Annotated in this window: 51 protein-coding genes, 1 pseudogene and 1 riboswitch (2 of these 53 cut by a window edge); of the genes and pseudogenes, 16 read left to right on the forward strand and 36 right to left on the reverse strand. The window is 60.6% G+C overall.

Translation table 11 applies throughout. The features are described 5' to 3' along the window. Positions 1-138: the 5' end (the start) of a peptidoglycan editing factor PgeF gene (gene pgeF / locus I6I71_RS11135; RefSeq protein ID WP_201821088.1), read on the reverse strand. Its footprint begins 588 nt before the window's first position; the window shows 138 of its 726 coding nt (coding positions 1-138); its start codon is at positions 136-138; its stop codon lies beyond the left edge, outside the window. A 9-nt stretch (positions 139-147) separates the two neighbouring features. Then, positions 148-1,374, reverse strand: coding sequence for a cell division protein FtsZ (gene ftsZ / locus I6I71_RS11140; RefSeq protein WP_201821090.1), 1,227 nt, complete (start codon positions 1,372-1,374; stop codon positions 148-150). 283 nt (positions 1,375-1,657) lie between these two features. Between ftsZ and I6I71_RS11145 the strand changes: the two genes are divergently transcribed. Next, the gene (locus I6I71_RS11145) at positions 1,658-2,320 is read left to right on the forward strand and encodes a hypothetical protein (RefSeq protein ID WP_201821091.1); all 663 of its coding nucleotides are present in this window, start codon (positions 1,658-1,660) and stop codon (positions 2,318-2,320) included. An 89-nt stretch (positions 2,321-2,409) separates the two neighbouring features. Continuing rightward, positions 2,410-4,188 (forward strand): hypothetical protein, encoded by a 1,779-nt coding sequence (locus I6I71_RS11150; protein ID WP_201821093.1) that lies wholly within the window; start codon positions 2,410-2,412, stop codon positions 4,186-4,188. A 901-nt stretch (positions 4,189-5,089) separates the two neighbouring features. Here the strand turns inward: I6I71_RS11150 and I6I71_RS11155 are convergent. The 14 genes and pseudogenes from I6I71_RS11155 to I6I71_RS11220 form a co-directional block, all read right to left on the reverse strand. Next, positions 5,090-6,016 (reverse strand): cell division protein FtsQ/DivIB, encoded by a 927-nt coding sequence (locus I6I71_RS11155; RefSeq protein ID WP_201821096.1) that lies wholly within the window; start codon positions 6,014-6,016, stop codon positions 5,090-5,092. Between the two features lies 1 nt (position 6,017). Beyond that, positions 6,018-7,478 (reverse strand): annotated as a pseudogene (gene murC, locus I6I71_RS11160) (UDP-N-acetylmuramate--L-alanine ligase); the annotation flags it as partial. Positions 7,479-7,500: 22 nt separating this feature from the next. Further along, a complete protein-coding gene (locus I6I71_RS11165; RefSeq protein WP_201821102.1) occupies positions 7,501-8,595 on the reverse strand; it encodes a UDP-N-acetylglucosamine--N-acetylmuramyl-(pentapeptide) pyrophosphoryl-undecaprenol N-acetylglucosamine transferase in 1,095 nt (364 codons plus the stop codon). Positions 8,596-8,616: 21 nt separating this feature from the next. Then, a complete protein-coding gene (locus I6I71_RS11170; protein WP_236587317.1) occupies positions 8,617-10,125 on the reverse strand; it encodes an FtsW/RodA/SpoVE family cell cycle protein in 1,509 nt (502 codons plus the stop codon). A 40-nt stretch (positions 10,126-10,165) separates the two neighbouring features. Continuing rightward, positions 10,166-11,542, reverse strand: coding sequence for a UDP-N-acetylmuramoyl-L-alanine--D-glutamate ligase (murD, locus tag I6I71_RS11175; RefSeq protein WP_236587318.1), 1,377 nt, complete (start codon positions 11,540-11,542; stop codon positions 10,166-10,168). Continuing rightward, entirely contained in the window at positions 11,539-12,645 is a 1,107-nt protein-coding gene (mraY, locus tag I6I71_RS11180) for a phospho-N-acetylmuramoyl-pentapeptide-transferase (protein WP_052203634.1), read from the reverse strand. The genes murD and mraY overlap by 4 nt, the downstream gene beginning before the upstream one ends. Before the next feature lie 15 nt (positions 12,646-12,660). Further along, positions 12,661-14,202 (reverse strand): UDP-N-acetylmuramoyl-tripeptide--D-alanyl-D-alanine ligase, encoded by a 1,542-nt coding sequence (locus I6I71_RS11185; protein ID WP_201821104.1) that lies wholly within the window; start codon positions 14,200-14,202, stop codon positions 12,661-12,663. Continuing rightward, on the reverse strand, positions 14,203-15,726 hold the full coding sequence (locus I6I71_RS11190; protein WP_201821106.1) for a UDP-N-acetylmuramoyl-L-alanyl-D-glutamate--2,6-diaminopimelate ligase: 1,524 nt from the start codon (positions 15,724-15,726) through the stop codon (positions 14,203-14,205). It lies immediately after the preceding gene. Between the two features lie 15 nt (positions 15,727-15,741). Then, entirely contained in the window at positions 15,742-17,673 is a 1,932-nt protein-coding gene (locus I6I71_RS11195; protein ID WP_101734504.1) for a peptidoglycan D,D-transpeptidase FtsI family protein, read from the reverse strand. An 81-nt stretch (positions 17,674-17,754) separates the two neighbouring features. Then, on the reverse strand, positions 17,755-18,453 hold the full coding sequence (gene ftsL / locus I6I71_RS11200) for a cell division protein FtsL (RefSeq protein WP_052203629.1): 699 nt from the start codon (positions 18,451-18,453) through the stop codon (positions 17,755-17,757). Between the two features lie 4 nt (positions 18,454-18,457). Next, entirely contained in the window at positions 18,458-19,471 is a 1,014-nt protein-coding gene (gene rsmH / locus I6I71_RS11205; protein WP_052203627.1) for a 16S rRNA (cytosine(1402)-N(4))-methyltransferase RsmH, read from the reverse strand. Between the two features lie 196 nt (positions 19,472-19,667). Then, positions 19,668-20,102: a division/cell wall cluster transcriptional repressor MraZ gene (gene mraZ, locus I6I71_RS11210; protein WP_052203625.1), complete on the reverse strand. Its 435-nt coding sequence runs from the start codon at positions 20,100-20,102 to the stop codon at positions 19,668-19,670. A gap of 720 nt (positions 20,103-20,822) precedes the next feature. Then, positions 20,823-21,218, reverse strand: a complete 396-nt coding sequence (locus I6I71_RS11215) for a DUF3040 domain-containing protein (RefSeq protein WP_070496008.1) — start codon at positions 21,216-21,218, stop codon at positions 20,823-20,825. Positions 21,219-21,339: 121 nt separating this feature from the next. After that, entirely contained in the window at positions 21,340-21,777 is a 438-nt protein-coding gene (locus I6I71_RS11220; protein ID WP_070496007.1) for an SAV_6107 family HEPN domain-containing protein, read from the reverse strand. Between the two features lie 146 nt (positions 21,778-21,923). On the opposite strand from I6I71_RS11220, the gene I6I71_RS11225 reads away from it, so the two are divergent. Continuing rightward, a complete protein-coding gene (locus I6I71_RS11225; RefSeq protein WP_201821108.1) occupies positions 21,924-22,484 on the forward strand; it encodes a GNAT family N-acetyltransferase in 561 nt (186 codons plus the stop codon). A gap of 11 nt (positions 22,485-22,495) precedes the next feature. After that, entirely contained in the window at positions 22,496-23,599 is a 1,104-nt protein-coding gene (locus I6I71_RS11230; protein WP_201821110.1) for a polyprenyl synthetase family protein, read from the forward strand. Positions 23,600-23,634: 35 nt separating this feature from the next. On the opposite strand, the gene I6I71_RS11235 is transcribed toward I6I71_RS11230, so the two are convergent. After that, entirely contained in the window at positions 23,635-24,039 is a 405-nt protein-coding gene (locus I6I71_RS11235; protein ID WP_201821112.1) for an Rv2175c family DNA-binding protein, read from the reverse strand. Between the two features lie 9 nt (positions 24,040-24,048). On the opposite strand from I6I71_RS11235, the gene I6I71_RS12185 reads away from it, so the two are divergent. Beyond that, on the forward strand, positions 24,049-25,272 hold the full coding sequence (locus I6I71_RS12185; RefSeq protein WP_052203613.1) for a protein kinase domain-containing protein: 1,224 nt from the start codon (positions 24,049-24,051) through the stop codon (positions 25,270-25,272). A 37-nt stretch (positions 25,273-25,309) separates the two neighbouring features. Here the strand turns inward: I6I71_RS12185 and I6I71_RS11245 are convergent, their stop codons facing one another. The 14 genes from I6I71_RS11245 to ctaC form a co-directional block, all read right to left on the reverse strand. Beyond that, the gene (locus I6I71_RS11245; protein ID WP_052203612.1) at positions 25,310-26,698 is read right to left on the reverse strand and encodes a class II 3-deoxy-7-phosphoheptulonate synthase; all 1,389 of its coding nucleotides are present in this window, start codon (positions 26,696-26,698) and stop codon (positions 25,310-25,312) included. Between the two features lie 42 nt (positions 26,699-26,740). Next, positions 26,741-27,256 carry a polyadenylate-specific 3'-exoribonuclease AS gene (locus tag I6I71_RS11250; protein ID WP_070495999.1) on the reverse strand — a complete coding sequence of 172 codons (516 nt, stop codon included), beginning with the start codon at positions 27,254-27,256 and terminating at the stop codon, positions 26,741-26,743. Beyond that, complete coding sequence (locus I6I71_RS11255) at positions 27,253-27,441, reverse strand: hypothetical protein (RefSeq protein WP_201821120.1); 189 nt, start codon at positions 27,439-27,441, stop codon at positions 27,253-27,255. The genes I6I71_RS11250 and I6I71_RS11255 overlap by 4 nt, the downstream gene beginning before the upstream one ends. Beyond that, positions 27,434-28,189, reverse strand: coding sequence for a lysophospholipid acyltransferase family protein (locus tag I6I71_RS11260; protein ID WP_201821122.1), 756 nt, complete (start codon positions 28,187-28,189; stop codon positions 27,434-27,436). Before I6I71_RS11260 ends, I6I71_RS11255 begins: the two co-directional genes overlap by 8 nt. Positions 28,190-28,202: 13 nt before the next feature. Beyond that, the gene (locus I6I71_RS11265) at positions 28,203-29,162 is read right to left on the reverse strand and encodes an ROK family protein (RefSeq protein WP_052203606.1); all 960 of its coding nucleotides are present in this window, start codon (positions 29,160-29,162) and stop codon (positions 28,203-28,205) included. 39 nt (positions 29,163-29,201) lie between these two features. After that, a complete protein-coding gene (locus tag I6I71_RS11270; protein WP_201821124.1) occupies positions 29,202-30,317 on the reverse strand; it encodes a glycosyltransferase family 4 protein in 1,116 nt (371 codons plus the stop codon). Between the two features lie 5 nt (positions 30,318-30,322). Continuing rightward, positions 30,323-31,351, reverse strand: a complete 1,029-nt coding sequence (locus tag I6I71_RS11275) for a C40 family peptidase (RefSeq protein ID WP_201821126.1) — start codon at positions 31,349-31,351, stop codon at positions 30,323-30,325. Positions 31,352-31,590: 239 nt separating this feature from the next. After that, complete coding sequence (locus I6I71_RS11280) at positions 31,591-32,268, reverse strand: C40 family peptidase (RefSeq protein WP_052206317.1); 678 nt, start codon at positions 32,266-32,268, stop codon at positions 31,591-31,593. 10 nt (positions 32,269-32,278) lie between these two features. Next, positions 32,279-32,481: riboswitch (cyclic di-AMP (ydaO/yuaA leader) on the reverse strand. A 352-nt stretch (positions 32,482-32,833) separates the two neighbouring features. After that, entirely contained in the window at positions 32,834-34,459 is a 1,626-nt protein-coding gene (gene qcrB / locus I6I71_RS11285; protein WP_201821128.1) for a cytochrome bc1 complex cytochrome b subunit, read from the reverse strand. Next, entirely contained in the window at positions 34,459-35,679 is a 1,221-nt protein-coding gene (gene qcrA / locus I6I71_RS11290) for a cytochrome bc1 complex Rieske iron-sulfur subunit (RefSeq protein WP_201821130.1), read from the reverse strand. The genes qcrB and qcrA overlap by 1 nt, the downstream gene beginning before the upstream one ends. Beyond that, positions 35,676-36,524: a cytochrome bc1 complex diheme cytochrome c subunit gene (gene qcrC, locus I6I71_RS11295; RefSeq protein ID WP_201821132.1), complete on the reverse strand. Its 849-nt coding sequence runs from the start codon at positions 36,522-36,524 to the stop codon at positions 35,676-35,678. Before qcrC ends, qcrA begins: the two co-directional genes overlap by 4 nt. A gap of 49 nt (positions 36,525-36,573) precedes the next feature. After that, positions 36,574-37,194 carry an aa3-type cytochrome oxidase subunit III gene (gene ctaE, locus I6I71_RS11300; RefSeq protein WP_201821134.1) on the reverse strand — a complete coding sequence of 207 codons (621 nt, stop codon included), beginning with the start codon at positions 37,192-37,194 and terminating at the stop codon, positions 36,574-36,576. Positions 37,195-37,616: 422 nt separating this feature from the next. Beyond that, a complete protein-coding gene (gene ctaF, locus I6I71_RS11305) occupies positions 37,617-38,048 on the reverse strand; it encodes an aa3-type cytochrome oxidase subunit IV (protein WP_201821136.1) in 432 nt (143 codons plus the stop codon). 16 nt (positions 38,049-38,064) lie between these two features. Continuing rightward, the gene (ctaC, locus tag I6I71_RS11310) at positions 38,065-39,159 is read right to left on the reverse strand and encodes an aa3-type cytochrome oxidase subunit II (RefSeq protein ID WP_201821139.1); all 1,095 of its coding nucleotides are present in this window, start codon (positions 39,157-39,159) and stop codon (positions 38,065-38,067) included. 395 nt (positions 39,160-39,554) lie between these two features. Here ctaC and asnB point away from each other — a divergent pair, with 395 nt between their 5' ends. Together asnB and I6I71_RS11320 are read left to right on the forward strand one after the other, a co-directional pair. Then, on the forward strand, positions 39,555-41,477 hold the full coding sequence (gene asnB, locus I6I71_RS11315; RefSeq protein ID WP_201821141.1) for an asparagine synthase (glutamine-hydrolyzing): 1,923 nt from the start codon (positions 39,555-39,557) through the stop codon (positions 41,475-41,477). A gap of 11 nt (positions 41,478-41,488) precedes the next feature. After that, on the forward strand, positions 41,489-41,914 hold the full coding sequence (locus I6I71_RS11320; RefSeq protein ID WP_201821143.1) for a pirin-like C-terminal cupin domain-containing protein: 426 nt from the start codon (positions 41,489-41,491) through the stop codon (positions 41,912-41,914). A 9-nt stretch (positions 41,915-41,923) separates the two neighbouring features. Here the strand turns inward: I6I71_RS11320 and I6I71_RS11325 are convergent, their stop codons facing one another. After that, on the reverse strand, positions 41,924-42,973 hold the full coding sequence (locus I6I71_RS11325; RefSeq protein WP_201821145.1) for an LLM class flavin-dependent oxidoreductase: 1,050 nt from the start codon (positions 42,971-42,973) through the stop codon (positions 41,924-41,926). Between the two features lie 226 nt (positions 42,974-43,199). Here I6I71_RS11325 and I6I71_RS11330 point away from each other — a divergent pair, with 226 nt between their 5' ends. Beyond that, complete coding sequence (locus I6I71_RS11330; protein ID WP_052203587.1) at positions 43,200-43,760, forward strand: hypothetical protein; 561 nt, start codon at positions 43,200-43,202, stop codon at positions 43,758-43,760. A gap of 105 nt (positions 43,761-43,865) precedes the next feature. On the opposite strand, the gene I6I71_RS11335 is transcribed toward I6I71_RS11330, so the two are convergent. Beyond that, positions 43,866-44,210 (reverse strand): HesB/IscA family protein, encoded by a 345-nt coding sequence (locus I6I71_RS11335; protein ID WP_052203586.1) that lies wholly within the window; start codon positions 44,208-44,210, stop codon positions 43,866-43,868. A gap of 132 nt (positions 44,211-44,342) precedes the next feature. Between I6I71_RS11335 and I6I71_RS11340 the strand changes: the two genes are divergently transcribed. Beyond that, positions 44,343-45,047, forward strand: a complete 705-nt coding sequence (locus I6I71_RS11340) for a DUF3043 domain-containing protein (protein WP_070495985.1) — start codon at positions 44,343-44,345, stop codon at positions 45,045-45,047. 3 nt (positions 45,048-45,050) lie between these two features. Continuing rightward, positions 45,051-46,031, forward strand: a complete 981-nt coding sequence (locus I6I71_RS11345) for a nicotinate-nucleotide--dimethylbenzimidazole phosphoribosyltransferase (RefSeq protein ID WP_201821147.1) — start codon at positions 45,051-45,053, stop codon at positions 46,029-46,031. Positions 46,032-46,038: 7 nt separating this feature from the next. Here I6I71_RS11345 and I6I71_RS11350 read toward each other — a convergent pair whose 3' ends face one another. Continuing rightward, positions 46,039-47,139 carry a branched-chain amino acid aminotransferase gene (locus I6I71_RS11350; RefSeq protein ID WP_070495981.1) on the reverse strand — a complete coding sequence of 367 codons (1,101 nt, stop codon included), beginning with the start codon at positions 47,137-47,139 and terminating at the stop codon, positions 46,039-46,041. Between the two features lie 17 nt (positions 47,140-47,156). On the opposite strand from I6I71_RS11350, the gene I6I71_RS11355 reads away from it, so the two are divergent. Continuing rightward, positions 47,157-48,632 carry a leucyl aminopeptidase gene (locus I6I71_RS11355; protein WP_201821149.1) on the forward strand — a complete coding sequence of 492 codons (1,476 nt, stop codon included), beginning with the start codon at positions 47,157-47,159 and terminating at the stop codon, positions 48,630-48,632. 21 nt (positions 48,633-48,653) lie between these two features. On the opposite strand, the gene I6I71_RS11360 is transcribed toward I6I71_RS11355, so the two are convergent. After that, positions 48,654-49,049 carry a hypothetical protein gene (locus I6I71_RS11360; RefSeq protein ID WP_052203575.1) on the reverse strand — a complete coding sequence of 132 codons (396 nt, stop codon included), beginning with the start codon at positions 49,047-49,049 and terminating at the stop codon, positions 48,654-48,656. Between the two features lie 109 nt (positions 49,050-49,158). On the opposite strand from I6I71_RS11360, the gene sucB reads away from it, so the two are divergent. The 4 genes from sucB to gcvH all read left to right on the forward strand — a co-directional run bounded on the left by sucB (position 49,159) and on the right by gcvH (position 55,773). Further along, the gene (gene sucB, locus I6I71_RS11365) at positions 49,159-51,252 is read left to right on the forward strand and encodes a 2-oxoglutarate dehydrogenase, E2 component, dihydrolipoamide succinyltransferase (RefSeq protein WP_201821151.1); all 2,094 of its coding nucleotides are present in this window, start codon (positions 49,159-49,161) and stop codon (positions 51,250-51,252) included. Positions 51,253-51,427: 175 nt separating this feature from the next. Continuing rightward, positions 51,428-54,295 (forward strand): aminomethyl-transferring glycine dehydrogenase, encoded by a 2,868-nt coding sequence (gcvP, locus tag I6I71_RS11370; RefSeq protein WP_236587320.1) that lies wholly within the window; start codon positions 51,428-51,430, stop codon positions 54,293-54,295. Positions 54,296-54,297: 2 nt separating this feature from the next. Then, entirely contained in the window at positions 54,298-55,383 is a 1,086-nt protein-coding gene (gene gcvT / locus I6I71_RS11375) for a glycine cleavage system aminomethyltransferase GcvT (protein WP_052203572.1), read from the forward strand. Positions 55,384-55,386: 3 nt separating this feature from the next. Beyond that, positions 55,387-55,773, forward strand: coding sequence for a glycine cleavage system protein GcvH (gcvH, locus tag I6I71_RS11380; protein ID WP_201821153.1), 387 nt, complete (start codon positions 55,387-55,389; stop codon positions 55,771-55,773). A gap of 4 nt (positions 55,774-55,777) precedes the next feature. Here gcvH and I6I71_RS11385 read toward each other — a convergent pair whose 3' ends face one another. Beyond that, positions 55,778-56,707, reverse strand: coding sequence for an ornithine cyclodeaminase family protein (locus I6I71_RS11385; protein WP_201821155.1), 930 nt, complete (start codon positions 56,705-56,707; stop codon positions 55,778-55,780). 252 nt (positions 56,708-56,959) lie between these two features. Between I6I71_RS11385 and lipB the strand changes: the two genes are divergently transcribed. Beyond that, positions 56,960-57,671 carry the 5' portion of a lipoyl(octanoyl) transferase LipB gene (gene lipB / locus I6I71_RS11390; protein WP_201821158.1) on the forward strand. The gene runs 74 nt beyond the window's last position, so only the first 712 of its 786 coding nucleotides appear in the window; it begins with the start codon at positions 56,960-56,962; the stop codon falls past the right edge of the window.

The raw sequence follows: 57,671 nt of genomic DNA on the forward strand, positions 1-57,671 counted from the left end.
CTGACGGTTACTCGCCACATCCTCCGGGGCGTCACCTACGTGATCGCCCAGGTTGAAAGATTCATACGGCGACGAAGACACCCCGCCCGCTTTGGCGGTAAACACCATGCGGACGGGGCGTGAAGCAAGATCAGTCATGCGCACAAACTAGCGCATGAAGTCCGGAACGTCGACGTCGAAGTCATCATCAAAGCCGCCACGACGATCCTGATCCGAGTTCGTGAACAGGCCAGAGCGCGGGGACTCGTAGCGGTGACGGGCCTGGTAGTCGTCGGTGGCGGCCGCGCGATCGTCGAAAAGCGAACCGCGCGCAGGCGCCGGCTCGACCGGCTCAGACGGCTGAACCTCAGCCTGCGCCTCCTGCGTCTCGCCCGGGATAACCGGCTGGTGCAGCTCCGGGTTCTGCTCAGCGTGCTGCAGCTTGTTCGCAACCTCATCGAAACCGGTAGCGATGATGGTCACGCGGACCTCATCACCCAAGTTGTCATCAATGATGGTGCCGAAGATGATGTTCGCGTCATCATCCGCCTTCTCCTCCACGATGGTGGCGGCGGCGTGCACCTCCTGCAGCCCCAGGTCAGAGCCACCAGCGATGGAGATGAGCACGCCCTTCGCACCCTCCATCGTGGTCTCCAGCAGCGGCGAATTAATGGCCTGCTCCGTAGCGGTCATCACGCGGTTATCACCACGTGCGGAGCCAACGCCCATGAGCGCGGAACCAGCGTCAGCCATAACGGAGCGCACGTCCGCGAAGTCCACGTTGATCATGCCCGGGATGGTGATCAGGTTCGTAATACCCTGCACACCGTTGTAGAGCACCTCGTCCGCTGCGCGGAAGGCGTCCATCATGGACAGCTCAGCGTCGCCAAGCTGCAGCAAGCGATCGTTCGGGATCACAATGACGGTGTCACAGACCTCCTTGAGGTTCTCAATGCCCTCAAGAGCCTGGCGAGTACGACGCTTCCCCTCAAACGAGAACGGGCGAGTCACAACACCAATGGTCAGCGCACCCATCTTCTTAGCAATGCCCGCCACAACCGGCGCAGCACCAGTACCGGTGCCACCGCCCTCACCTGCGGTAACGAAGACCATGTCGGAGCCCTTCAGAGACTCCTCAATCTCCTGCTTGTGGTCCTCAGCGGAAGTGCGACCCACCTCCGGGTTAGCGCCAGCACCAAGGCCACGGGTTGCCTCACGGCCAATGTCCAGCTTCGTGTCCGCATCAGTAAACAGCAGCGCCTGAGAGTCAGTGTTGATGGCGACGAACTCGACGCCCTTCAAGCCTTCCTCGATCATGCGGTTCACAGCGTTAACACCGCCGCCGCCGACACCGACGACGCGGATCATGGCGAGGTAGTTCGCGGGAGAGGTCATATGGGGATCTCGCCTTTCCAAAGTTGAAGATAGGAAGCAATTCAGTGGTTCCCATAATCGGCGAAAACGATGAAGTTTTTGTGTTCTCAGTCGGCGTGTCACAACCCTAAACCTCAACTTTAAGGTTCTGACCTGGGGTTTTGTTGCGGATGTTACTGCTGTGACTACTGTTCTGAAGAGGCGGGTAGACAACGGGGGTGGCGGATTCTTCAGAACCGGTCTTGGTTGCGTCCGACTTCAGCAATACTTTGCATACAAAGAACAAACCGAAGGGGGAAACGCAGTGTTGAAAAAGTCTTTTGTTGCGCTTTCGGGGGCTGCGCTTGCACTGTTGGGGTCTGCGCTGACGTTGAGCGCCTGTGTGCCGAGCGCGAAAATTGAATCGCTTGGTGTTGGTTCTGAGGCTGGTGTTTCTTCGGTTGCTGAGACTGAGGGTGCTGCTGGACCTCGCGGCTTCGCCTTCGAATCCGGCTTCCTCGAATTCGGGGACTTCGACCCCTACGCGCTTGGCGACGATATTTTTAACCCCTGCACCGAAATCACTTTGGAAGAATACGCGGCGGCGGGGTTCCCGGGGATTGAGGTTGAGGGGGATGGGTGGCCGATAAGCGAGTTAAGCTTCTGTGAAATTCCTAGCACCGATGAGCAGCTAGACCGTGCAATCGTTACTTCCTTCGACAACGGCAACACGAACCGCGAAATGATCGAGATGCAAGGCTTAATGCTCCCCCATTACAGATCTGAATTAATCCCCGAGCTGTTCGCGTTTGCTGCTAACAACCACGACCCAAGTCTTTGCTATACCCAGGTCGATACCCTCCGTGGCGGTTTCGGCGCATCTGCCGGAGGCCTTGCGCATGATGTGACTCAGGCAGAAATGTGCGAACTTTCGATTCACATCTTTGAACAGCTCTTCCTACAATTCGGCACCGGCGATGTCCACTAAAGTGTGCACGCGAAAGGGTTCCATTCTTGGACGCCGCCCTTTAAGCTTCTCCCCAAACACGTAAATCAAAAAGTAAATGGGGGGTTATTTTGTCGCAGCAAGTGCGCCTTGACACCGAATCTTTGTTGGCCGGCATCAAGTTACTTAAGGAAGAAGCCTCTTCAATCTCGCATCCTTTCAAGCGAGGATTTAAGAACGAGTTAGCCGTGTTCTCCAACGTCACCGGCTACCGCGAAGCGGGACAAGCATTGGGGCTGATCTCATCCATGAGCGCGCCCGAATCATTCAAGGTGTTGGCTTCTCACCTGATGGACGCCGCGAACGTTTCAGAGATCAATCTGAAGAATATGAAGCGCTCCGATGATTCGCTTGCGGGAATGTTCAAAGGTATTGACCTAGCAACATTGAATCCGCTCATGGCGGAATTCGGGCAGATGGAAGCGTCGCTGAACGTTGTCAACGCGAAGGCAACCGCATTCCACCCGCAAGCGCCAGTAGCAGCCCCGCCGATGACGTTGCGCATGCTTGAGCAGCTCCTAATGGCTACCAACATCGCTGCCGCGGAAGCCGAAGCAGCGAACTGGACGCTTATGGCACGGACCATTGATGAATCCGTCACGGCACTCTTCGGTGTGAAGAACTCGTTCGCCACCTCACTCGAAACAAGGTGGGTGCAGCGCGGCGATGAGCGCATTAACAAGATCCAGCATGCTGGCAACGCGTACGCACGGCGTGCCGACGCCATGTCTATGCACACCAGCGCACTCGCCAAGTCAGCGGCGGCAGAGACAGCGATGGCTGCAGCTGCTGCTGCCGTGGCGGTTGGCCTACCGCCTACGATCCGTCCCGCTTACGAAGCGACCTACCTCGCCGCCTTCGGTCCACGCGCCAGCTCTCAGCTGGTGGCAACGATTCCGACGTTTGCGAAACTCCTTCCAGACCTAGACCAGGTCCCGGGCAATCCTTTCGATATCCGCGAGGCGAAACAACCCACTGCCCCGTCGTTTGACCGCTCGCCATTGCCAAAGATCATCCGCGATTCTTTCATGGCGCTCGGCCATGGCGATCTGGCTCGTGCGACTACGCCTGATGACGTTATTAATGCTTACGGCAAGGTCAACCCGGATGTTGTGGAGGCGATTAAGGCAGGCGCAACCCAAACCCAGGCTGCTTCCCTGTCGGCACCTTCCATGCCGCCGACGCTCAACCCGGGTGCCGGTATGCCAGGCGGTGCACCTGGCAGCCTGGGTTCTGCCGCAGGTATGAATTCGATTTCCCCAGGTGCGATTGGCAGCAACGCAGCGGGTGTCGCCTCTGCCGCGAGCACGAACGCCGGCGGCGGTCTCGCCGGTGGCGGCATGGGTGCATTCGGTGGCGCTAACGGCAATCGCGGCGGTCGTAACGGTCTCGGCTCCCCTTCGTCTCGTAGCAACGCGGGCCGTGGCGCTGCTCATGCGCAAGGTCTTGCCGGCGGTATCGGCATGGGCAGCATGGCTGGTGGCCTTGCCGCAGGTATCGGCGCAAGTGGCATGGGTGTGGGTACCGGCATGGGAGCTGGCATGGGCATGGGTTCCGGCGGTGCCCCACTTAGCGGCGCGGGTGCGCCCGGCACAGGATCTGCTCCAGGTGCAAACGCTTACAGTGCAAGCGGCGCAAACTCTGGTGCACAGGCTCGTTCGACAACGGTCGCTGGCGGCCCTATGGCCATGGGCGCTGGCGGCGGAGCTGGAGGCCAAGGCAAGCAGCGTAAAGCTGCAAAGGTGCAGGCTGTCACCAGTGCTGTTGAACGTGACGGAAACCTGAAAGCCCTGCTTGGCGAGGCCCCACTCGTCCTCCCAAGCGTTATCGGACACAACGTACGCGACTAGCGCCCGTCCGATTGGGATTGGGCTCAGATTTTCCGCGGCGCGGAAAACCCTCCGGCTGGGTACAGATTTTCCGCGGCGCGGAAAACGTCCTCCTGGAATTTCACTGCAAGACCAGAAAACAGTCACTTAAACCCAAACCGTTCCCGCCTGGCGTCGTTGTTCAGGCAGCTCTCGGAATGCGACGAAGAGCCGTCTGAACACAAATATGCAGGTGTAGATATGCAGGTCTGCAGGTAGACGGATTTTTTCATTAAGGTTTGCTTATTGAAAAAACGCCCTGACCATTACATCTGCATATCTTGACCTGCATATCTGTTGAGAAAGGGACTGGCTCGCCCGGGATAATCAATGGGCGAATGCGCCACGTGGATCGAAAAGTGGTTGTGTCCTGCCCGGCTCGGTACAGATTTTCCGCAGCGCGGAAAACGGCCTCGTAGAGGTTGAGGGTATTCCGCGGCGCGGAAACGTCCTTCTGGAATTTCACTGCAAGACCAGGAACAGCCATTTGAGCCCAACCCGTTCCCGCCTGGCGTCGTTGTTCAGGCAGCTCTCGGAATGCGACGAAGAGCCGTCCAAACACAAATATGCAGGTGTAGATATGCAGGTCTGCAGGTAGACGGATTTTTTCATTAAGGTTTGCTTATTGAAAAAACGCCCTGACCATTACACCTGCATATCTTGACCTGCATATCTGATGAGAGGGACTGGCTTGTCCGGGATAATCAACGGACGAATCCGCCACCTCGATCGCGAGGTAGTTGTTTCCTGCCCGGTTCAGTTAAGGCTTTCCGCCTCGCGGAAAACCCTCCTGCTGGGTACAGATTTTCCGCCTCGCGGAAAACACCGCCTAGAAGACACCGCAAGACAGGGGCGACCGACACGAGGGCGAGCCAAGTCTGCCCTACCTGCTGGTGACAAGCTGCGGGTTCGTGATGTTGAACTCGCGGCCTTCCATCTGCAGCACCGCTTCTAGGGCATACGACTTGTTCTCGTTGTCCTCCGACGCACCCCACACAATGGTGCGGCCGTCGTTGGTGCGCAACACGTGGTTGAGCGGTGCGACGTCGATGGCGGCAATTTCGTTTCGGGCTCGCTCGCTAATCGACGCCGCAATATCCACCACAGCCACCATCGCCTCAGCATCCGCCACCGGTGCCCCAACGAGTTCAATAGCTTGCGGTGGTGGTTCAGCAACCAGGAAGTCGACGCCATTGCTGTCGATCAGATGTGTGCCGTCGTCTTGTGCAATAAACGCCACCGCCACATGCTCCGTGACCTCAACGTCAACGCTGCTTGGCCAATCACGCGACACGGTTACGGTCTCCACCCAAGGGTCAGCGGCAATGTTCTGTGCGGCACGACGCACATCCACGCGCCCCATCGGGGTATCCGGGGCGATATCCGCAAGCTGCTGGACGTACTCTTCCGTCAACACGTGATTGCCGTGGACATTGATTCCTCGCATAGGGACCACTGGCGTGAATGGAGCTACCGCAGCCAGCACTGCCACAATGCCAAGACATCCACCAATGGACAACGCCGCGCGACGGCGGCGAATCCGCTGTTGCACCGGATCAATCTTCGGTTTCTCATTCTCCGGCCACGCAGGTTGTTTTACAGGCTCAGGCTCAGGCTCTGGCTCTTCGGGCTCCGCAACCTCGGCCTCGGGCTGTTCAACTGCAGGCTCGGGCTCGGCTTCAGGTTCCTCAGCCTCGGGCTGTTCTGCCTCGAACTCCTCAGCCTCAGGCGCTTCAACCTCAGGCTCGGGCTGTTCAACCGGGTCGTTGGGTTCGTCTTCCGGTGGCGGGAAGTTAATTTTCGTCGACATGGGTGCCTGCGGGTTGGGTGAGGGTGGTCAGGATTTCGTCGCCAAGCAGGGTGACGCTGCCGGCGCCCATGGTGAACACTAGGTCGCCCGGTTTGGTCACCGAAGCCACCGTGGCGGGCGCCGCGGAGAAGTCTGGCTCCAGCAGAACCGTGGTGGATTCGGCGATCTTGTCAGCAATCAAGCGCGAAGACACACCTTCGACGGGGGCTTCGCGGGCGCCGAAGATGTCGAGGAGCACGCAGGCGTCGGCAAGCGAGAGTGCCTCGGCGAACTCTGCTGCGAACTCCTGGGTGCGGGAGTACAGGTGGGGCTGGAAGCACACAACTACCCGGGCGCCGCTGCCTTCCGCGGCGACCTTTTCGCGCGCTGCGGTAAGCACGGCGGCGACTTCGGTTGGGTGGTGCGCGTAGTCGTCGTAAACCCTGGTGCCCTTAAACGCACCGTCGGTGATCTCGCCCTTGAGCTCAAAACGACGACGCACGCCCGTGAAATCACTCAACCCCTGGGCAACCTGGGCGGGCTCACCGCCAACAAGCACCCCGGCGAGCAGGGCTGCCGCTGAGTTCAGCACCATGTGGCGACCCGGGATGGCCAGCTGGTAGGACACGCGCGAAGAATCAGACAACTCGATGGTCACGGCAACGCCGCCGTCAACCAGCGTCTCCTCAACAATCACCGCACCAGGCTGCAGGTCCGCATGGCGCGCGGCTGCCTCAGCAGTGCCGTAGCCCAACACGCTGATGCCGCGGGCGGCGGCGCGCTTGCCGCAGGCGGCAGCGTTGTCATCATCAAGGCACACCACGAGGTGGCCGCCCTCGGTGACGCGGTCCGCAAAGGCATCAAATACCTCAAAGTAGGCCTCGCGGGTACCGAAGTAATCCAGGTGATCCGGCTCAATGTTGGTGATCACGGCAACGTCCGGCTTATAGCGCAGCAGTGACGCATCAGACTCATCAGCCTCAGCGACGAAAACCTCTCCCCCGCCGTGATGCGCGTTCGTGCCCGCACGGTTGAGCTGGCCGCCGATGGCAAAAGACGGATCCATGCCAGCTGCCTGCAATGCAACGACCGTCATCGAGGTCGTCGACGTCTTGCCGTGGGTGCCGGCGAGCAGGACTTGGGTGTAGCCCTCCATAAGCTCACCAAGCAGATCCGAGCGGCGAATCACCGGAATGTTCTCCTCGTGCGCGCGCACCAGCTCCGGGTTGTCCTTCGGGATCGCGGCAAAGCTGGTCACAACCACGGTGGGCAGCTGGCCGGAAAGCTCAAGGTTTTCCGGCGCATGGCCCACGGCAACCTTCGCCCCCTGGGAGCGAAGAGCGCGCACCGGGCGCGAATCCTTCACATCAGAGCCGGTAACAACCGCACCGCGGTCAAGCAGGATGTGGGCCACGCCCGACATGCCAGCGCCGCCAATGCCAATGAGGTGGACGCGAGAAAGATCAACTGCGGGTTGCATCATGGTTCCTTAATCTACGTAACTTCTACTTGGCCGACTCAGCGGCCGACTCAGCAGCTTCAGCTATGCGACGCGCAATGTCTTCCGCCACCTCACCCGCACCTGTCTCGGCTAGGGCGCGACGCATCTCCTCCACACGCTCAGGGCTACCAAGGACGTCCTTGACTGCCGTGTAGAGGGTGTCGGGGGTGAGCGCGGAATCGTCGATACGCAGCGCGGCACCGGCGGAAACCAAGTGCGCGGAGTTGAGCCCCTGCTCACCGTTGCCGTGCGGCAGCGGCACGTAAATGGCGGGCAGGCCAGCGGCGGAGTTCTCTGCCACCGTCATCGCGCCAGAGCGGCATAGCACTGCATCGGCCACCGCGTAGGCGGCTTCCATGTCATCGATATATGGCACAGCTGTGTAGCCGGGGTGGGGTGCGGGGGCGTCGTTTTTGCGTCCATAAGCATGCAGCACCTGGAAGCCTTCATTGGTGAGGCGCTCAATCGCACCGGCAAGCGCCGTGTTGATGCTCACCGCGCCCTGGGAACCACCCGTAACCAGCAGGGTTGGGCGAACAGGGTCAAGGTTCCACATGCGGTAGCCACGCTCAGCCTTCGCGCCATCCGGGTCCACGCCCACGCCGGGGCGGACCGGGATGCCAACCACGTCACCGCGCATGCCGGAATTGGCAACCGCATTCAGGCCTACGCCGCCAAGGCGCACACCAAGCTTGTTGGCCATGCCTGCAAGCGCGTTGGTTTCCAGCACGAAAAACGGCAAGCCGAGCGACTTCGCCGCCAGATACGCAGAAGCCGCGACGTATCCGCCGGTGCCGAACACCACCTGCGCGCCAGCATCTTTCAAAGCGCGGCGCGTCTGGTTGACACTCTTTGCCAGCTTCGCAGGCACCCCGAACAGCTTCCACGGCTTGCCGCGCGGAATGGGCACCGGATCAATCAGGCACAGCTCAAAGCCGCGGGCTGGCACGATCGTGGTCTCCAACCCCTTTTCCGTGCCCAAAGCGCGAACCTCGGCACCGTAGGTGTCACGCAGCACCTCCGCCACAGCCAAAGCCGGCTCAATATGGCCTGCAGTGCCACCACCAGCAACAACAACACTCAAAGATGAGAAAGACAACGAAACTCCCCTTTGCTTGCACTAACCGGCGCGGCGGTCTGAATTGAGGGCGCCATGATTACCGTAGGCTCCACGAGAGCGCGTGGCTTCGCGGCGCGGCTGGTCACGGCGTGGCGCACGCGACGCGGTGGGGCGCACGGTACGGCCACCAGCGATCGGGGCACCGAAGCGTGCCTCGCGCTTGTCTGCTTCACGACGCACACGCCCAGCCGCACCACGCGCCGGCTTCGACTCCTCACGCAGCTGCGCCAACGTGCGCGGCTCAGGAATACCGAGTACGCGGTCGAAGGTTGGGCGGCCATGGTTCTGCATCGACGAAATCGCATCCGGCTCATGGCGTGCAATAGACGCCAACACGCCCATACCCGCCAAGGTGATAATCGCGGACGTACCACCAGCAGACAGCATCGGCAGCTGAATACCGGTCACCGGCAACAAGCCCACCACGTAACCGATATTGATAAACGCCTGGGAAACAACACCCGCAGTCAGCGCCGCGGCCATCAAGGACTGGAACTGGCTCTGGGCACGACGCGCGCAGCGCAAGCCAAAGCACGCAAGCGCAGCGAACAGCCCGATAACCAGGGCGCCGCCCCACAGGCCGAGCTCCTCACCAATAACTGCGAAAATGAAGTCATTGCGTGCCTCTGGCAGGTAGAACCACTTGGCGCGGGATTGGCCGAGTCCGACGCCGAACAAGGAGCCGTCTGCAAGCGACAAAAAGCCCTGGTGCGACTGGAAAGCAACACCGCGCGTGTCCTCAAAGTGGCCAAACAGCGCGTCGAAGTACACGTGGAAACGCTGGGAGCGGAAACCACCAGAGAAAAATGCGACAGCAGCCACAAAACCAACAACCCCACCAAGCACGCCGATGATTCCCCAGCTCACCCCAGCGAAGAAGAGAATCAACGCAACCACGATGGAAAAGGACAAGGCCATGCCAATATCGCCCTGTGCGGCAATCAAACCAGCACACAGTCCCGCAACCAACACAAACAATGGGAAGCCGCTACCAGCACGCTTCCAGTCGCGCGGATCACGGCCCGCAAGCACCTGAGCACCCCAGATAGCAATGGCGATACGGGCAACCTCAGAAGGCTGGAGACGCAACGGACCAAGCACAATCCACGACTGGGAACCAACCTCTTCACGGCCAGTACCAATGCCCGGGATCAACACCGCGATCAACAGCAGGACAGAGGCAAGCATGAACCACGAGGAAAACGTTCTCAGCCGCTCCGGGTGCGTCCTCAGCGCCAGCCAAAACACAAACAAACCCGCGCACACCATCGCTCCCTGGCGCACGGCAATCGCCCACGGGTTTTCAGACAAGGCAAAGGACGTGGCCATCGAAGAACTCATGACCATGACCACGCCAAGGCCAGTCAGCACCAGCACCACAGTGCGGATCACCGTGTAATCCAACTGCGGGTACGAATCCATGGATTGACGCATCCGCCGAAGTGCACGGGCAAACCCCGATTCCGGCGGGCGCTTCATCGAGCGTTGGCGGGTTCCAGTGGCCGTCATCGGAAAATAGTGCCCTTTCGCTCGGATAGTTATGTAGTGCCTAGCAGTGTCTCATTGCCGCGGCGGCAAACGCGTTACCACGCGCCGACATTCCGGAATACATATCCAAACTTGCCGCAGCCGGCGCCAAAAGCACCGTGTCGCCCGGTTGGGCTTGGGCGGCCGCAAAATCTGCGACCTGTTCCATAGCAACATCCGGGTCCGTGGAGTCCGTGACAAAGACGGGCACGTCCGGGGCGAGGCGAGAAAGCGCATCACGCAAGATTTCACGGTCCACGCCCATCAGCGCCACCGCGCGCAACTGGTGCGCGTGCGCGGCAATGAGCTCATCAACCGCAGCACCTTTGAGCTGGCCGCCTGCCACCCACACGACGGTGCCCGCGCCAGTCAGCGCAGAATCCGCGGCGTGCGGGTTGGTCGCTTTGGAGTTATCCACCCAGTTCACGCCGTTGGCGCTATGCACAACCGCGCCGCGGTGGCCCTCCACGTGATACTGCGCAAGAGCGCGCTGAATGTGTTCGGGGCGCGCACCTTGGGTCAGCGCGACAGCTGAGGCGGCGAGGGCGTCGAGCACGCCGGCCGCGCCGGCGGGCTCAATGCCCTCCGCCGAGGCGACATCCACCGTTTCGCCGTGCAGGTTGGCCACGATCCGGCCACCTGCAACGCCAACTTGGCCAGCCTGCGGCTTCCCAAGCGTAAAACCAATGATTCCATCGCGTCCCGCCCGAGCAACAAGCTCGCGCACATGCTGGTCATCAATGCCAGCTACCGCATGCGTGGCGCGCAAAACGCGCGCTTTCGCCTCCGCGTAGTGGGCAAACGAACCGTGCCAATCAATGTGGTCATCCGCTAGGTTCAGCAACACGGCTGCATCCGGCACAAGCTGATCGGACCAGAAAAGCTGGAAGCTGGACAGCTCCGCCACCAGCACGTCTACGCGCTGCGGCGCATCCAACGCATCAGCCACGGCCACGCCAATGTTGCCGCACGCCACCGCGCGCTTGCCGGTGTCCTTGCCGGCTTCTTGCATCATCGCCGCCAACATGCCGGTCGTGGTGGTCTTGCCGTTTGTACCAGTGACCACCAGCCAATCCCGAGGCGGGCCGAACACACCGGCGCGGTCAAGCCTGTAGCAGGCTTCTACATCGCCGATGACGGGGAGGGACGCAAACGCGGCGTCGACAAGCAAGGGCGAATCGGGCCGCCAACCTGGAGACGTGACCACCGCACCGACCTCACCGAAGTGAGCGCGCGCCGCCTCAGTGGTGATGATGCCCTCACCCGTTGCGCGGTCATCCGCAATCAGCACATCCACGCCAATGCCGCGAAACAGCGTGGCAATGCCGGTGCCGGACACGCCAGCACCAGCGACAATCACGCCGCGATCAAACGGCGCCGGCACGCTCACGCCACTCACAGCGACACACCAATCTGGAACAGCCACTCTGAGTAAAACACCGCCAAGCCAGTAGCCACGGCCATGCCGGAGATCAGCCAGAACCGAATCACCACTGTGGTCTCCGGCCAGCCGCCCTGCTCAAAGTGGTGGTGGAACGGACTCATACGGAACACGCGCTTGCCTGTGGTCTTAAAGGACGCCACCTGGATAACAACAGACGCAGCCTCAATAACAAACAGCGCGCCGATAATCACCATGAGCAGCTCCGTGCGCGACGTCACCGAAAGCCCGGCAACCAGACCGCCGAGAGCCAGCGAGCCGGTATCGCCCATAAAAATCTTGGCTGGCGCCGCGTTCCACCACAAAAAGCCCATGCAAGCGCCAAACCCGGACACGGCCAGCACAGCCAGCTCCAGCGGGTCACGCACCGAGTAGCAGCCTGCGGTTGCGGCAGCCTCGCAGGAGTTACGGAACTGCCAGAACGTAATAAACGTGTAGGCCGCCATCACCAGCGCGGTGGTACCTGCGGCCAAACCATCCAGACCGTCCGTCAGGTTCACTGCGTTCGACCAGGCCGCCAGCAGCAAGTAGATGAACACCAAAAACAGGATGATGCCCAGTACTCCCCCGCCCACGGCAATATCGATGGTCTCAACATCTCGGGTCAGGGACAGGAAGGTGGAACCAGGCGTCAGCCCTGCGTCGTTAGGGAAGCGCGTAATGAGCAAGCCGAAGCCGACCGCGATGACCAGCTGCGCCACCAGCTTCGCGGTCTTGTTCAGGCCCAGGTTGCGTTTGAAGAAGATCTTGATGCCGTCATCAGCAAAGCCCACCAGGCCTAGCGAGAGTGTCAGCCCCAACACAATCAAACCGGAAGCCGTGAAACCGGCATGCCCACCAGCAATTGCATACAGGGCGCTCACCACGTAACCCACGGTGATGCCCAGCAGGATGGCCAGGCCGCCCATGGTTGGTGTGCCACGCTTCTTGGCGTGCCACTGTGGGCCGTCCTCACGAATCTCCTGGCCCATCTCACGGCGGTGGAAATACCGGATGAGCACTGGGGTGGTGAAAATCGCCACCAGGAAGCTAACAATCCCGGCGATGATGAGTTGGATCATGACTCTCCTCAGTGCCTAACTTTTGTCACTTATAAGGGTATTGCCCGGCATCAGCCGCTCGGCCACTGCCCATAGCCGAAGCGCATTCGAGGCCTTGACCAGCACAACATCGCGGTGGCGCATCTCCGCCCAGCCCTCCACACCGGCGGGTGGTTGAGCTATCAGCTTTTCGACGACCTCCGCCGCCCCATCCGCATCCGCCACCTGGTGGGTATCAATGCCGTGTTCTACTGCTCGCGTTGCCAGCGCTTCCGTAGCATCGTTGAACCCAACGGTGACCAGGTGCGTGACCCGGTATCGGGCAAGCTCATCTGCAAGCTCAGCGTGTTCTTCTGTGGAAGAACCGCCCAACTCCGCCATTTCGCCCAGCACCGCGATGGAGCGCACACCGGGACGCGCCGCGGCAGTAAACCCAAGTGCAGCGATGGCCGCGCGCATGGATTCCGGGTTGGCGTTGTACGCGTCATTGATCACGGTCACGCCGTCTGGGCGAGTGCCTACATCCATACGCGCAACGGAAACAGAGTGCGCCTGGCTCAACGCCTCGGCCACCACGGCTGGATCCATGCCGGACTCCACGCCGACTGCGGCGGCGGCAAGGGCGTTGGACACCTGGTGTGCGCCGAACACGTTCAAGCGCACCTGCTGCGGCTCACCTGCAGGAGTATGCAGCGTGAACGTTGCGCGCGCCAGCTCATCCAGCGTGACGCCTGTGGCGTAGTACTGCGCGTTGTTCTTGCCTTCGGCAGAAAACGTGACCACGCGAGCCTGGGTTCGCGTGTGCATCGCGGAAACCAGATCATCGTCCGCGTTGAGCACCGCCACTCCCCCATCCGCGGCTTTTGGCAGTGCCTCCACCAGCTCACCTTTAGCCAGCGCGATGTTTTCCCGCGAGCCGAACTCACCCAAGTGGGCGGAGCCGACGTTGAGCACCACGCCAATCTTCGGCGGAGCGATCTTTGCCAGGTGCGCAATGTGGCCAATGCCGCGTGCGGACATCTCAGCTACCAAAAAGTCTGTGTCTTCACTGCAGCGCAGCACCGTGTACGGGTGGCCAATCTCGTTGTTAAAGGATCCCGGCGGGGCGACCGTTTCGCCCGCACGCGACAGTACCGCGGCAATCAGGTCCTTCGTAGAAGTCTTGCCAGCAGAGCCCGTAATGCCCGCAATGGTCAGCCCGTGGTTCGTGCTCAGCTCACGCGCCACATACGCAGCAAGCTTTGTCATGCCGGCCACAACACCTGCGGCGGAACCATCCGGATCGTTCACGGCCAAGTCAGAGTTGTCGCCTTTTTTCGGCGGCGCCTTGTCCACAATGATCGCAGGTGATGACACCTCACGCGTGACAAGCGCGGCGGCAGCTCCCTGCTCGATGGCTTTGGGGACGAAATCGTGGCCGTCTACACGCGAGCCCGGCAACGCAATGAACAAGCCACCCGGGGTGATCTTGCGGGAATCAAACTCCACAAAGCTTGTGACCTGGGTTTTAGGGTCTGCCTCCGGGCTGAGGCGCCCGCCGGTGATTTCGGCGATGCGCTCCAAAGTAAGCGGTATCACTTAATCCATCTCCTCACTGGCGCCCATGCGCGCAGTCAGTGCGCGGCGCATTTCCTCACGGTCATCAAAATGGTGGGTGGTCTCTCCGATGATCTGGCCCACCTCGTGGCCTTTACCAACGGCAATGATGGCATCGCCCGGCTTAGCCCACGCGACAAGCTGGTCAATCGCCGCGGCACGACCGGCAACCTCGCGGATCTCCTGGGCGCGTCCGCCTGCCTCGCGCGCGCCCGCCAGCACAGCAGCGCGAATCGCGGCGGGGTCCTCGGTGCGCGGGTTGTCATCAGTAACAAGCACCAAGTCCGCCCCCTTGGCAGACTCCGCGCCCATCACCGCGCGTTTCGACGCATCACGGTCACCACCAGCACCCACCACAATTCCTACGCGCCCGCTAACCTGGCCGCGCAGGGTCTCAAGCACTGCGGCAATCGCGGCAGGCTTATGTGCGTAGTCCACCACGGCTACAAACTCCTGGCCGCAGTCAATTGGCTCCATACGCCCAGGCACGCTCGCGCCGGACAGGCCCTGGATGAACGCTTCTGCGTCCACCCCAACTTCCGTTGCCAGTGCCACAGCCAGCGCCGCGTTAGCCACGTTGAACTTGCCCGGCATGGGCAGCATCAGCGTGTGCGGCGCACCGCGTACCTCAAGCGAAATGTGCTGCACGCCGGTGGCATCCACGCTTTCCTGGTGCGCGGACACGTCCACACCGTCCTGGCCGCGGGTACCCACCAGCACAGGATCCTTGGCAATGCCAGCCATCTTCACGCCCCACTGGTCATCAACACAGATCACGGACTTCTCGGCCGCGTAGGGCGATTCGGGATCGAAGAACAGGGCCTTGGCCTCGAAATACTCCTCCATGGTGGAGTGGAAATCCAGGTGGTCCTGGGACAGGTTGGTAAAGCCCGCCACATCAAACTGCGTGCCGCCAACGCGCCCCAGCATCAGCGCGTGGGAGGAGACCTCCATCACCACGTGTGTCACCCCAGCGTCGCGCATCCGCGCAAACAGCTCCTGCAGCTTCGGCGCCTCAGGGGTGGTGAGCTTCGTTGGCACATCTTCGCCTGCAATACGCGTACCGGTCGTACCGATCAGCCCCACCTTGCAGCCGGCCGCAGCCAGCCCGCGCTCCAACATGTAGGTGGTGGTGGTTTTGCCCGAGGTTCCGGTCACCCCGATGAGCTTCATGCTTGTCGACGGCCACCCGTACACCTCAGCAGCCACCTGCCCCAACACAGCGCGAACATTGTCAACGACAAGCACTGGGCGTGGGTCCTTGGTGGAGCGGATGATGGCGAGCCCGTCGGCGTCCGTAAGCAAAGCACTTGCCTTGGAATCTTTGGCGTAGCTCGCGCCGTGTGCCCGGGTGCCGGGAAGTGCCGCGAAGATGCCCCCGGGTTCTACTGCGGAAGAGTCCAGGCTGATAGAGGTCACCGTCATGTCTTCGCTCGGCGCGTTGACAAGTTCAGCGTGAGCCAGCTGGGCAAGATTGCGGATGGTTGCCCCGTTTACTGCGTTCATGGTGTCCTCCCTCTCTTACTGTGCCTGCAGCAGGAATGGCTCTGCGTGTGGGCTAGGCGGAATGTTCTCGCGGTTGAGCAACCAGCTGGCAATCTGTGTAAATACCGGCGCAACCGACTGGCCGCCGGCACCACCTTCAAGCGGACCACGCTGCGGTTCATCCAACATGACGGCAACCACAAAACGCGGGTCATTTGCCGGAGCGATACCAGCAAACGTAATCCAAAACGCGCTATTGGAATATGCGCCCGTGTCAGGGTTCACCTTCTGCGCCGTGCCGGTCTTACCGGAAAGCTGGTAGCCCTCCAGCCCTGCGTTCTGAGCGGTACCGGACTGCATCCCGGTTGGGTCCGACTGGAACGCAGAGCGGAACATATCCACCGTGGTCCGTGCCGTTTCCTCGCTGACCACACGTACACGTTCCGGCTCCGGCTGCGGGATCTCCTCCCCATCCGGGCCAGTGACCTTGGCAATAATGCGCGGCTCAATACGCTCACCGCCGTTCGCCAAAGCCTGGTACACGCCAGCCATTTGCAGCGCGGACCAGCTCATGCCCTGCCCAATTGGCAGATTGGCAAAGGTACCGCCCGACCACTGCTCACGCACCGGCAACAGACCATCGGACTCATTTGGCAGCTCAATGCCGGTGGTCTGGCCAATGCCGAAGCGGCGCACATAATCCCAGTAACGGTCCTCACCCAGGCGCTGTGCAAGCTGCAGCGTGCCCACGTTGGAGGACTTACCAAAGATGCCCGCCGTGGTGTACGGCGCAACGTCGTGGGACCAGGCGTCGTTGACCCGAACACCAGCCATCTCAATAAAGCCCGGCACCTGGTGGACCTCATACGGGTCAGTCAGGCCCTCTTCAATTGCTGCGGCGGCGGTGATCACCTTCGCCACAGAACCCGGCTCAAAGGGGTGCGAGATTGACGTGTTGTCAAAGTCCCGGCCCTCCTTCAGCTGCTTTTCCAAGTTGCCGTTCGGGTCAATGGTGTCCGTGTTAGCCATTGCCAGCACTTCACCCGTGTGCGCGTCCAGCACCACTGCCTGGCCACTCTTGGCCAGCGAGTTCGCTTTCGCCTGCTCAAGCGTCTGCTGGACAAAGGTCTGCAGATCCAAGTCAATGGTCAGCTGGATATCCGCGCCGTCAACCGCCGGCACAACGTCGCGAAGACTGCCCGGAATAGCAAGGCCGTCGGCGGAGACATCCTCGGTAGAACTGCCGTTAATACCGGTCAGGATCGCGTCACTGGAGGCCTCCAGGCCGAACTGGCCGTGGCCGTCCATGCCAACCTTGCCCAAAATGTTTTCACCAATCGCGCCATTCGGGTACTGGCGGATGTCCTGGTGGTCTGCCGCCACGCCGTGGAAACTCTTAGCAACCTTCGCGGCCACATCCGGGTCCACGTTGCGTACCAACACCTCGTAGTGGGTATCTGCCTTCAGCTTGTCCAGGATCTCGCGGGCGGAAACGTTACCTACGGTGCGGTTGCCGCCATCGTCCACGCTTTGATCCGTCTCCGGCTTGCCTTCCGCAATCATGACCGGAATCTCATTGGCCATGGTGCGCAGGACGTCTTCAACACGAGCATCGATCTGGGCGTCGATGTCTTTTTTAGACAAGCCCTCTACACGCAGCTTCAGCTCCTGCTGCTCCTGGATCTCCTTGCGCAGCATGATCGGCGAAACGGTTAGCGATCGTGCCTGCATGGTGTAGGCCAAACGCTTGCCCTCACGGTCAGTGATCTCGCCGCGGCGCGCAACATCGTCGTACTTGCGGGTGCGCTGGTCAGCAGCCTGGACGCGAAGTTCCGGGCCCCACACCACCTGCACCCAAAACAGGCGGCCAACTAAAAGCGCAGCTACAAGGAGAAACGCCACCGCAAGCCCAGAGGCGCGGCGGTTTGTAATGTGGGATTGCCGTACCGGCTGCGGATGTTTGCCCACGCCGAAACCTCACCTACCTCTATCTGCTGCTAGTTCCCATCCATCTTGCACCCTGGCGAGTGCAAGTTGGCGCACCACGCGCTAGAACGCGGCGGGAACGTTCGGCTGGTACGGCGCCAAGTTGGCCAAGCCCTCAACGGCGGGAGCTTCACCCACCACGTTGCCGCCCGGGACCTGAGCCAAGTTATCGCCAAGCTCAGCGGTTGCCTTCTCATCACTGCTTGCGCGGTCGGCGCGGGTCGGTGCCCCATTAACGTCAACCAACTTGGCCACAGACTCTGGGTTGAAGTCGCGGCGGTGCTCAATGCGGCCGTCGTCAAGCATGGCGACAATGCCCGGCTGACCAGCAACCAACATGCCCTTCTCTGCCGCGCGCTGAGTGACCTCCGCAGAAGAACGCAGATCCTCCAGATTGCGGTTGAGGGATTCAACCTCATTGGTCAGCTGGCGCTCCTGGGACTGCAGCTGCTGGATGGTAAACGTCTGCGCCGTGGACAGACCAGACAGCAGCATCGCAATGGTCACGCCGATGACAAGTAGCACGACCGTCAAGCCGCCCACCTTGCCTAATGCGGTCTTCTGCTTCGCCGTCGTGGCCACCCTACGGCCACGGACCGACACCACCTGCTGGGAGCCAAGACGCCCACCGCGCGACTTCTGATGCGGCACATGCGGGCGCACATTCGGGCGCAACCCCGGACGGGTGTCAGGCGAGGTACGCGGCGTGCGCGTCGGCGCCGGCGCGTACACAGTTGCAGCTGCGCGGGTTTTCACTGCCATGGTCTCACTGTCCTTCGTTCGGGGTATCGGTCGGGAGCTTCTCAATGCCACGCACTCGCACCGGGGCGGCACGTGGGTTTTCATCAATCTCGGCCTGCGACGCCTTCTCGGCTCCGTGGGTGACAAGCTTGAACTTCGGCGCGGTACCCGGAAGATCCATCGGCAACCCCGGCGGGGTCTTCGACGTGGTCAGATCCGCAAACGCGGATTTGATGATCTTGTCTTCCAAGCTCTGGTAGCTCATGAACACCACACGACCGCCAACGCCAAGCAGATCCGTAATCACCGGCACGACGTTCTCCACCGCTTCAAGCTCACGGTTGACCTCAACGCGCAGCGCCTGGAATGTGCGCTTCGCCGGGTGGCCGCCGGTGCGCCTGGACGCGGCCGGGATCGTCGCATACAGCAACTCCACTAAGCGCCCACTGCGGCTAAACGGCTCACGCTCGCGCTCCTTGACAATTGCAGACGCGATCTTGCCCGCAAAGCGCTCATCACCATACGTCTTCAAAATGCGTGCAATGTCACCATGCGAGTAGGTGTTGAGCACCTCCGCCGCCGTGATTCCCTGCGTGGGATCCATACGCATGTCCAGCGGAGCGTCCACCTTGTAGGCAAAGCCGCGCTCTTCCTGATCCAGCTGCATCGACGACACACCCAGGTCATAGAGCGCACCGGCCACGCCGACTTCGCGTACGAGATCGAAGGCGTCGCCCTCACCGTCGTCAATCGGCCCAGCGATCTGGTCAAAGCGCGCCTGCAGTGGGGTAAACCGATCACCAAATGGCGCTAGGCGCTTCGTGGCCTGCGCAAGCGCCAACGGATCACGGTCAACGCCAATAACGCGAGCCTGCGGGAACACAGTCAGGAAGTGCTCAGTGTGGCCGCCGGCGCCCAACGTGCCGTCCACAATCACCGCTTGGGAACCGAACTTCTCCACCGCAGGCGCAAGAAGCTCCGCCATGCGATCACGCATAACAGGGACATGACCGTGATTCGCCTCAATTGCGTAATCCATGGGTGCCACCCCTTTTGCCCTGCTGCGCGTGTGTAGATGTGTTGAAGAGTTGCCCTTGCGGGGAGCGAGTAGAGCCCTGTCCGGGGCGGCTGCTCTGATGTCGGGGAAGTACACCAGAGGAGCTCACGCCCCGGACAGAGTCCGTACACGCTCTCCGTCAGTAGTCAGTGCCTGCCGTGTTAGGGGTAGTCAGTCCCTAGAGCAGACCGGAGAGAATGTCGTCATCATCCGCCGCCGAGAAAGCGGCTTCAGTTTCTTGTTGGTATGCGGCCCAGGACTCTGCGTCCCAGATCTCCAGAAAATCAACCGAGCCAATGACCACGCACTCCTTAGTCAGGCCTGCGTACTCACGGTGCGCCGGCGACAACGTGATGCGACCGGAACCATCAAGCGTTTGCTCATCCGCACTGGCAGCCAGATTTCGGATGAACGCGCGTGCCTTCGGGTTCGTACGAGAAGCCGCCGCGGCCTTGCGGGCACGTTGCGCGAACTCCTCGCGGGGAAAGACCGCTAGCGAGTGGTCCTGCCCCTTGGTCACCATCAACCCGTCCGCCAGCTCCTCACGGAACTTGGCGGGCAGCGTCAGGCGCCCCTTGTCGTCGAGCTTGGGAGTGTAGGTTCCCAGAAACATCCGGCGACCTACCTTTCCTTCACCTTCTGACATTGGCTTATGCAGTTTTCTGTGGCTTCGATTCCCGGTGGACACGTAGTCAAGGCGACCACCACGATTCTCCGCTGTGCCCCACTTTAACCCACTTTGCCCCACAAACGCCACACCGCGCGGCAAAATAAACGGAAAAATCTCTATTACTGCAGGTTAATGCGGTGGGGGATATACGGGGATTCTACCGCCACATGTGTCACTTTCGTACATTTAGGACACTTTGCTTCACGACGCCCACAGCTCCCCCACCCCTCAAACCGGACAAAACCCACGCTGAATACCCACCATGGGCGCATATCGACCCCAAACAAGACTCCAGTGGGGCGAAGTGGGGGCTTCTAGTGGGGCGAAGTGGGGGGCCCTGGTGGGGGCGTGCGGACATAACAACCCCCGGCTAGTCCAACAGGCCGAGCCCAACTAGCCCAACACGCCTCGCCCAACTTCAACAGATATGCAGGGGAAGATATGCAGGTCTGCAGGTAGCGCCCCATTTTCATTAACGGGCCTCTTATTGAAAAATCCCTTTGACCTGCAGACCTGCATATCTTCCCCTGCATATTTGTCCAGAGATGGCCACATAGGAAGTCGGCGCGGCCAATCGGTCAATACGCGACACCTTTTGACATACAGCCGGGAATGAAAAAAACGCCCTCCCAAAAACGGAAGGGCGCATAAGACTGCTACTGACTATGCGTCAGGGTTTTGGAAGCGACGGCGGAAATTCTCTTCCATGTTCACACTGCGCGCAGAGCGGGGACGCTGCCCACCTGCCGCTGGGCGCTGGCCACGAGACGGGGATGCGGGTGCACGAAGTGCCATGACACCACCGGCCATCATGACACCGAAGCCGACCACGCTAATCAGCACGGCCCAAATGGTGAGGGAAGACAAGGCGACGCCGCCAAGCAGCAGCACGATGCCAAGGACCAGCAGCGCGACGCTGCGCAGCGTTAGCTGACCACTTCGCGGCGCATCCGAAAAGCCGGCTTCACGGGCCACGCTGCTAGCAAACCTCGGGTCATCCGCGAGGAGTGACTTCTCAATTTCGCGCAGCATTTGCTGTTCTTGCTCAGATAGAGACACTGGCTATAACTCTTTCACAACTACCGGTGGGCAATGCTAAATCTCTGTTGCTGTAACAACGGCCATCGTAGCCGTTTTGTTCCCGCAGCCACACTAGCTATGCAAAGAGTTCGATAACCAGCTAGGCAGCAGCCAGCGGCGCCTTGCCCGGATGCGTTGCGTAAAGAAACTCTTCCGCATCGCCCAAAAGGTTCAGCACAACCGCCGGATCGGGGTGCAACTCTAAACCGGAGGCGACCCGCCCACGCAGGCGGGAGTAGGCGCTAAAGCGAGCAGCCCACTCCTTACCTTCCGGCCCACACAACGCTAATTTTTCCCACGCGCTAGTTGGCAGACGCTTGCGCTTGCGCAGTACCTCAGAACCGGCGTTGACCGCGCCCGCAATACGCAGTGCTGCACGGTAGGCGTTCTCCATGGCTAAATCGAAGCGGCCAGCTTCAACGTCATCGTGAGCCGCAGCAATCAGGTCTTCGGCGGCATTAAAGAATGCATCCCGGCGCGAAATCCTCGCCGGCGACCCGTAGACCTTGGACGTTGTGGCAGATACAACACTATTCATGGGTGTTTCCCCTATCTTTTCTTCCATTGTTTTCTTTGTTGCCCTAACCCTAAAACGCCCACCCCACACACCCACCCAACGGATAGCACACCAGTTCGATACCGAATGTGCCACGGGGAAGACCTGCGGCATGGTTAGGTAGTGGAGTGCCAATCAGCATTCGACGTTTGAGTCCCGGCGAGTTTTCCATCCTCGCGCCCACCCTCGTGGGGATCTACGTTTCGGCGATGGGCTATGACCCACAGATAAGTAACCAACGCGTGCGCGTCTGGCGCGGCGAGGTCACTGCCCCTGGGTTTACTGCTTTGGCCGCAATTGACGGGGACACGGTGGTGGGCGGCTGCTACGGCTTCCTCGGCAGCCGCGAACGCTGGTGGGACAAGCAATTGGTACGCGCAATGGAAGAAAACGGCGGTATAACCCCACAGCGCCAGGACCTGCTCAACAGCTATTTCGAGGTAGCCGAGATCCACGTCCACCCCTCACAGCAGGGCGCCGGCATCGGTGCTGCCATGCTGCGCGAACTACTGCGCCTTGCCCCGGCAAAGTGGGCAGTGCTTTCCACCCCGGAGGTGGACAATGAGGCCAACAACGCGTTCAGCCTGTACCGCAAATTTGGATTTGAAGATGTCGCGCGGGATTTCTACTATCCCGGCGACGCCCGCCCTTTTGCCATCCTGGGTCGGCGCTTGCCGCTTGATCTGTAGTCTTAGAGGCTATGCAAGCCCCATCATCACAACAGATCCCTGATTTCGAGCACATCCCTGAAGCGGTCAACGCGGAACTTGAGCGTTTCTTCCGCCAGCGCGACAGCGATATTGCCAAGCTTGGGGGCCCGGTTACCGCAGCTGTGGGGCACTTGGAGCGATTCGTTCTTGGTGGCGGCAAGCGTATCCGTCCGCTGTTTGGCTGGGCAGGGTTTGTCGGCGGCGGTGGCCTGCAAAACCAGAGTGAGGATCCTGCTGCGGTGCTGCGCGCGGTTACAGCTCTGGAGTTCATCCAGGCCTGCGCCTTGGTGCATGACGACATCATTGATGCTTCCGATACCCGGCGCGGCAACCCCACCGTGCACCGCAGCGTTGAAGCCTCACACCGCGCGCAGGGTTTTCGCGGAAACGCTGCGGTGTTTGGCACCAATGCCGCCATCTTGATCGGTGATCTGGCTCTGGTGTGGGCTGAAGATATGTGGCGCGGCTCCGGTGTAGGCACCCAAGCCTTGGCCCGTGCTGAGGGTGCCTGGCGTGGTATGCGCACCGAGGTTATCGGCGGGCAGATCCTGGACATCATGCTGGAGGCCGAGGGCAGCGAGTCGGTGGAAATGGCTGATCGCGTGAACCGCTTCAAAACTGCCGCGTACACCATTGAGCGTCCCCTGCATCTTGGGGCGGCGCTCGCGGGTGCTTCCGAGGAAGTCATCGAGGCGTTTCGTGGCTACGGCGAGGACATCGGCATCGCTTTCCAGCTGCGCGATGATCTGCTTGGTGTCTTCGGTGACTCCGCGGTGACCGGCAAGCCTGCTGGTGATGACATCCGGGAGGGCAAGCGCACCGTGCTGTACGCAAGTGCGCTTTCGCTTCTGGACGCGGCGTCAAGCCCCCACGCCGCCACTCTTCGCGACGGCATCGGCGTCGCCTCCGACCCCGAGCACCTGCAGGAACTGGCGCGCATTATTGAGCAAAGCGGTGCCGTCGACACGGTAGAAGAGCGCATTGAGGCGCTTACCACCTCAGGGTTGGCAAAGCTTGATGCAGCTGACCTACCCGAAAACGTGCGGGAAAACCTACGCGCACTGGCTATCAAGGCCACCGCGCGGCACAACTAGAACTTACTTAGAACGCCACACTTAGAACGCCATACTTAAAACGCCATGGCCTGCGCGCGGCGAATCACTTCGCGCGCACCGTGGCCATGCAACGCGTCTACTGGGCGCCCCGGCAGGGACGCATCGGGCGTGAACAAAAAGTGGAGGATTTCTTCGGGGTTAAAGCCGCCGTCTGCAAGCACGGTGATCGCACCCGCTACAAACTTGGATAGCTCGCCGTCATCCAGAAGCGCGGCGGGAATGTAGCGCACACCGTCTTTGCGGTAGGCCACAAGCTTGCCTGCGGCTACAAGGTCGTGGACCTTGGTCACAGGTACGCCGAGGGTTTCGGCAACGTCGGGGTACGCGAGCAGTTCTTCGTCTGCAAGCAAGGCATCAAGTGTCTGTGGCTGCTGTGGCTGTTGCTGTGGTGTATTCACGGTGTGTAAGTGTAATGCCATACTGGTTGCATGCAGTTGGCAGTTGGGGACTATTTAGATAACCGCTATGTCATTGACCGTGCGATTGCACGCGGCGGCATGGCTACCGTCTACCGCTGCGTGGATACTCGCTTAGGCCGCGAGGTCGCGGCGAAGGTGATGCATGAACAGTACGTGCACGATCCGGTGTTTGCGGAGCGGTTTCGCCGCGAGGCACGCGCTATGGCGCAGCTGAGCCACCCGAACCTGGTCAACGTGTACGACTTTTCCTCTGAGGGCGACGCGATCTTTTTGATCATGGAGCTGATCACTGGCGGGACGCTGCGTGAGTTGTTAGATGAGCGCGGTCCTATGCCTGCGCACGCCGCAGCGGCTGTGATGCGTGGGATGCTCACCGGTCTTTCGGTTGCGCACCGCAAGGGGTTGATTCACCGCGACATTAAGCCGGATAACGTGCTGATTGATGTGGATCACCGCGTAAAGCTGGCGGATTTCGGGTTAGTGCGTGCCGCCGCCGATGCCACGCATTCCACGGATCAGATTGTGGGCACGGTCAGCTACCTTTCCCCCGAGCAGGTAGACGGCTCCCCCATGACACAGTCCTCTGACGTTTACGCCGCCGGCATCGTGCTCTTTGAGCTGCTTACCGGCCGCACGCCATTTTCTGGTGAGACTCCCCTCGCCCACGCCTATGCGCGCCTGCGTGAGGACGTCCCGCCGCCTTCAGCCTGGATGCCTGGGGTGCCCATGCTTTTCGACGAGCTCGTGGCCACCGCAACCGCCCGCCACCCCGAAGATCGCTTCCGCGATGCAGCGGAGTTTTTGGGAGCGCTTGAAGATGTTGCGGATGCACTGGCGCTACCGGACTACACAGTGCCGGTACCTCGCAACGCCGCGGCGAACCGTGCGGCAGCGCACCCGACAGTCTTTGGGGTCGGCGCTCCACGTGCGCGCGACGAGCGCCTTTTCCCGGAAGCGCCGTCAGCCACACGCTACGAGCCAGCCGTGCCCGCACCCGCCCCCGAGCGTGCGCCCATGCCAGCGCCCGCACCCGAGCACGTTGCGGCCCCTGCCCCGCAGCCGCAGCGCACGCCGGCGCCGCGCCCCCGCGCGGTGAGTAACCGCGGCGGGTTCGCTATCACGCTGTTTGTGGGCTTTGCCATTGCCGCCACCGCCGCCGTGTTGGTTGGCGGCTGGTGGTTCGGCTCGGGCATGTACGGGATGTTCCCGCCGATTTTTGTGACCGGCCAGTAGTCGGCCAGTGACCGGCCAGTAACCCGCTAGTAACCCGCTAGTATCGCAGCATCTCCGCGACCAAGAAGGCCAGCTCCAAGGCCTGCTCGGTGTTCAGGCGCGGGTCAACTGCGGACTCGTAGCGGCCCGGCAGGTCCACGTCCGTGATGTCCTGGGCGCCGCCGAGGCACTCGGTGACGTTCTCGCCGGTGGCCTCCACGTGGATGCCGCCCGGGTGGGTGCCCAACTCACGGTGGACCTCGAAGAAGCCCTGGACCTCATCGATGATCTTGTCAAAGTGGCGGGTCTTGTAACCGTTGGATGCGGTCACGGTGTTGCCGTGCATCGGGTCACACTGCCAAACCACCTTGTGGCCAGATGCTTCCACTGCCTTGACAATGCCCGGCAGGACGTTGCGCACGTTGTCGTGGCCCATACGGGTGATCATGGTGAGTCGGCCCGGCTCGCGGTTCGGGTCCAGCTTGTCCGCGTACGCCACTGCTTCATCCGGCGTGATCGACGGGCCAAGCTTGATGCCAACCGGGTTTTCAATCAGGGCGGCGAAGTTCACGTGGAAATCATCAATGCCGCGGGTACGCTCGCCGATCCACAGCTGGTGCGCGGACAGGTCGTAGAGCTTGGTTTCGCCCTTGTCGTTTTCCGCAATACGCAGCATTGCACGCTCGTAGTCCACCAAAAGTGCCTCGTGGGAGGCGTAGAACTCAGAGCGACGCAGGTTGTCGTCGTTCACACCACAGGCGTCCATGAACGCCAGGGAGCGCGAAATCTCACGGGCCAGCGCCTCGTAGCGAGCACCCGCGGCAGATTTGCGCACGAATTCGCGGTTCCAGTCATTGATGTGGTGCAGATCCGCCGTGCCGGAAGACACCAACGCACGCACCAGGTTCATCGCTGCAGAGGAGTTCGCGTACGCACGCACCATACGGGCCGGATCGTGGCGGCGTGCCTCTTCCGTCGGCTCCACACCATTAACAATGTCGCCGCGGTAGTTCAGCAGGCCGTTTTCGTCGTAATCAGAGGAACGCGGCTTGGCGTACTGTCCGGCGATACGGCCAAGCTTGATCACCGGCATCGACGCACCGTACGTCAGCACCGCCGCCATCTGCAGCAGGGTACGGATGTTGGCGCGAATGTGCGGCTCAGTGTTGGACTCAAAGGTCTCTGCGCAGTCGCCTCCTTGGAGGAGGAATGCTTTGCCCAACGCAACGTCTGCAAGCTGAGCCTTCAGCTTGTTCACCTCTGGGGCAAGCACAACCGGCGGCACAGACTCCAGAATCTTGCGCACGTAGTCCGCCTGATTCGGGTCCCACGACGGCTGCTGCTTCGCGTCGAGGGAAAGCACGTCGAGCCATCGCTGGTTCAGATCTCCCGGCAGCGGGGGCAGATCGGGCAGCACATCCTTGGGAATATCGATAGTCCAACTCACGCTAATAGTTGTACCACGCCCACACGTTCAATGTGTGAAATATCAGTTCCGCAATGTGGACACCTTGCCGTCGCGAGTCAACGGCAACGCTTCCGCACACGCTTTGTACTTGCGCAAGTTGTGCCGCGCGTCCACCAACGCGTTGTGGTTTCCGTCCGGCAGCTTCGGCAAACGCGGACGCCCTGCCATCAGCCAGTACTGCTTCAACTCACGCGTGTAGCGCGGCAGCTGCCTGGGCAAACCACGCATGTCACCCCACAGTTGCGCAAGCACGACATGATCGTAGGCACCCACCCATGCCCACAGTTCCGGCTCCCCACGCGCGGTCAGGAACGCAAACAGCTCATCACGGATGGTCTCCAACGGCTTCCACACGTCTGCACCAGCCTCGGGCAGCTTGTCCAGCACGTTGTCACGCACCCAACTATTGGCTTTCGCCGGATCAAACTCAGTGGATACGGCGTAATATTCGCGCCCATCCTCGGCCACAACGCCAATGGAGATCAGCTCGATCGTGGAGCCGTCTTCGATAAATTCAGTGTCGTAAAAGTACTTCACGCTTTGGGCTTCTTGCTTGTCGACGCCGCGTTGTCCCCCACCCGCGGCCAAAACATAATCACCGCCACTGCCAGAACAGCAATCGGCGCGAGCACCGTGTTGTGAAACTCAAGAGTGTCTGCAATCAGGTACGCAATCACCGTCACCACCACAAGGACGATACGTACAACCAGATCTTTATCCATGCCACGACTCCAAAGCACCACCCGGCTGCGCACCTTCCGGATAGTTTCCTGTTGCGTCTAATTCTTTCTTCACGTCAGATGCGTAAATGTCCACATACGGGTTTTCAGAAAGCGCAGCCAGCTTCTGCATGCAGTAATCCGTAAACGGACGCATGACCTCGCGCGAATCTGGGTCAAACCCGTTCTCTCGTGCCCACGCATGCGGATCAATCGGCTCACTCAGTTTGATGTGCACCTTCACTGGGCGCAGCAGCCACGAGCCGATCGGGTTGGCCTCCCGCGCACCAAACATGGCCACAAGGACAATCGGTGCGCCACTGGCCATGGCAATGCGAGCCACACCAGTACGCCCCTTGTACACACGCCCATCGGGTGAGCGAGTGCCCTCCGGGTAGATACCAAAGACGTCACCACGCTCCAGCACCTTTGTGGCAGCTTCCTGCAGCGCATCGCCAGCATCTTTGCTTCCACGGTCAACCGGAATCTGGCCCACCGCACTAAAGAAGAACTTTTGCAGCCTGCCTTTGATGCCCGGCGCGGTGAAGTACTCATTCTTCGCCGGGAATTGGATCTGACGCGGCATCATCAGCGGCAGGTAGAACGAGTCCATCACGGACTGGTGGTTAGACACCAAGATCACCGGGCCGGTGTCTGGGACGTGCTCCTTGCCCTCAATCGTCGGGCGGTTATACACCCGCAGAGGAAGTCCGAAGATTACCTTGAAAAACGAGTACCACCGGTTTTTCATATGCAGGATCCTTCTAGTTCGTCTTCACGCGGGCCAAATCAGCTACGCCGATCATACCCGCCTGGGGGCCCAGCTTTGCCTGCAGTACCTCAGGCACTGGGCGGTAGCCCGCGCCGACCATGGTTTCTCTCATCTCTGTGCAGGCGGTGTCCAGGAACAGATCCGCATCCGCGCTTACTCCACCGCCCAGCACAATCAGGGAAGGATCGAGCACGTCAGCGACAATGGAAAGCCCGCGCCCCAGCCAAATGCCGAAGCTTTCCAGCGCTGCCAACCCCAACGGGTCACCCGCTCGCGCGGCATCCATGACGTCGTGGCCCGTGGCCCGCTTGTCCACTACCTTGCGGTACAGCCCACAGTCAGTGAACTCACCCTGAGTGGCGCGCTCCACCGCGCAATCTACTAACGACGTGCCAGAGGCATATCGCTCCAAACATCCCTTCTTCCCACACGAGCACACACGCCCACCGGGCACGACGGTGAGGTGCCCGAACTCCGGTGCAGTACCAAACGCGCCGCGGTAGATCTCGCCTTTGTGCATCAAGGTTGCGCCGATACCCGTACCGACGGCGAAAAACACCCACGTCTCAGCATCTTTTGCCACGCCGAAGCGGTACTCACCCCAGGCGGCGGCGTTCGCGTCGTGTTCAAGGCGCACCGGCAGGCCAATGGCGGCTTCCAACTCTTTGCGCACCGGCGCATCATTACGCCACGCCAAGTGCGGAGCGAACCGCACGACCTCGCACTCTGGGTCTAAAAAGCCGGCAATTGCCACGCCCACTGCACTGATGTTGTGCTCAGCGCGCAGCTGTTCCACCATGTCCACGATCGCCTTGGTCAGGCCCGCACCGGTATCCGGCGTAGCGCCAGAGCGCACCGCGATCACGCTGCCGCCAGCATCCACCACAGCCGCGCGAGTGTTCGTTCCGCCGATATCAAACCCGACAGTCAGCGGCGAAGAAGTTGCAACCATAGGTGCCAATCGTAGACTCCCCCGCTCTCAATACCCGTTTCAACTACCCAGCACGTCCACCAAAACGTCGCCCAATGCCTGCCAAGCGAAGCGTTCGGTGACAAATTGGCGGCCGGAGGGCAGCCCGTTGGCGTCGATAAGCAACCTGCTCACAGCAGCAATGAGTGCATCCGTGTCGCGGCCGGGAACCACAATGCCAGAATCCGCTGCAACCGTCTCGGGCGCGCCACCGGAATCCCCCGCCACCACGGGTACGCCGCACGCCTGGGCCTCCAGATAGACAATGCCAAGGCCCTCAACATCCAAACCGCCGAAACGCGTGCGTGCCGGCATGGCAAACACATCTGCGGCGGCAACGATGTCGCGCAGCATGTCACGCTCCACCGCGCCAGTGAAATGCACCCCCTCGGTGGCCATGGATTCCAGACGAGCGCGATACGGTCCCTCCCCCACGATCACCAGCTGCGTGCCGGGTACCTGCTGCCGGATCTTCGGCAGAGCACGGATCAGCTGGTCCTGGCCCTTCCGGCGCACAAGGCGCGAGGCACACACCACCAACGGTGCATCCCCAATGCCCAAAACCTTTCGAGTTTCGGCACGTTTTTCGGGGCTTGCAGGGCGGAAATACTGCGTATCTACCCCCGAAGGCAACGCCACGTAGCGCGGCTGATTACCAAACACCGGCCGCAAACGCCCATAGGTATAGGTGGAAATGTACGTGATGACGTCAGCGTGGCGCCCGATGGCTTTCAGCGCTTGGCGGGCGCCTGGCAGCATCGACCAGCCCACCTCATGCCCATGCGTAGTGGCGACGACGCGCTTCGCACCCGCCTGCTTCGCTGCCTTGCCCATCAACCCAAGCGGGGCTGCAGCGCCGAACCAGACGGTGTCAATGTTGTGCTCACGAATCAGCTCTTGCATGCGGCGCTTCGTCGCCGGCGTAGGCAACATCACCCGTCGCGGCCAACGGACTACCTGAAAGGGCTGCACTGCGTCGAACGCCTCGGTGCCTTCATTGCCTTCCGGCGTGGAGGCAAACACCACGATCTTCTCAGCACCACAGCGCGCGATGTACTCATTGACGTAATCACGCAGGTAGGACTGAATCCCGCCAACAGTGGGCGGGAAATCATTGGTGACAAGCAGCACCGACATAGTGGCTAGTAGCGCACCGCACCAGAGATAGGCATGGAGTCATACGGCACCACCTGGACAGGAATGCCGTAATCAGAGGAATGCACAATCATTCCATTGCCTATGTACATGCCAACGTGCGTTGTCCCCGGAAAGTAGCCAATAATGTCGCCCGGCTGCAGGTGGCTAAGCGGCACCGGGGTTCCTCCCGCAAGCTGCGCCTGCGAGGTACGCGGGATACCAATGCCATTTTGTGCGTAGGCGTACACCATGAGCCCAGAGCAGTCGAACGCGTACGGGCCGGTCGCTCCCCACCCATAAGGCTTGCCCAACTGCCCCATCGCAGAGGCGACCACCCCGCTCGTTGCGCCCGGAAGAGACAGGCCAAGCAAGTCAACAGGGCCGTCCTTAGCAATCCAGCGGGAACGCTCCTCAGGCGTCAGGTTATCCACGCGGTGCTCAATCTCACGCACACGCTCTTCCAAATCCTCGCGCTCACGCTCGAGCTCATCACGCTTCCGGTGCAGCTCCTCGCGCTCCCGCTGCGCTTCATCCATCGCGCGGGTCACAGCATCCGAGCGCTCTGACGCAAAACGCGTTGCCTCATTGAGCCCATCAAGCGTGCGCCCAGCGCTGCGAGTCAACGCCCCCAAGTACGCGGCCCGGTCAATCGCCGCCTGCGGGCTACCGGACTCAAGCGTGTTCAGCAGCAACTCCTGCTGATTGTTGCGGTAGCGCGACTGCGCAATCCCATTGACTTGCCCCTGATAACCCGCGCGCGCCCCGCTCGCCCGCTCAACATCTACACGTGCAGCATCAGCATCAGCGTGCAGCTTGTCAATGTGCTGCTCCTTAGCCGCAATCTCGTCTTCGAGCGCCTTGATCTCTTCCGACTTCGCGGTCGTATCGTGGGAAACCTGCTCAAGCGCCTCAATCAGGTCATCGATCTCGTCTGCACCCGCCTGCACCGGCACGACTATCGACGCAAGCAGCGCGCCCGCCAGGACCCCAGGAACATACGACTGCCTAGCCCTACGCTTTGAGTGCTTCCCCACGCCTGAAAACCTCTCCTCAATCCCACAGCGCTATATAAAACCGTTATCACTATAGCGGCGCACGCCACGCCTTCCAAGCCCTTTGCCACACTTTCCGCGGCGCGGAAAAACGGGTGTGTAGTGCAGGTATGCAGAGTTACGGATGTGGCTGGAGGGAAGGATGTGGGCGGGGACGTTGTGGCGTCGAAAAGCAAAAAGCCCGGCCCCTTCAGACAGGGAACCGAGCGAAGAAGCTCGCTTTAGTGGAAGCGGAATGCCGAGTGGATCGGCATCAGGTTCAGGCTGCGGTAGCCAACCGGAATGCCGGAGTTCAGCGCGTCGATGATCTGGCCATTGCCAGCGTAGATAGCAACGTGGGACGCACCGCCATAGTAAGCGACGATGTCACCCGGCTGCAGCTGATCCAGCGGCACACGCTGGCCAGCGGAAGCCTGAGCCTGAGAGGTACGCGGGATGTTGATGCCAGCCTGGGAGTAAACCCAGGAGGTGAAGCCAGAGCAGTCGAACGCTGCCGGGCCAGCCGCGCCGTAGACGTACGGTGCGCCAACCTTCGCACGTGCAATGTCAACGATCTGCTGGCCCTTGTTCACGGCCGGAGCAGGCTCCGCAGCCGGCAGCGGCAGCGCGTCAGCCACAGCCGCGACGTTTGCAGCCGGCGCCGCCGGAGCAAACTGAGACTGCACAGCCTCAATAGCGTTGTTCAGCTCAGGAACGGCGTTAACAGCCGGCACGTTACGAGCCGCATCAACAGCAGCCTGGACGTTGTCTGCAAGGCCCGGGATGGCATCGAAGTTCGGCAGACCAACCTCGGTTGCGCCCGCAGTCGGTGCGATCAGCGTTGCGCCAGCAACTGCTGCGGTAGCTGCGGCCACTGCACGGGTTGCAGTGTTGGTCTCCTGGCGACGGTGTTTAGCCACGAAAGTGTTCTCCATATCATCTCAGTGCCTACCGGGTTAGCTGTCGGGTTGGGCTTGAGAGCCAGCCCTGGCTCGCTCCGTAGCGCTTGTCGCGCTATCCTTGCGGCCATTCACCCCAGGGGGTGAATCCATTTGGATCCTGTTGTGGGCCCCCGGCTTCCACATCCTGGCCACCCTTTGTGACCATGCCGTGGAATTCGGCTTATATGTTGTTTTCGTACCTTGCGTCAACGTATGTCGTCGCAATGTCTCGGTTAGATTACGAAACGGCAACGACAATGTCCACCCACCGCGCCGTTACAGATTCGTTATTTGTAAAAATTGCCCCAATTCGGGGGCGTCCGTCTTGGAAAGTCGGCGAAACCATCACCTATTTCCAGCAGCATGAAAGGCCCATGACCTGCATGTTTCGGAAGATGGCGTATGAGTAGACAGGAAACGGCACGTGAGTTGCCTGACCGTTCGAAGCTCAGATGTGAATTGCGCTACGTAACCGGTTTGTTACATAACAAAACCCCCTCCCTTGGGAGGGGGTTTCACGCGTAAGCGACCGCAGGCTTAAGCGTTAGTCACGCGGGGTGGCGTCGCGATCAGCGAGGTGCTTGGTCTCCTCAAGCTGACGCAGCGTCTCAACCTCTTCGTGGTGGTATTCGGCAGCCTTCTCGCGGACCTTCTCGGTGACACCGATCGGAGCCGGCTTGAACTTACCGATGGTCTCGGAGTCAGCGAAGCCAAGCTGGTTGAGCTGCTTCGGCACACGTGCACCGCCGTACTCAAGCGGAATCGGGTGGCCGTGCTCATCAACCGGGCCGAGCGGCTGGTGGATCTCAACGAAGGCACCGTTCGGCAGCTTCTTGATGATACCGGTCTCAATACCGTGCTCCAGAACCTCACGGTCGGAGCGCTGCAGACCAACACAGATGCGGTAGGTGATCCAGTAGGCAATCGGCGGCAGAATGATCAGGCCGATGCGACCGAACCAGGTCATCGCGTTCAGGGAGATCTGGAAGAAGTGTGCTACGTGGTCGTTACCACCAGAGACGGTCAGGATCATGAAGAAGACGATGCCCATGACACCCAGGCCGGTACGTGCCGGAACGTCACGCGGACGCTGCAGCAGGTTGTGGTGCGCGTCGTCACCAGTGACCTTCTTCTCAATGAACGGGTATGCAATCAGCAGACCAACCATCACACCACACATCAGGGCAACCCAGAAGGCGCCCGGGATGGTGTAGTTACCGATGTAGAGCTCCCACGCCGGCATGACACGAGCAGCACCGTCAGTCCACAGCATGTACACGTCAGGCTGGGAACCAGCAGACACCTGCGACGGGTTGTACGGGCCGATGTTCCAGATGCCGTTAATGGTGGTGAGACCAGCCATTGCTGCAAGCACTGCGAACACGATCATCATGAAGCCAATTGCCTTGACGGCGAAGACCGGCATGATGCGGATACCCACAACGTTGTTCTCCGTACGGCCAGGGCCCGGGAACTGCGTGTGCTTCTGGAACCAGACGAGCAGCAGGTGAGCTGCGATCAGTGCCAGGATTAGGCCCGGCAGGATCAGCACGTGCAGGATGTAGAAGCGGTCCAGCATCAGGTCGGACGGGAAGTCACCACCGAAGATGGCCCAGTGGGTCCAGGTACCAATGATCGGCACGGACAGGATGATCGCGGACATAATGCGCAGACCCACACCGGAGAGCAGGTCGTCCGGCAGGGAGTAGCCCATGAAGCCTTCGATCATGCCGAGCAGGATCAGGGTGACACCGATGAGCCAGTTAGCCTCACGCGGGCGACGGAACGCGCCGGTGAAGAAGATACGCATCATGTGGGCGAACATCGACATCATGAACATCAGTGCAGCCCAGTGGTGCATCTGGCGGACAAACAGGCCGCCGCGCACGTCAAAGGAAATATCAAGTGCCGTTGCGTAGGCGCGAGACATCTCGACACCGTTGAGCGGCAGGTACGCACCGTCATAAATGACCTTGGTAATGGACGGGTCAAAGAACAGTGCCAGGTAAATACCAGTCAGCAGAAGGATGATGAAGCTGTACAGAGCCATCTCACCGAGCATGAAGGACCAGTGGCTCGGGAACACCTTGTTGAGCTGAGCGCGGAGGAAGCCAGCGCCGGAGAGGCGCGAATCAGCGTTGTCCGCGGCTTTAGCGAGTTTTGTAGTCATTAGGACTTACGCTCCCAGAATGCCGGGCCAACGGGCTCGATGAAGTTGCCGTTGGCGATGAGGTAACCTTCTTCGTCAATTGTCACAGGCAGCTGCGGCAGCGCACGAGCAGCCGGGCCGAAGATCGGCTTAGCGTACTGCAGCGCGTCGAACTGCGACTGGTGACACGGGCAAAGGATGCGGTTCGTCTGCGCCTCGTACAGCGAGGTCGGGCAGCCGATGTGGGTGCAGATCTTCGAGTAGGCGTAGTAATCGCCGTAGTGGAAGTCTTCCTGCCCCTCACGCTCCACAACCTTCTTCGCATCTGCGGAACGCAGGCGAATCAGCATGACCGCGTTACGCGGACCGTGGATGGAGTGCATGTGGTTTTCGTACACATCGCGCTCCGGGTTGTACTGCGCACCGTCGTTCACATCTTCCTCGTACAGCGGGAAGACGGTCTCCATAGCTGCAGCAGCCAGGTCCTCCGGACGCATACGCACCAGGCGGGAAACACCAGCGGTGGTGAAGTGCTCCCCTGCCACGCCAGAGTGCTTTTCAGCGATCGCACCGGTATCGCGGCCCAGGTAGATCTTCACGCCCTGCTCGTGCAGGGTCCAGCCGTGGGTCCACAGGGTGCCGTCACCGTTGTAGCCAAGAGCATGACGCTCGCGCCACGGGTTCTTGATCATGCCACCCATCGGAGCGATAACCACGAGACCAGCCAGCACACCAGCGGTGCCGAGCAAGCCCTTGATGGCCTTACGACGACCCAGGGTGGAAGTCTCCCACGCATCATTCAGCAGAGCGGTGGTCGTACGGCGGTCCAGCTCAGAAGACCGGCCGTCATGACGACGCTGTACCGAAATCTCTTCCGGGATGAACTTCTTCACGTACTGGATGATGGCAAAGCCAAGAGCAGCAAAGGTCAAACCAGCGGTCAGACCCAGCAGCGGCGTGTACAGGGTGAAGGTCAGCAGACCTTCATCACCGTGGAACTTCGGCTCCCACGGCCAGAACAGGTACACACCCAAAAACGCAATCGCGGAGATTACGGAAACAACCAGCCACGCGGTGATGCCGGCAGCAGCCGACTTCTCGCGCGGGTCACCCTCTACCGGGTAACGCTCCTTGCGGTAGGCAACCGTAACGTCATCGAGCTCGGTACCCAGAGCAGCGAGCTCGGCATTGCTCATGCGGTCGAGCTCTTCAGTCGTGTAGTTCTTCTTCACATCACTCATGAGCGGGATCCAATCCAAATAGCACCGGCAGCCACGAGGGTCACGCCGATAATCCACATCGCCATACCTTCAGAAACTGGGCCCAAGCCACCGAGACCGTAGCCACCCGGGCTCGGAGTCTCCTTGGAGGACTTGATGAAGGCAATGATGTCCTTCTTCTCATCAGCGCTGAGCTGACGATCAGAGAACTTCGGCATATTCTGCGGGCCAGTCAGCATCGCCTGGTAGATCTCCTGCTCATTCGCAGGATCCAGGACCGGTGCGTACTTACCGGAGGACAGTGCGCCACCACGACCGGTGAAGCTGTGGCAGGAGGCACAGTTCAGGCGGAACAGCTCGCCGCCACGGGCGACGTCTTCTGCCTGCATCTGTCCATCGAAGTTCTTGCCACGGAGCTCCTCCATGGCGAGCGTGCCGTCCGGGTTGTACACCAGCTCCGGGCCGCCACCGTTGGCAGCAACATACGCGGCCAAGGCGAGTGCCTGAGACTCGGTGTAACGCGGGCGCTTGCGCTCAGCCTGCGCATCGTTGGACATCATCGGCATACGGCCGGAGTTGACCTGGAAGTACACGGCACCTTCGCCGGTACCGATCAGGGAGGGGCCGCGGCCCTCAACGCCCTGCAGGTTCGCGCCGTGGCAGGTGATGCACGCCACGTCGTAGAGATCCTTGCCCTCTTGAATCAGAGCCTGCTCATCACGCTGGGCGGTAGCAACCTGCGCGTTCGGCGCAAGCGCGGATGCAAGGAAACCCGCGCCGGTCAAACCCAACGTAAGCGCTGCAGCACCAGCGACGGTGCGCTGCGTCTTGCGACGGCTACGCGTCTTCTTAGGTGTGTTTTCCATCTTGTTTCCTTTAAAAGAAATGCTTTGAGAAGTACGTCAGTTCGCCTGACTACTGGACCAGGTACAGCGTGATGAACACGCCAACCCAAATCACGTCAACGAAGTGCCAGTAGTAGGACGTTGCCATTGCGGCGGTTGCCTGTGCAGGAGTGAACTTCGACTTCGAAACACGCATCATCACAACGATGAAGGCGATGATGCCTGCCGTCACGTGAGCCATGTGGAAGCCGGTGATGATGTAGATCATCGAGCCATACACGCTGGACTGAATGGTCACACCCGCGTGAATCATCTCCGTCCACTCAATACCGACGAGGACGAGGAAGACGAAGCCGAGTGCGATGGTGACACCGAACCACTTGCGCAGTCCGAAAACGTCACCCCTTTCAGCAGCGAAGACACCCAGCTGGGACGTCACCGACGAGGTCAGAAGGACGACGGTAATAATTCCGCCGAACGCCACGTTCAGGTGCGCCGTCTGGTTGCCCCAATCGCCAGCCGTCAAGCCGTTGGCTCGAGACACGAAGTACATCGAGAACAGGCCGGCGAAGAACATTAATTCTTGGGCGAGGAACGCAATCGTGCCGACGCTGACCATGTTGGGACGGTTCAGCGCTGCGACGCGATCATGCGGTGTCGCCATACCTTGGTTAGAAATTGCGGTCGTCACGCATGTGATTATCCCCTGAAAGAGCCGTAAAGTCACCTCGATTACCCCCGCAATTTCTCTGCACGTAGGACTACAACCAGCTCTTTTTAGTCATAAACGTGTTGCAGAAAAACTTTTTTCAAAACCCGGGAACTATTTAGCCCTCATATCCGACCAGCATCCATGCAGGTCACCCGCAAAGGCTAAATAAATCACGTTGGAAAAAGCGCAATTTAGCCCTTGGCAAAGCGCTGCCAACACTACGTCTCTGGCTCTCGAAATAGTTCCCGTATGTGCCCAACGTCACACGACTAACTCTCCCACCTTTAAGGGTCCACCTTTCGGATGACCCCAGCCTATAGCCAGCAAAGCAAAACCCCGCCGGCTCCGAAGTGCTATCGGAGCGGGCGGGGTATTCCCAGTCGGTGAAGGCTATGCCGACATTAGTGCTTCTCGCGCGGAATGCCGTACTGCAGGTTCAGCTGGGTGGTCGTCCAGATCAGGAACACTGCACCGAAGGCAATCAGCCACAACTGATAGAAGGCAATGCCCAGGCCCAGGAAGAAGATCGCACCGGCCATCGCGAGCGGCCAGATGGAGCTTGGAGAGAAGAAGCCCAGCACACCAGCACCGTCCTCAATCTCAGCCTCTTCCCAGTCTTCCGGGACGATATCCATACGACGCTCGGTGAAGTCGAGGTACACCGCAAGCATGAAGCACAGTCCGGTAGCCAGTACCAGTGCGACAGAACCAACCCACTCGGTGCCGAACAGCCACGCGTCCTCACCAATCCAGGCAGTGGAAATGATGTAGAACACCGCCATCAACCCCAAGAAGGTGCCAATTGCGTAGAAAACTCTTGCGCCAGTTCCCATTTTTTACACCTCTCTTTTAAACGTTCGCGTTCGGGTCTTGGTAGTTGATGCCGTCGCGGGAACCGGTACGGTCACTCACGAACGGGCGGGTGGAGGTTGCGTACGGTGCCTCACCGATGGCGCGCAGAGCGTCAGAGTTCGGCGCCTGCGGGTTAGCAGTACGGTATGCAACGTAGTCGCGGAACTTCTCTGGGCTCACAGCGCGAACCTCGAAGTTCATCATTGCGTGGTAGGTACCGCACATCTCGGCACAGCGGCCAACGAATGCGCCTTCACGGTCGATCTGCTCAATCTGGAATGCGCGCTGCTGCTGGTTGGATTCCGGGTGAGCGTAAGCGTCACGCTTGAACAGGAACTCCGGAACCCAGAACGCGTGGTTCACATCGCCAGAAGCGAGGCGGAACTCAATCGCGGTCTCGGTCGGCAGAACCAGAACCGGTACTTCCTCGGTGGAGCCGATGGTCTCGATCTCATTGAAGTTCAGGTAGGAGATATCACCCGTGGACATGCCGTGAATCGGGTTGGCGTTGCGCGTGCCCTCCGGGTCGAACTTCGTCGCATCCGCGAGCGCCTGGCGCTCCTCATCAACGCCGTCGTACGCCTGGCCGTCTGGGGTGAACTCACCGTCAATGGCCGCGTAGCCAAACTTCCAGTTCCACTGGTAGCCGGTGACGTCAACCGTCACCTTCGGATCCTTGTTCAGCGCCGTAGCATGCGTCTGCGACTGCACGGTGAAGAAGAACAGCACCATGACGATGATGATCGGCACGATGGTGAGAATCAGCTCAAGCGGAACGTTGTACTGCAGCTGCTTCGGAAACTCCGGAGCACCCTGCTTCTCGCGCTTCTTGTTGTTCCAAGCAAAAATCGCGGTGAGGAACAGACCCCACATGATGATGCCAATGATCCAAGCGGCAACCCAGGTCCATACCCAGAAGTTGTACATCTGAGCACCCTCAGGGGTGACCGGGTCCGGCCAGCCCATGTCCATGAGTCGATTGACCGCGTCCGGCGCTGCTACGTCACAGCCGGTGAGCGTGAGCCCACCAAGCAGGAGCGAAGCCGCAATGCCAGCCTTCTTGGCAAAGCTGCGGTTCGTGTGCTTTTCCACGTGTGTTTGCCTTCCTGTCCACACTTCATGTTCATGTTCCGGCCGCTCCATTCACGGTTCTTCGCAGTCTTCGCGAAAAAGTGCATGAAACTACCAGAACATTCCTACCCAGTCAGAATAGTTCAAATGAATTCCGGTGTTGGAATTCCAAGCGCTTCACTTCGCTTCCTCGCTCGGGGGTGGCCCGTCAGCCGGAGAAACCCCCGCTTGTTGGGGTGCGTGCTGGGCTTTTGGCGTGGCGTCGATAAGCAAAAGCTCTTCCTTCGTCCAAAAGTTGGCCCCCTTTCGGGGCACGGCAAAAGATGGACCGGCGCGGTTGCCGGATGTTGGGTGTTCGTCTCTATTGTGGAGGGAAGCAACACGCGCACCTTATATATAGGAGAGGTTTCCAAATTATGTGCGGTCTTCTAGCAATGCTCACGGCCAATGGCGCAGGCGCCTCCTTTGTTGAGCCTGTTGAGCGGGCGCTTCCCTGCATGTACCACCGCGGCCCTGACGCCGCCGGCACGTGGAACGACGCGGACGCGGTTTTCGGTTTCAACCGCCTCGCCATCATTGACATCGAGCATTCCCACCAGCCATTGCGGTGGGGACCTGAGGACAACCCGCAGCGTTACGCCCTGACGTTTAATGGTGAGATCTACAACTACATCGAACTGCGCGAAGAGCTGCAGAAAGAGGGCTTCAGCTTTGCGACGGAAGGCGACGGCGAACCCATCGTTGTTGGCTTCCACCACTGGGGCGAGAAGGTAGTCGAGCACCTGCGCGGCATGTTCGCCTTTGTTATTTGGGACACGGAGACAAAGACGATGTTCGCCGCCCGCGACCAGTTCGGCATCAAGCCGCTTTACTACGCAACAACCGAGGCGGGCACCGTTTTTGCTTCTGAGAAGAAGTCCATCCTGGAGATGGCGCCTGAGCTGGGCCTGTCGCTGGATCTGGATCGCCGCGCAATCGAGCACTACGTGGACCTGCAGTACGTCCCGGAACCGGAGAGCTTGCACACCGGGATCCGTCGCGTGGAGTCCGGCTGCACGGTGACGCTGACCCCGGGCGGGACGGTTAAGTCCAAGCGCTACTTCAAGCCCCACTTCTCCCCCACTCCTGTGGTGAAGGGCAAGGAGCAGGACCTCTACGACCGTATCGCTGCTGCGCTTGAAGATTCTGTGGCGAAGCACATGCGCGCTGACGTCACCGTGGGCTCTTTCCTCTCCGGCGGCATTGACTCCACCGCCATTGCCGCGCTGGCCAAGCGCCACAACCCGGACCTGTTGACGTTTACCACCGGCTTTGAGCGCGAGGGATACTCCGAGGTGGACGTTGCCGCCGAATCTGCTGCTGCGATCGGCGTGGAGCACATTGTCAAGATTGTCTCGCCCGATGAATACGCCGACGCGATTCCGAAGATCATGTGGTACCTGGATGATCCTGTGGCTGACCCCTCGCTGGTGCCGCTGTTCTTCGTGGCCCAAGAGGCACGCAAGCATGTCAAGGTAGTGCTCTCCGGCGAGGGAGCGGACGAACTGTTTGGCGGCTACACCATTTATAAGGAGCCGCTGTCGCTTGCGCCGTTTGAGAAGCTGCCGACTGCGTTGAACCGTGGGCTGAACCGGCTTTCGCGCGTTTTGCCGGATGGAGTCAAGGGCAAGAGCTTGCTTGAGCGCGGCACGACCCCGATGGAAGAGCGGTACTACGGCAACGCTCGCTCCTTTCACTTCGAGCAGCTCCAGCGCGTGCTGCCGTGGGCGAAGCGCGAGTGGGACCACCGCGAGGTCACCGCACCGATCTACGCCACCTCCACCGAGATGGATCCGGTTGCACGCATGCAGAACCTCGATCTGTTCACCTGGATGCGTGGCGACATCCTGGTCAAGGCCGACAAGATGAACATGGCCAACTCGCTTGAACTCCGCGTTCCGTTCCTGGACAAGGAAGTCTTCGAGGTTGCGCAGACCATCCCGTTTGACCAGAAGATTGCCGGCGGCACCACCAAGTACGCGTTGCGCAAGGCGATGGAGCAGATCGTGCCGCCGCATGTTCTCCACCGCAAGAAGCTGGGCTTCCCTGTTCCGATGCGCCACTGGCTGGCCGGCGATGAGCTCTTTGGTTGGGCCCAAGACACCATCCGTGAGTCCCAGACCGACGACATCTTTGCCAAGGATCAGGTCCTGGAGATGCTCAAGGAGCACCGTGATGGTGTCTCTGACCACTCGCGTCGCTTGTGGACGGTCCTTGCGTTCATGATCTGGCACGGCATCTTTGTTGAAGACCGCCTTGACCCGCAGATTGAGCAGAAGGATTACCCCGTCAAGCTCTAAGCTGGGGCGCCATGAGCGTCGTTGAGATCATTTCGTCCCGTGAGGTGCCACTCGGTGGCCCGCGCGCGATGACGGTGCACCGGACTATTCCGCACAGGCAGCGCCCCATGATTGGGGCCTGGTGTTTCGTCGACCATTTCGGTCCCGATGACGTGGCACGCACCGGCGGGATGGACGTTGCCCCGTTTGAGGAGGAAATCCTCATGTGGTGGAACTTTGTCGCCCGCGACTTTAGCGAGATCAAGCAGGCGCGCACGCAATGGCAGGCACAAGCCGGAGGCGACGGTGAGCGTTTCGGGCAGGTCGACGGCTACGTTGGCCACGGCGGGCCAGGGAAAAACCCTGATGGGATGAGCTGGCTGCCGGCCCCAGAGCTTCCCAACGCCACGCTAAAGCCGCGGCGCAACCCGGGGCCGATAGCCCGGGCTGATATTTAGCTGCTGCCGTTAGCCCTCGGCGAGCATCTCGCGCACCATGGGCACAACCTTGGTTCCGTAGAGCTCCACGGAACGCATGCGCGCTGCGTGCGGGATCTGGCCAACAGTGGAATAGACCATGTCGTAGCGTCCCAGGTCCAGCGTGCGAACCGTGTCTGCGATCTTCCTAGCCACCGTCTCCGGCGAGCCAACGGTGAGCGCACCATCGTTGATCTCCGACTCAAACCTGCCGCGGGTCAGTCGCGGCCACCCGCGCGTAATGCCGATGCGGTGCTGGGCTGCCGCGTACTCCTCAAAGATGAGGTCCTTGGCTTCCTCATCAGTGTCAGCGACAAAGCCCGGCGAGTGCACGCCCACTGGGTGCGCGGTGGTGCCGAATTGCTCGGTTGCCTGCTTGTACAGGTCAATAAACGGCTTGAAGCGCACCGGCGCCCCGCCAATAATCGCCAACATGAGGCCAAAGCCGTAGCGGGCAGTGCGCACCACAGACTCCGGCGAGCCACCCACGCCGACCCAGGTGGTCAGGCCATTTTCGGTCTTCGGGAACACATCGGCGTTGTCCAGTGCCGGACGAGTCTCACCCGACCAGGTCACCGGCTCCTCTTTGACCAACTCCGCCCACAGGTTGATCTTTTCCTCAAACAGACGGTTGTAGTCCTCCAGCTTGTAACCGAACAGTGGAAAAGACTCCGTAAAGGACCCGCGGCAAAGGATGATCTCCGCACGGCCGTTAGACAACGCGTCCAACGTAGCGAACTGCTCAAACACCCGAACCGGGTCGTCGGAAGACAGCACCGTCACCCCTGACGCCAGCTTCAGGTGCTTCGTTGCGGTAGCAATACCGGCCAGCATGGTCGGCGGCGAGGAAATCGCGTAATCCGGCCGGTGGTGTTCGCCAACCGTAAAAGCGTCGACGCCGATGCTGTCTGCCAGCACGGCCTCCTCCAGCGTTGCGCGGATTGCTTCTGCGTGCGTGAACAGGGTGCCGTCTTCATGGCGCGGCAGGTCGCCGAAGGTGTCTAGGCCAAATTGAATAACTGCTGGGTCCAGCGTGGTCATGTGCACTCCCTTTATTACGTGACGTGTCAACTACATTAACCGATTGGGTGTGGGAATATTCCCGGCGTTGGGGATGCGTCAATAAGCAAGAGCCCTGCCCTACTAGCAGATAAAAATTTTCGGCCCCTATTTCCGCAGGTCAGATGTCAATACCTTCAGCTGGAAACGCGTTATCTGCTAGGAGCAGCGCGGTGCAATCGCCGAAAGCACGCGATAATTGGCAAGCATGAAGCGAACCCTTGGCATCAGCATCATGGCAACGGTGGCACTTTTCGCTTCGGCCTGCGGGTCGGGCGAGGAAGCTACCCAAACGGAAACCAATACTGAGACGACAAGCACCGCCGAGCGCGGTGGCACATCCACCATCACCTTCGCCCTGCCCGACGGGGTGAGTGAGGTTGCGGACTATTCGCCTACGGACGGCTGGACGAAGTCCTACACCGACAACCCGGAGAACCCAACGATTGTCATTCGTGTCAGCGATGACTTGGGCCGAACCCCTGACGCGGATTCAACGGTTGGTGTGCTGCGTGGTGAGGCCATGCTCAATGGCGCTTACGGCCCCGACTGGTCCCCGGGCGAGGTGGAGAAGCTGGAAGTGGATAACGCTGACATTGGGATTGAATACTCGTTCAGCACGAAGCAGGAAGACGCTGACATCACCGGCACTTGGTTCCTGCTGTCTCATGACGAAAGCGAGAAGGTCGCAGGCGTTGAGGTCATTGGTACGGATGTCTCCCCCGCCCTGGTCTCGCAGATCCGCGACTCGCTCGAATACACCCCGTAAGAACCCCACAAATACATTCCGCCGCGCGGAAACCTCACCCAAGCCCATCAAAGGCTTAAAGGGAAGTTTTCCGCGCGGCGGAATGCGTAAGAAAGCTAACAGCGCTTAGTTAAAGCTGTCGCCGCAAGCGCAGGCGGAGCCAGCGTTCGGGTTATCAATGGTGAAACCCTGCTGCTCAATGGTGTCAGCAAAGTCGATGGTTGCGCCGGTCAGGTACGGCACGCTCATCTTGTCCACCACGAGACGGACACCGCCAACCTCGTCGATCTTGTCACCGTCAAGCTCACGGTCATCAAAGTAAAGCTGGTAGCGCAAGCCTGCGCAGCCACCCGGCTGCACGGCAATACGCAGGGAAAGGTCGGTGCGACCTTCCTGGTCTAGCAGCGCCTTTGCCTTTGCGGCAGCTGCCTCGGTCAGGGTTACGCCTGTTGCGGAAGTAGGTGCAGTCATTGTTTTCTCCTCACGTTCTTGGTGGAGTTTGCGCCCAGCGTACTCCAACTACGCCTTGCAACGTCACGCACACCCTACCTATTCCTGCATCCCGCCTTTGGACTATGGGGGTGGCCTTGTAGCCTAGGACTCGTGAAACTTCCCTGGCAGAAATCTGAAACGGCAGCAGATGCCGAAACGTTGAGCACCGACACCTCCGCAGAAACCGCCGCGGCGGCTGAGCCTGAACCGCAGTACCCGAAGGGCTACACCCCGCCGAAGGGTAAGCCGACGCCGAAGCGTCATGACCAGGAGGTCAAGCGCGGCGTGGTGCGCGATCCGAATGCGGCGACGCCGGCGCAGCAGGCGCAGCGTCGTAAAGAGTTAAAGCAGTCCATGAGCAAGGAAGAGTGGAAGGCGTACAAGCAGCAGGAGCGCGAGGAGCGCCGCAAGGCATCGCGCGAGATGCAGCAGCGCATTGACGCAGGTGATGATCGCTACCTCATGGAGCGTGACCGCGGTGAGGTCCGCCGCTACGTGCGCGACTGGGTGGACTCGCGCCGCCTGTTTAATAACTACGCCATGCCGTTTGCCATGGTGCTGCTTGCAGTGATGTTTATTGGCACGTTCTTGCCGCGTCTGGCTGCTGCGCTGAGTATTGTGACGTTTATTTTTGTGGTCACGATCTTCTTGGAGGCGTTCATCGTTGGCAAGCGTGTGAACAGTGATGTTCGCAAAAAGTTCCCGGGCACCACGGACACTGGTTTTGCGCTGGGTATGTATGCGTGGACGCGTGCGTCGCAAATGCGCAGCTGGCGTTCCCCGAAGCCGCAGGTTGCGTTGGGTCAAAAGGTCTAAGCCGTGGCTGTGCAATTCCCGCCAGTTGAGGCGCCGAATGCGTCCCGAAAGCAGACGATCCTAGACAGCCTGCAGGTGTCGGTGCCCGGCCGCTCCCTGGGGCGCTTAGCGCAGATCGGTGCGTGGGCTGCGGCGGTGCAGGGTGCGGATGTGCCGCAGCCGTTTACGCGTGCGCGTGCGGTGGTTGTTGCTGGCAATCATGGGATTGCGCGTCGTGGTGTCTCGGCGTGGGTTGAGGATGCCGCGCAGCAGCAGGTGCAGCAGATCGCTGCAGGTGGCGGGCCGGCTAATGCGGCTGCCAGGCTTGCCGGTGGGAGCATCAGGCTTGTCGACGTTTACGTGAACCACCCCACCCGCCCCATCGACACCGAACCCGCCATGACGCTTCAGGCGTGCACGGAGGCCTTCGAGCACGGCATTGCTATTGCTGACCAGGAGATTGATGCCGGCGCGGACCTGATCATCCCGGGTGATTGCGGGGTTGGAAACACCACGGTGGCCGCCGCGCTGTTCGGGGTATTCACACGCACGGAACCGGTCAAGGCGATCGGCCGGGGTTCCGGAATCAATGATGAGGTGTGGAAGGTCAAAGTCACCGCGATTCGGGACGCAATGTTTCGAGTGCGCTCCTTCCGCGATGATGAAGAGCGCGTGATCGCAGAGATTGGCGGGCCGGATTTTGCTTGCCTGGTGGGGTTGATTGCACAGTCGGCGGCGCGCCGTACCCCCGTGGTTATTGACGGCGCGTACGCCGCCGTTGCCGCCTACGTGGCTGAGCGCATGGCACCCGGCACGAAGCGCTGGCTGATTGCCAGCCAGCTCACTGCTGAGCCTTGCCACGTGACCTGCCTGGAAGCGCTCGAACTTGAGCCGGTGTTGGCGTTGGACTGCACCGTCGGCCAGGCAGCCGGCGGGTTGGCGGCGTTGCCAACAATCAACCTCGCCGCCGAGCTAGTCGCTGACGCCCTGGCGGACGCCACCTAACCCCGGTTTAAACCAGGCGATAGTTCCAGCCGTGGGTGTCTTCCACGGTGCCGTTTTGGATACCGCGCAGGCGCTCACGCAGCTGCAAGGTGATTGGGCCTGCCTCGTTGTTGTTAATGGTGAACTCACCATCGGCAGACAGCACGCGGCCCACGGGCGTGATCACGGCGGCGGTACCGCAAGCCAGCGTCTCGGTGATCTGGCCGGACTCGGCGCCGTTGCGCCAGTCGTCGACAGTAATCTTGCGCTCTTCCGGCGCATAGCCCAAGTCCTCCGCAACCTGCAGCAGGGACTTGCGGGTAATGCCTGCCAAAAGGGAGCCCGACAGCGCAGGCGTAATCAGCTTGGCGTTATCGCCGGAGCCTTCGACGAACATGAGGTTCATGCCGCCCATTTCCTCGATGTACTTACGCTCGATTGCGTCCAGCCACACAACCTGGTCGCAGCCCTTCTCCTCTGCCTCAGCCTGAGCCAGCAGAGATGCGGCGTAGTTGCCGGCAAACTTTGCGTCACCGGTACCACCAGGTGCTGCGCGGACGTACTCCTTGGAAATCCACACGCTGACCGGCTTGATGCCGCCGGAGAAGTACGCACCGGCAGGTGAGGCAATGAGGTAGAAGGTGTACGAGCTACTCGGCTTAACCCCCAGGGTTGCCTCCGTAGAAATCATGAAGGGGCGCAGATACAGCGCTGCCTCGCCGCCGGCTGCCGGGACCCAGTCCTGGTCCACGGTCACCAGCTGCTTGATCGCTTCGATGAATGTCTCTTCCGGCAGCTCCGGCATGGCCAAGCGGTGTGCGGAGTGCTGGAAACGGGCAGCGTTTTGCTCCGGGCGGAACGTGGTGATGGAGCCATCTTCATGGCGGTATGCCTTCAGGCCCTCGAAGATGGCTTGACCGTAGTGCAGCACGCTGGTTGCCGGGTCCAGAGAAATTGGGCCGTAGGGGCGCACGCGTGCGTCGTGCCAACCGTCTTCTTCCGTCCACTCGATGGAAACCATGTGGTCAGTGAACGTTTTGCCGAAGGCTGGGTTTTCCAGGATCGCCTGACGCTCAGCGTCGCTCACGGGATTGTCGGTTTTGGTAATGCTGAATTCGATCGAAGACATGACCTAACCTTACTCCTATGAAGTTGAACAATTTCAGCGCCCGCGGCACGACCGTGGCGCTTCGCACTGCTGACACTGCCCCTACTACTGCTGCACGCATCGTCCCTATTGCCAAAGGCGATGATGGCCTTGAGCTTCCGGTGACGTCTCTTGCACCGGAAGGCTTGCTCGACGCACTGTCCGCTCTCGGCGCCAAGGGTGGCGCTGGCGAGACGCTTCGCCTGCTTATCGACGGCACCGTGTACCTCACCACCGGCCTCGGCAACGCCGACGACATCGATGATGAGGCGGTACGCCGCGCCTACGGTGTCGCAGCCCGCGCGCTTGGCGATATCAAGGAAGCCGCCGCATCCTGTGAGTTTGGCACCCAGGCCGTGGTTGAGGGTCTGCTTCTGGGCAGCTACAAGTACGCAGGCTTCAAGTCTGAGAACGACAAGGACGGTGACAACTCCCCTGCCACCGTGACTGTGGTTGGCGCTGACCAGGAGGAGTTTGACCGCGCGGTTGCCGTGGCCGATTCCGTGAATTTCTCCCGTGACCTGGTCAACACCCCGGCCGCGTTCCTCTACCCGGAGGCCTACGCCGGCATTGTCAAGGACCTCGCCGAAGAGTGGAAGGACGAGGTTGACCTGACAGTTGAGGTCATCTCGGGCGACCAGTTGGCCCAGCAGGGCTTCGGCGGCATCGTGGCAGTTGGCAAGGGTTCCAAGAACGGCCCGCAGCTGGTGCACGTGTCTTACGACGGTGGCGGCGACAAGCACATCGCCCTGGTTGGCAAGGGCATCACGTTTGATACCGGCGGGATCTCCCTGAAGCCTTCCGCGAATATGGAAGACATGATTTCGGACATGGGCGGTTCGGCCGCGCAGTTGGGTGCGATCGTTGCCGCAGCAAAGCTGAAGCTGCCTGTGCGAGTCAATGCGTGGCTGCCTATGGCTGAAAACATGCCGTCGGGCAACGCAACCCGCCCGGGCGATGTGATCACCCACTACGGTGGCAAGACCTCTGAGGTGCTCAACACCGACGCTGAGGGCCGCCTCGTGCTTGCCGACGCTATTGCGCGCGCATGCGAGGACAACCCGAACTACCTGATTGAGGCCGCAACCCTGACCGGCGCACAGCTTGTCGCACTCGGCGCACGCACCACCGCCGTGATCGGTTCCGACGAGTTCCGCGACACCGTCGCCGAAATTGGCCGCGGCGTCGGCGAGCCGGCTTGGGCAATGCCGCTGCTTGAAGAGCAGGAAGAGGAACTGAAGTCCCCTGTGGCTGACATGCGCAATGTACACAACAAGCGCACCGGCGGCACCAGCTTCGCAGGCCTCTACCTGTCCAAGTTCGTGCCGGAGGACGTTGAGTGGGTACACCTGGACATCGCTGGCCCGGCATGGAACGGCGGCTCCCCCTACGGCTACGTGCCTGCACGCGCAACCGGCGCGCCGGTACGCACCATCGTGGAGACGATCAGCCGCATTGCTGCTGACCAGGTCTAAAAGCCTGATTAGCTAGCCTGACTAGCTGTAAGGATTCTCGCCGCGCTCAAACTTAGCGCGGCGTTCCTTTTGCTCCGCACGCTTGCGCAAAATGCGCTCCTGCTCAATTTTCTTGCGCATGCGGTCGGGGTAGCCGGTCTCCTCAACGTCGTAAAGCGAGATGCCCAACATGCGGGCAACCTCATCAATGCCCTTCGGCCCCCCGATACGGCGGCGGGTGTAGTTGCCCTTTTCATCCACCAACACCACGGACATTTCATTAACCATGGTTTCCGGCTCAACAAAACCCTCAACAAAGGTGCGCCCCTGGACCCAATCACGCAAATATGCAGCGTCGTCAGGGCGGATCGTCTCCCCCGGAGCACGGGGTGGGGCGAACTGAGAATGGCGTTTGCCTCTGCCGAAAAGGTTGAACACGTCGAAACATCCTAGTTCAGGGGGTGCAAATAGCAACGCGCCGAGGCGATAGCGGGTAGTCTGTGAGACCGTATAACTTCCACAAAGATTATGAGGAGACGTTGCAACCATGGCGCACTCAGTAGAGATGCCCGAGCTGGGCGAGTCTGTAACCGAAGGCACGATTACGACCTGGCTGAAGGAAGTCGGCGACACCGTCGAGGTAGATGAGCCGTTGCTGGAGGTTTCCACCGACAAGGTTGACACGGAAATCCCCTCCCCCGTCGCCGGCGTGATCCTGGAGATCAAGGCTGAAGAAGACGACACCGTTGAGGTGGGCGACGTGATTGTCATCATCGGCGAGGAGGGTGAAGCAGCTGATGCTTCCTCCGACAAGGCTGAAGAAGCTGAGGCTGAAGCTGAGGAGGCTCCGGCCGAGGAAGCTTCCGAGGAGAAGGAAGAGGCACCGAAGAAGTCTGGCGGTGCTTCCGGTTCCGCAACCGACGTTGCTATGCCGGAGCTGGGCGAGTCCGTGACCGAGGGCACGATTACCACCTGGCTGAAGGAAGTCGGCGACACCGTTGAGGTGGACGAGCCGCTGCTGGAGGTCTCTACCGACAAGGTTGACACCGAGATCCCGTCCCCAGTCGCCGGCACCCTGGTTGAGATCCTGGCGCAGGAGGACGACACCGTTGAGGTGGGCGAGGTCATCGCCCGTATTGGTGACGCGAACGCGGCTGCTGAAGAGCCGGCGGACGAGCCGAAGGAAGAGCCGAAGGCTGAGGAGCCGAAGAAGGAAGAGCCGAAGAAGGAAGAACCGAAGCAGGAGGAGAAGCCTGCAGCTGCTCCGAAGAAGGCTTCTGGCAAGTCCACCACGGTTGATATGCCGGAGCTGGGCGAGTCTGTCACCGAGGGCACGATTACCACTTGGCTGAAGTCTGTTGGTGACACCGTTGAGGTGGACGAGCCGCTTTTGGAGGTCTCCACCGACAAGGTTGACACCGAGATCCCCTCCCCGGTCGCCGGCACCATCCTGGAGATCCTGGCTGAGGAGGACGACACCGTTGACGTTGGTCAGGCCATCGTGGTGATTGGTGACGCTGACGCAGCTGCCGAAGAGCCGGCGGACGAGCCGAAGGAAGAGCCAAAGGCTGAGGAGCCGAAGGAAGAGCCGAAGCAGGAAGAGAAGCCTGCCGAGGAGCCGAAGAAGGAAGAGCCGAAGGCCGAGGAGTCCAAGGAGTCCGTGAACACCTCCGCCAAGCTGGAGGACCGCGGTGACAAGGTTCCGTACGTCACCCCGCTGGTACGCAAGCTGGCTGAGAAGCACGGCGTTGACCTGAGCACGGTTGAGGGCACCGGTGTTGGCGGCCGTATCCGTAAGCAGGACGTCTTGGCTGCCGCTGAGGGCGGTTCCGCTGCTGATGCTTCGGCTGCTGCAAAGGATGAGCCGAAGGGTGCTCGCGCTAACTGGTCCACCAAGTCCGTGGATCCGGCGAAGCAGGAGCTCATCGGCACCACGCAGAAGGTCAACCGCATCCGCGAGATCACCGCTGCGAAGATGGTCGAGTCCCTGCAGACCACCGCACAGCTCACCCACGTCCAGGAAGTGGACGTTACCCGCGTTGCGGAGCTGCGTAAGAAGGTCAAGCCGGCATTCGTTGAGAAGCATGGTGCCAACATCACCTACCTGGCGTTCTTTGTGAAGGCCACGGCAGAGGCACTGGTCTCCCACCCGAACGTGAACGCGTCCTTCAACGCGGACACCAAGGAGATCACCTACCACGAGGACGTCAACATCGGCATCGCTGTGGACACCCCGCAGGGCCTGCTGGTTCCGGTGATTAAGAAGGCACAGGACCTCAACCTGGCTGAGATTGCCAAGGCAATTGCAGACCTGGCTGAGCGCGCACGCAACAAGAAGCTGCGTCCGAACGACCTGTCTGGCGCTACCTTCACGGTGACCAACATTGGCTCCGAGGGTGCGCTGCTGGATACCCCGATCCTGACCCCGCCGCAGGCCGGCATCCTGGGCACCGCCGCGATTGAGAAGCGCCCGGTCATTGTGACCGAGGACGGCATTGATTCCATCGCTATCCGCCAGATGTGCTACCTGCCGTTCACCTACGACCACCAGCTGGTTGACGGTGCAGATGCTGGTCGCTTTGTAACCACCATCAAGGACCGCATCGAGGAAGGCGACTTCGAGGCTGACCTGGACATCTAAGTCCTAGTCCAGCCCTAGATACCTTCTAGAAAGCGCAAGCCCGGTACCGACATTCGGTGCCGGGTTTTCGCATTGCTGCATACTATGCAAAACCGGCCGCACGCTGCACCTACGGGCTTACTGTGAGCTGTCTACAGAGAATGCAAAACCCCGTACGTACCTTGCGTAAATAGCTATGCTGGTGCGTAATTTGTACGCCTTGGATAAGGAGTTCTCGTTGGACTACATTTCCCGACATATTGGCCCGGACCAGGATGAGCAGCGCGAGCTGTTGGATGCGCTGGGGTATGACTCGCTTGACGCGTTGATCGCGGCGGCAGTGCCGTCCGGCATCTTGGCTGACAAGCCGCTGGATCTTCCTGCGGCGCTTTCGGAGTATGAGGCACAGGACCGGCTGCGTGAGCTAGCCGGTAAGAATACTGTGCTTCGTGCTTTCTATGGTCAGGGCTTTTCCTCCACGTTGACCCCGCCGGTGATTCGCCGTGGTGTTGTGGAGGATGCGGGCTGGTATACCGCCTATACCCCGTATCAGGCGGAGATCTCCCAGGGCCGCCTGGAGGCTCTTTTGAACTTCCAGACCATGGTGCAGGACCTGACTGGGTTGGATATTGCGAATGCTTCGCTTTTGGACGAAGCGTCTGCCGCCGCCGAAGCCGTCGGCCTAATGTCTCGCGCTGTGAAGAAGGGCCGCCGGGTGCTGCTGGATTCTCGCCTGCACCCGCAGGTGATCAAGGTGACCACTGAGCGCGCTCGCGCCATTGACCTGGAGGTTGAGGTCACCGATCTAACCCAGGGTGTGGTTGGTGAAGACCTGGTTGGCGCAGTGCTTGCGTACCCGGGCACGGAGGGCGACATTGTTGACCCGCGTCCGGTGATTGAGGCAATCCATGAGCGTGGCGGCCTGGTTGCTGTGGACGCAGACATTCTGGCACTCACGCTGCTGGAGTCTCCAGGTGAGCTGGGTGCTGACATTGCCATTGGTTCGACGCAGCGCTTCGGTGTGCCGTTGTTCTACGGTGGCCCGCACGCCGCATACATGGCAGTGCAGGCAAAGTTACAGCGTCAGCTTCCGGGCCGCCTGGTGGGTGTGTCTAAGGACGCGGAGGGCTACCCGGCGTACCGCTTGGCCTTGCAGACGCGTGAGCAGCACATTCGCCGTGAGCGCGCGACGTCCAACATTTGTACCGCGCAGGCGCTTTTGGCGGTCACTGCTTCGATGTACGCGGTCTACCACGGCCCTGAGGGGCTCAAGGAGATTGCACGCGAGGTGCACCAGCGTGCAGCTGACTTCGCTACCGCACTTGAAAACGGCGGCGTGAAGGTGAAGCACGCACAGTTCTTTGACACCGTCGCCGTTGAAGTAGACAACGCGCAGGGTGTAGTGGATGCGCTTGCAGAGGCTGGCTACCTGGTTCGCCCGATTGATGCGACCACCGTCGGAGTGTCCTTCGGTGAGGACACCACGGATGCAGACGTTGCAGCCCTTCTAGGTGGCTTTGGGGTGGACTCCCCCGTCACTGATTCCCCGGCGCGCCTGCCGGAGGCGCTTGAGCGCGCAACCGAGTTTCTCACGCACGTGACGTTTAACAGCATCCACTCTGAGACCCAGATGATGCGCTACATCCGCACGCTGGGTGACAAGGACTTGGCGCTGGATCGCACGATGATCCCGCTTGGTTCCTGCACGATGAAGCTCAACCCCACCGCGGGTCTTGAGGCAATCACGTGGCCTGGTTTTGCCAACGTCCACCCGTACACGCCGGATGCGTACACCACGGGTTGGCGTGAGCTGATCGATGAGATTCGTTCCTGGCTGGTGGAGATCACCGGCTACGCCGAGGTCAGCGTGCAGCCGAACTCTGGTGCAACCGGTGAGCTGGCGGGCCTTTTGGCTATCCGCGCCTACCACGTGGCAAACGGTGACACGGAGCGTGACATCTGCCTGATTCCGGCGTCTGCGCACGGTACTAATGCGGCGTCGGCGACGTTGGCGAACCTGCGCGTGGTTGTGGTCAAGACTGCCGAAGACGGCTCTATCGACCTGGCTGATCTGGAAGAGAAACTGGATAAGTACGGCTCCCACGTTGCCGCCATCATGTTGACCTACCCGTCCACACACGGTGTGTACGAGGAAGACGTGCGCGTGGTGTGCGACAAGGTGCATGCGGCCGGCGGTCAGGTCTACATCGACGGCGCGAACATGAACGCGCTGACTGGCATTGCCCGCCCGGGCGATTTCGGCGGCGACGTATCTCACCTGAACCTGCACAAGACCTTCACCATTCCGCACGGTGGTGGCGGCCCGGGTGTTGGCCCGATCGGCGTGGCGGAGCACCTCATTCCGTTCCTGCCGGGCGACCCGACGGATCCCGAAGACACCCGTGGCGTGCCGGTGGCATCCACGCTCTACGGCTCTGCGGGTGTGCTGCCGATTTCCTGGTCCTACATCGCCATGTCTGGTGCGGAGGGACTGCGCAGCGCCACGGCACACGCGGTGCTCAACGCCAACTACATTGCGCGTGAGCTCAATGACAGCTTCCCGGTGCTCTACACCGGCGCCAATGGCTTGGTTGGCCACGAGTGCATCCTGGACCTGCGCGAGCTGACGGACCAGTCTGGCGTGACAGCAGCCGATGTGGCCAAGCGCCTGATTGATTACGGCTTCCACGCCCCCACCTTGGCGTTCCCGGTTGCGGGCACGCTGATGGTGGAGCCGACCGAGTCTGAGGACAAGGCTGAGCTGGATCGTTTCATTGCGGCGATGCGCTCCATCCGTGCGGAGATCCAGGAGATTATCGACGGTGCCGTGGAGTACGAGCGCTCTGTTATCCACAACGCGCCGTACACAGCGATCAGTGTGATCCGTGATGAGTGGCCGTACGAGTTCTCACGAGAGCAGGCCGCATACCCGGTGGATACGCTGGCGCGTTCCAAGTACTTCCCGCCGGTGCGCCGCATCGACGAGGCGTTCGGCGACCGTAACCTGCAGTGTGCGTGCCCGCCGCCGGAGGCGTTCGACATCGATTTGGATAAGGAGGATTAACCATGGCACAGACCCCGCTTCACGCCACGCACGAGAAGCTTGGCGCTACGTTTACTGATTTCGGTGGCTGGGAGATGCCGCTGAAGTACGGCAATGAGTTGGATGAGCACAGGGCCGTACGCAATGGCGTTGGCATCTTTGATCTTTCCCACATGGGTGAGATCAACGTCCAGGGCCCGGATGCTGGTGCGTTTTTGGACTACGCCCTGATTTCCACCATGAGCACGCTCAAGGACGGCAAGGCGAAGTACTCGATGATTGTCAACGCTGACGGCGGGATCATCGATGACTTGATTACCTACAAGTTCAGCGACAACCACTTCATGGTTGTGCCAAACGCCGCGAACACCCCTGCGGTGTGGGAGGCGTTCCAGGCCCGCGCGGAGGGCTTTGACGTGCAGCTGAGCAACAACACTGATCAGTTCGGTCTGGTCGCTGTGCAGGGCCCGGGTTCGCTTGAGGTGATCAAGGGCCAGCTTGAACATGACCCAACGGACTTGCCTTACTACTCCGGCGCGTGGAACACGCTGCGCGCAAACGGCGAAGAGGTTGAGGTCTTCGTTGCCCGTACCGGCTACACCGGTGAGGACGGCTTTGAGCTGTTCTGCTCCAGCGAAGACGCTCAGAAGGTGTGGGACGCCGTGATTGACCACGGCACGCCGTGTGGGTTGGCGTCGCGTGACTCGTTGCGTTTGGAAGCATCCATGCCCCTGTACGGCCATGAGCTGTCCACCGAGATCACCCCCGTTGAGGCGGGTATGGGCCGCGCGTTTGCGAAGAAGGAGGCTGACTTCGTGGGCAAGGACGCGCTCACCGGCCGCGAGCCGAGCGTGGTCATCGCTGGGCTTACTTCTGAACAGCGCCGCGCAGCCCGCGAAGGCTCCGAGATCTTCCTGCCAGGTACGGAAGACAAGATCGGCGTGGTTACTTCTGGCCAGCCTTCACCAACATTGGGCCACCCGGTTGCTCTTGCACACGTGCAGCCTGAGCATGCGGAAATTGGCACCGATGTTGAAATTGATATCCGCGGGAAGCGTTACCCGTTTACCATTAGTGCAACCCCCTTCTACAAGCGAAAGGACGCTTAAGTCATGGCTCTGAACCCTGATTTCTACTACTCCGAGGACCACGAGTGGATCAACGCCACCCCGGACACCGCTGTGGGCGCGACCGTGCGCGTTGGCATCACTGACGTTGCTGCTGACCGCCTGGGCGAGGTTGTCTTCGCTGAACTGCCGGCTGTGGGCGACACTGTGACCGCTGGTGAGACCTGTGGTGAGATCGAGTCCACCAAGAGCGTGTCCGATCTCTACTCCCCCGTCACCGGTACCGTCACCGCGGTTAACGAGGACATCGATGGCGCGTACGAGACCATCAACAATGACCCCTACGGCGAAGGCTGGCTGTTTGAGGTCCAGGTGGAAGAGGTTGGAGAGCTGATGACTGCAGACGAGTACGCTGCAGCCAACGGCGTCTAAGTTGTTATTCGGCGGTGGGGTGTATTGCCGCCGCCGCAACAACAGCATCTTCCCAAGGCATTCCGGTGGTTTTGAATACCACTCGCCCGGGTGCTTTTGTGAAATCGGTGCTGGATGTTACCGCCTCCTGAAGGCTCACCAGCGCCGATTTTTCAATGAATCCTTCTGCGATCGCTTGCACGACATCTCCAGCTTCACGCATAGCCACGGCCACATCTTCAACAATTACCGTCGCCCCCTCGAAGACGTCACCTGCCAGCTCACGCGTGTCAGGAGTATGCGCACCCATGGCAACCACAATGGCGTCTTCTCGCAAATCTGATGCTTGAACAATTGGTTCTGTTGCACTCGTTGCCGTAATCACAAGTTCGGCAGCGTTCACGGCAGCTGAGGCTTCCTCGCTGCCGCTTTCACACCAGTGCAGCGAGGCATCTTCAGGGCGCGAGCGCCCGATATACGTCACGTTTACTTCGCGGATTCCGTCTAAGACGTCTCGCAATGTCGCCTCGTGGTGGCGTGCTTGCAACCCGGTGCCGAAAATAACCGCTGACAGCGGCTCTGAGGACTCCACCAAAAGGTTACGTACGCCTGCAATGGATACCGCCGGTGTGCGCAGTGCAGTCAACGCTGCGCCATCGATGGTTGCTACGGGAGCCATCGACGTTGCGTCGAATAGCAGGTAGGCCCCCTGGATCAGAGGAATGTCTCTGGCAGCAGCGTCATCGGCAAGCGAAAGCACCTTGATGCCGAAATAGTCTGTGACGGTCGATGGCATCAGCAGGAGTTGCCCGCCGGAGACGTCGTAACGCGTGCGCGGAAGGTCCATAGCCGGGTCGAATCCAGCGTTGAGCGCTTCAATCAAGGCATCCACCGCTTGGGCTGGTCGCACGCGGCGAAAGAGCTCCTCCCCACTGATGTATGCAATTGAACTCATAGCATTTTTCCCTTCCTCCGAAGAATCTCAGCGACGATTTCTGCCGTGTGCAAAGCTTGTACTCCGGTTCCCTGCTGAACATGGGTCCTGCAGGAAAAACCGTCTGCAATAACAATGCCACCTTCCTTGAAAGTACGTGCCCTACAAGAAGGGCTTCGGCAATGTCATTCGCTTGTTGCCCACCACATCCGAAACCACACCCCTGCGGCATCGTAGGCCGCTGCGTGCAATGAACTGATTACACTTTCATCCATGACTGCCCCCCGCGATCCGTTTTTTCCGGCCGATAAGTCCATTCGCGCCTCCAGCGCGCCGATTGAGGTGCGCAGGCTGGGCGTGGTGGATTATCGCGAAACGTGGACGCTGCAGGCTGATTTGGCTGCGAAGCGCGCCGCAGATGAGGTGCCGGATACGTTTTTGGTGCTAGAGCATCCGTCGACGTTTACGGCCGGAAAGCGCACGCAGCCGGAGGATATGCCGGATCCGTCGTATCCAGTACCGGTGGTCACTGTGGATCGCGGTGGGCGTATTACGTGGCATGGGGAGGGCCAGCTGGTTGTCTACCCCATTGTCAAGCTTGCTGAGCCGGTGGATGTGGTTGATTACGTCCGCAGGCTTGAAGAGGCCATCATTGAGGCCGTCCGCAAGGCCGGTGTGCACACGGCTGGGCGTATTGATGGCCGCTCCGGGGTGTGGGTGCCCGCAACAACAAAGGCGGCGGATCCGGCTGCCCCGACACGGGACCGGAAGGTTGCAGCACTTGGTATCCGCATCACGCGTGGGGTGACCATGCACGGGCTGAGCCTGAATTGCGACAACACGCTTGAGCACTACAACCACATCGTGGCCTGCGGTATTGATGACGCAGATGTGACCACGATGAGCCTTGAGCTTGGCCGTGACGTCACCCCGTCTTCGATGGAGCCTTTGCTTATCGACGCTTTAACTCGCGCCCTCGCCGGCG

This window comes from Corynebacterium riegelii (genome assembly GCF_016728505.1).
Classification (GTDB): domain Bacteria; phylum Actinomycetota; class Actinomycetes; order Mycobacteriales; family Mycobacteriaceae; genus Corynebacterium; species Corynebacterium riegelii.

Bases quoted from the DNA above. Each gene is read 5' to 3' on its own strand.
- ftsZ (WP_201821090.1), bottom strand. From the start codon at position 1,374: ATGACCTCTCCCGCGAACTACCTCGCCATGATCCGCGTCGTCGGTGTC.
- I6I71_RS11155 (WP_201821096.1), bottom strand. From the start codon at position 6,016: ATGTCGACGAAAATTAACTTCCCGCCACCGGAAGACGAACCCAACGAC.
- I6I71_RS11170 (WP_236587317.1), bottom strand. From the start codon at position 10,125: ATGACGGCCACTGGAACCCGCCAACGCTCGATGAAGCGCCCGCCGGAA.
- mraY (WP_052203634.1), bottom strand. From the start codon at position 12,645: ATGATCCAACTCATCATCGCCGGGATTGTTAGCTTCCTGGTGGCGATT.
- I6I71_RS11190 (WP_201821106.1), bottom strand. From the start codon at position 15,726: ATGAACGCAGTAAACGGGGCAACCATCCGCAATCTTGCCCAGCTGGCT.
- ftsL (WP_052203629.1), bottom strand. From the start codon at position 18,453: ATGGCAGTGAAAACCCGCGCAGCTGCAACTGTGTACGCGCCGGCGCCG.
- rsmH (WP_052203627.1), bottom strand. From the start codon at position 19,471: ATGGATTACGCAATTGAGGCGAATCACGGTCATGTCCCTGTTATGCGT.
- mraZ (WP_052203625.1), bottom strand. From the start codon at position 20,102: ATGTTTCTGGGAACCTACACTCCCAAGCTCGACGACAAGGGGCGCCTG.
- I6I71_RS11220 (WP_070496007.1), bottom strand. From the start codon at position 21,777: ATGAATAGTGTTGTATCTGCCACAACGTCCAAGGTCTACGGGTCGCCG.
- I6I71_RS11230 (WP_201821110.1), top strand. From the start codon at position 22,496: ATGCAAGCCCCATCATCACAACAGATCCCTGATTTCGAGCACATCCCT.
- I6I71_RS11235 (WP_201821112.1), bottom strand. From the start codon at position 24,039: ATGGCATTACACTTACACACCGTGAATACACCACAGCAACAGCCACAG.
- I6I71_RS12185 (WP_052203613.1), top strand. From the start codon at position 24,049: ATGCAGTTGGCAGTTGGGGACTATTTAGATAACCGCTATGTCATTGAC.
- I6I71_RS11255 (WP_201821120.1), bottom strand. From the start codon at position 27,441: ATGGATAAAGATCTGGTTGTACGTATCGTCCTTGTGGTGGTGACGGTG.
- I6I71_RS11260 (WP_201821122.1), bottom strand. From the start codon at position 28,189: ATGAAAAACCGGTGGTACTCGTTTTTCAAGGTAATCTTCGGACTTCCT.
- I6I71_RS11265 (WP_052203606.1), bottom strand. From the start codon at position 29,162: ATGGTTGCAACTTCTTCGCCGCTGACTGTCGGGTTTGATATCGGCGGA.
- I6I71_RS11270 (WP_201821124.1), bottom strand. From the start codon at position 30,317: ATGTCGGTGCTGCTTGTCACCAATGATTTCCCGCCCACTGTTGGCGGG.
- qcrB (WP_201821128.1), bottom strand. From the start codon at position 34,459: ATGACTACAAAACTCGCTAAAGCCGCGGACAACGCTGATTCGCGCCTC.
- qcrA (WP_201821130.1), bottom strand. From the start codon at position 35,679: ATGAGTGATGTGAAGAAGAACTACACGACTGAAGAGCTCGACCGCATG.
- qcrC (WP_201821132.1), bottom strand. From the start codon at position 36,524: ATGGAAAACACACCTAAGAAGACGCGTAGCCGTCGCAAGACGCAGCGC.
- ctaF (WP_201821136.1), bottom strand. From the start codon at position 38,048: ATGGGAACTGGCGCAAGAGTTTTCTACGCAATTGGCACCTTCTTGGGG.
- asnB (WP_201821141.1), top strand. From the start codon at position 39,555: ATGTGCGGTCTTCTAGCAATGCTCACGGCCAATGGCGCAGGCGCCTCC.
- I6I71_RS11320 (WP_201821143.1), top strand. From the start codon at position 41,489: ATGAGCGTCGTTGAGATCATTTCGTCCCGTGAGGTGCCACTCGGTGGC.
- I6I71_RS11325 (WP_201821145.1), bottom strand. From the start codon at position 42,973: ATGACCACGCTGGACCCAGCAGTTATTCAATTTGGCCTAGACACCTTC.
- I6I71_RS11330 (WP_052203587.1), top strand. From the start codon at position 43,200: ATGAAGCGAACCCTTGGCATCAGCATCATGGCAACGGTGGCACTTTTC.
- I6I71_RS11335 (WP_052203586.1), bottom strand. From the start codon at position 44,210: ATGACTGCACCTACTTCCGCAACAGGCGTAACCCTGACCGAGGCAGCT.
- I6I71_RS11350 (WP_070495981.1), bottom strand. From the start codon at position 47,139: ATGTCTTCGATCGAATTCAGCATTACCAAAACCGACAATCCCGTGAGC.
- I6I71_RS11355 (WP_201821149.1), top strand. From the start codon at position 47,157: ATGAAGTTGAACAATTTCAGCGCCCGCGGCACGACCGTGGCGCTTCGC.
- sucB (WP_201821151.1), top strand. From the start codon at position 49,159: ATGGCGCACTCAGTAGAGATGCCCGAGCTGGGCGAGTCTGTAACCGAA.
- gcvP (WP_236587320.1), top strand. From the start codon at position 51,428: ATGCTGGTGCGTAATTTGTACGCCTTGGATAAGGAGTTCTCGTTGGAC.
- gcvT (WP_052203572.1), top strand. From the start codon at position 54,298: ATGGCACAGACCCCGCTTCACGCCACGCACGAGAAGCTTGGCGCTACG.
- gcvH (WP_201821153.1), top strand. From the start codon at position 55,387: ATGGCTCTGAACCCTGATTTCTACTACTCCGAGGACCACGAGTGGATC.
- I6I71_RS11385 (WP_201821155.1), bottom strand. From the start codon at position 56,707: ATGAGTTCAATTGCATACATCAGTGGGGAGGAGCTCTTTCGCCGCGTG.